The 57,671-nt window shown below is 60.3% G+C and carries 47 protein-coding genes and 4 pseudogenes; 29 read left to right on the forward strand and 22 right to left on the reverse strand.

Annotated features, from left to right (window positions below):
- The first annotated feature begins 447 nt into the window (after positions 1-447).
- Complete coding sequence (locus AC0L3P_RS23500) at positions 448-1,008, forward strand: P-loop nucleotide/nucleoside kinase family protein (RefSeq protein WP_275170215.1); 561 nt, start codon at positions 448-450, stop codon at positions 1,006-1,008.
- A 71-nt stretch (positions 1,009-1,079) separates the two neighbouring features.
- Here AC0L3P_RS23500 and AC0L3P_RS23505 read toward each other — a convergent pair whose 3' ends face one another.
- Positions 1,080-1,823 (reverse strand): adenylate/guanylate cyclase domain-containing protein, encoded by a 744-nt coding sequence (locus AC0L3P_RS23505; protein ID WP_275170216.1) that lies wholly within the window; start codon positions 1,821-1,823, stop codon positions 1,080-1,082.
- A gap of 433 nt (positions 1,824-2,256) precedes the next feature.
- On the opposite strand from AC0L3P_RS23505, the gene AC0L3P_RS23510 reads away from it, so the two are divergent.
- The 6 genes from AC0L3P_RS23510 (at position 2,257) to AC0L3P_RS23535 (ending at position 9,571) form a co-directional block, all read left to right on the forward strand.
- Complete coding sequence (locus tag AC0L3P_RS23510; RefSeq protein WP_275170217.1) at positions 2,257-2,700, forward strand: CBS domain-containing protein; 444 nt, start codon at positions 2,257-2,259, stop codon at positions 2,698-2,700.
- Between the two features lie 246 nt (positions 2,701-2,946).
- Positions 2,947-3,942, forward strand: coding sequence for an ABC transporter substrate-binding protein (locus tag AC0L3P_RS23515; protein ID WP_275170218.1), 996 nt, complete (start codon positions 2,947-2,949; stop codon positions 3,940-3,942).
- 130 nt (positions 3,943-4,072) lie between these two features.
- Positions 4,073-6,661 (forward strand): sensor histidine kinase, encoded by a 2,589-nt coding sequence (locus AC0L3P_RS23520; RefSeq protein WP_275170219.1) that lies wholly within the window; start codon positions 4,073-4,075, stop codon positions 6,659-6,661.
- Positions 6,633-7,022, forward strand: coding sequence for a response regulator (locus AC0L3P_RS23525; RefSeq protein ID WP_275170220.1), 390 nt, complete (start codon positions 6,633-6,635; stop codon positions 7,020-7,022). The genes AC0L3P_RS23520 and AC0L3P_RS23525 overlap by 29 nt, the downstream gene beginning before the upstream one ends.
- Positions 7,019-8,269 (forward strand): adenylate/guanylate cyclase domain-containing protein, encoded by a 1,251-nt coding sequence (locus AC0L3P_RS23530; protein ID WP_473305474.1) that lies wholly within the window; start codon positions 7,019-7,021, stop codon positions 8,267-8,269. The genes AC0L3P_RS23525 and AC0L3P_RS23530 overlap by 4 nt, the downstream gene beginning before the upstream one ends.
- 321 nt (positions 8,270-8,590) lie before the next feature.
- Complete coding sequence (locus tag AC0L3P_RS23535) at positions 8,591-9,571, forward strand: ABC transporter substrate-binding protein (RefSeq protein WP_275170222.1); 981 nt, start codon at positions 8,591-8,593, stop codon at positions 9,569-9,571.
- A gap of 296 nt (positions 9,572-9,867) precedes the next feature.
- On the opposite strand, the gene AC0L3P_RS23540 is transcribed toward AC0L3P_RS23535, so the two are convergent.
- Positions 9,868-10,722, reverse strand: a complete 855-nt coding sequence (locus AC0L3P_RS23540; protein ID WP_275170223.1) for an arylamine N-acetyltransferase family protein — start codon at positions 10,720-10,722, stop codon at positions 9,868-9,870.
- Between the two features lie 226 nt (positions 10,723-10,948).
- Positions 10,949-11,860, reverse strand: coding sequence for a LysR substrate-binding domain-containing protein (locus tag AC0L3P_RS23545; RefSeq protein WP_473305481.1), 912 nt, complete (start codon positions 11,858-11,860; stop codon positions 10,949-10,951).
- Positions 11,861-11,970: 110 nt separating this feature from the next.
- On the opposite strand from AC0L3P_RS23545, the gene AC0L3P_RS23550 reads away from it, so the two are divergent.
- The 4 genes from AC0L3P_RS23550 to AC0L3P_RS23565 all read left to right on the forward strand — a co-directional run bounded on the left by AC0L3P_RS23550 (position 11,971) and on the right by AC0L3P_RS23565 (position 17,895).
- Entirely contained in the window at positions 11,971-13,347 is a 1,377-nt protein-coding gene (locus tag AC0L3P_RS23550; protein WP_473305484.1) for an FAD-binding oxidoreductase, read from the forward strand.
- A 43-nt stretch (positions 13,348-13,390) separates the two neighbouring features.
- Positions 13,391-14,563, forward strand: a complete 1,173-nt coding sequence (locus tag AC0L3P_RS23555) for an MFS transporter (RefSeq protein WP_275170226.1) — start codon at positions 13,391-13,393, stop codon at positions 14,561-14,563.
- A 288-nt stretch (positions 14,564-14,851) separates the two neighbouring features.
- Entirely contained in the window at positions 14,852-16,162 is a 1,311-nt protein-coding gene (locus AC0L3P_RS23560; RefSeq protein WP_275170227.1) for an adenylate/guanylate cyclase domain-containing protein, read from the forward strand.
- Between the two features lie 1,547 nt (positions 16,163-17,709).
- A complete protein-coding gene (locus tag AC0L3P_RS23565) occupies positions 17,710-17,895 on the forward strand; it encodes a hypothetical protein (protein ID WP_275170228.1) in 186 nt (61 codons plus the stop codon).
- 1,284 nt (positions 17,896-19,179) lie between these two features.
- Here the strand turns inward: AC0L3P_RS23565 and AC0L3P_RS23570 are convergent.
- The 3 genes from AC0L3P_RS23570 to AC0L3P_RS23580 all read right to left on the reverse strand — a co-directional run bounded on the left by AC0L3P_RS23570 (position 19,180) and on the right by AC0L3P_RS23580 (position 24,185).
- Positions 19,180-22,545: an AAA family ATPase gene (locus AC0L3P_RS23570; protein ID WP_473305487.1), complete on the reverse strand. Its 3,366-nt coding sequence runs from the start codon at positions 22,543-22,545 to the stop codon at positions 19,180-19,182.
- 1,249 nt (positions 22,546-23,794) lie between these two features.
- Positions 23,795-23,932 (reverse strand): PAS domain-containing protein, encoded by a 138-nt coding sequence (locus AC0L3P_RS23575; protein ID WP_342761041.1) that lies wholly within the window; start codon positions 23,930-23,932, stop codon positions 23,795-23,797.
- A gap of 115 nt (positions 23,933-24,047) precedes the next feature.
- On the reverse strand, positions 24,048-24,185 hold the full coding sequence (locus tag AC0L3P_RS23580) for a hypothetical protein (protein ID WP_275170230.1): 138 nt from the start codon (positions 24,183-24,185) through the stop codon (positions 24,048-24,050).
- A gap of 647 nt (positions 24,186-24,832) precedes the next feature.
- Between AC0L3P_RS23580 and AC0L3P_RS23585 the strand changes: the two genes are divergently transcribed.
- Positions 24,833-28,183, forward strand: a complete 3,351-nt coding sequence (locus tag AC0L3P_RS23585) for an AAA family ATPase (RefSeq protein ID WP_473305491.1) — start codon at positions 24,833-24,835, stop codon at positions 28,181-28,183.
- A 117-nt stretch (positions 28,184-28,300) separates the two neighbouring features.
- On the opposite strand, the gene AC0L3P_RS23590 is transcribed toward AC0L3P_RS23585, so the two are convergent.
- Positions 28,301-29,575, reverse strand: coding sequence for a patatin-like phospholipase family protein (locus AC0L3P_RS23590; protein ID WP_275170232.1), 1,275 nt, complete (start codon positions 29,573-29,575; stop codon positions 28,301-28,303).
- Between the two features lie 912 nt (positions 29,576-30,487).
- Positions 30,488-30,679 carry a CsbD family protein gene (locus AC0L3P_RS23595; protein WP_275170233.1) on the reverse strand — a complete coding sequence of 64 codons (192 nt, stop codon included), beginning with the start codon at positions 30,677-30,679 and terminating at the stop codon, positions 30,488-30,490.
- A gap of 904 nt (positions 30,680-31,583) precedes the next feature.
- On the opposite strand from AC0L3P_RS23595, the gene AC0L3P_RS23600 reads away from it, so the two are divergent.
- The gene (locus tag AC0L3P_RS23600; RefSeq protein ID WP_275170708.1) at positions 31,584-31,916 is read left to right on the forward strand and encodes a hypothetical protein; all 333 of its coding nucleotides are present in this window, start codon (positions 31,584-31,586) and stop codon (positions 31,914-31,916) included.
- Positions 31,847-32,158 carry a DUF2380 domain-containing protein gene (locus AC0L3P_RS23605; protein WP_275170234.1) on the forward strand — a complete coding sequence of 104 codons (312 nt, stop codon included), beginning with the start codon at positions 31,847-31,849 and terminating at the stop codon, positions 32,156-32,158. The genes AC0L3P_RS23600 and AC0L3P_RS23605 overlap by 70 nt, the downstream gene beginning before the upstream one ends.
- 152 nt (positions 32,159-32,310) lie before the next feature.
- Here the strand turns inward: AC0L3P_RS23605 and AC0L3P_RS23610 are convergent, their stop codons facing one another.
- Positions 32,311-32,511 carry a hypothetical protein gene (locus AC0L3P_RS23610; RefSeq protein ID WP_275170235.1) on the reverse strand — a complete coding sequence of 67 codons (201 nt, stop codon included), beginning with the start codon at positions 32,509-32,511 and terminating at the stop codon, positions 32,311-32,313.
- 575 nt (positions 32,512-33,086) lie between these two features.
- On the opposite strand from AC0L3P_RS23610, the gene AC0L3P_RS23615 reads away from it, so the two are divergent.
- Together AC0L3P_RS23615 and AC0L3P_RS23620 are read left to right on the forward strand one after the other, a co-directional pair.
- Positions 33,087-33,299, forward strand: a complete 213-nt coding sequence (locus tag AC0L3P_RS23615) for a hypothetical protein (protein ID WP_275170236.1) — start codon at positions 33,087-33,089, stop codon at positions 33,297-33,299.
- A gap of 734 nt (positions 33,300-34,033) precedes the next feature.
- Positions 34,034-34,934: pseudogene (locus AC0L3P_RS23620) on the forward strand (3'-5' exonuclease).
- Positions 34,935-34,976: 42 nt separating this feature from the next.
- Here the strand turns inward: AC0L3P_RS23620 and AC0L3P_RS23625 are convergent.
- A complete protein-coding gene (locus tag AC0L3P_RS23625; RefSeq protein ID WP_275170237.1) occupies positions 34,977-35,162 on the reverse strand; it encodes a DUF3606 domain-containing protein in 186 nt (61 codons plus the stop codon).
- A 387-nt stretch (positions 35,163-35,549) separates the two neighbouring features.
- Between AC0L3P_RS23625 and AC0L3P_RS23630 the strand changes: the two genes are divergently transcribed.
- The 8 genes and pseudogenes from AC0L3P_RS23630 to ligD all read left to right on the forward strand — a co-directional run bounded on the left by AC0L3P_RS23630 (position 35,550) and on the right by ligD (position 41,691).
- Positions 35,550-35,870 (forward strand): hypothetical protein, encoded by a 321-nt coding sequence (locus tag AC0L3P_RS23630; RefSeq protein WP_275170662.1) that lies wholly within the window; start codon positions 35,550-35,552, stop codon positions 35,868-35,870.
- A gap of 31 nt (positions 35,871-35,901) precedes the next feature.
- The gene (locus AC0L3P_RS23635; protein WP_275170238.1) at positions 35,902-36,522 is read left to right on the forward strand and encodes a general stress protein; all 621 of its coding nucleotides are present in this window, start codon (positions 35,902-35,904) and stop codon (positions 36,520-36,522) included.
- 75 nt (positions 36,523-36,597) lie between these two features.
- Positions 36,598-37,056, forward strand: coding sequence for a YidB family protein (locus AC0L3P_RS23640; RefSeq protein WP_275170239.1), 459 nt, complete (start codon positions 36,598-36,600; stop codon positions 37,054-37,056).
- A 22-nt stretch (positions 37,057-37,078) separates the two neighbouring features.
- The gene (locus AC0L3P_RS23645; protein ID WP_275170240.1) at positions 37,079-37,342 is read left to right on the forward strand and encodes a GlsB/YeaQ/YmgE family stress response membrane protein; all 264 of its coding nucleotides are present in this window, start codon (positions 37,079-37,081) and stop codon (positions 37,340-37,342) included.
- Between the two features lie 62 nt (positions 37,343-37,404).
- The gene (locus tag AC0L3P_RS23650; RefSeq protein ID WP_342761038.1) at positions 37,405-37,743 is read left to right on the forward strand and encodes a hypothetical protein; all 339 of its coding nucleotides are present in this window, start codon (positions 37,405-37,407) and stop codon (positions 37,741-37,743) included.
- Positions 37,744-38,223: 480 nt separating this feature from the next.
- Positions 38,224-39,906 carry a helix-hairpin-helix domain-containing protein gene (locus tag AC0L3P_RS23655; protein ID WP_275170242.1) on the forward strand — a complete coding sequence of 561 codons (1,683 nt, stop codon included), beginning with the start codon at positions 38,224-38,226 and terminating at the stop codon, positions 39,904-39,906.
- Positions 39,906-40,583, forward strand: a complete 678-nt coding sequence (locus AC0L3P_RS23660) for an MOSC domain-containing protein (RefSeq protein ID WP_275170243.1) — start codon at positions 39,906-39,908, stop codon at positions 40,581-40,583. The genes AC0L3P_RS23655 and AC0L3P_RS23660 overlap by 1 nt, the downstream gene beginning before the upstream one ends.
- Positions 40,584-40,783: 200 nt before the next feature.
- A pseudogene (ligD, locus tag AC0L3P_RS23665) lies at positions 40,784-41,691 on the forward strand (non-homologous end-joining DNA ligase).
- 29 nt (positions 41,692-41,720) lie between these two features.
- Here the strand turns inward: ligD and AC0L3P_RS23670 are convergent.
- Positions 41,721-42,545, reverse strand: coding sequence for a ribonuclease HII (locus tag AC0L3P_RS23670; RefSeq protein WP_275170244.1), 825 nt, complete (start codon positions 42,543-42,545; stop codon positions 41,721-41,723).
- A 259-nt stretch (positions 42,546-42,804) separates the two neighbouring features.
- Between AC0L3P_RS23670 and AC0L3P_RS23675 the strand changes: the two genes are divergently transcribed.
- Positions 42,805-43,989: a DNA topoisomerase IB gene (locus AC0L3P_RS23675; protein WP_275170245.1), complete on the forward strand. Its 1,185-nt coding sequence runs from the start codon at positions 42,805-42,807 to the stop codon at positions 43,987-43,989.
- Positions 43,990-44,263: 274 nt separating this feature from the next.
- On the opposite strand, the gene AC0L3P_RS23680 is transcribed toward AC0L3P_RS23675, so the two are convergent.
- On the reverse strand, positions 44,264-44,686 hold the full coding sequence (locus AC0L3P_RS23680; RefSeq protein ID WP_473305505.1) for a hypothetical protein: 423 nt from the start codon (positions 44,684-44,686) through the stop codon (positions 44,264-44,266).
- 15 nt (positions 44,687-44,701) lie between these two features.
- Positions 44,702-44,905, reverse strand: a complete 204-nt coding sequence (locus AC0L3P_RS23685; protein WP_275170247.1) for a hypothetical protein — start codon at positions 44,903-44,905, stop codon at positions 44,702-44,704.
- A 229-nt stretch (positions 44,906-45,134) separates the two neighbouring features.
- Here AC0L3P_RS23685 and AC0L3P_RS23690 point away from each other — a divergent pair, with 229 nt between their 5' ends.
- Positions 45,135-46,499 (forward strand): carbohydrate porin, encoded by a 1,365-nt coding sequence (locus tag AC0L3P_RS23690; RefSeq protein ID WP_275170248.1) that lies wholly within the window; start codon positions 45,135-45,137, stop codon positions 46,497-46,499.
- 117 nt (positions 46,500-46,616) lie between these two features.
- On the opposite strand, the gene AC0L3P_RS23695 is transcribed toward AC0L3P_RS23690, so the two are convergent.
- From AC0L3P_RS23695 to AC0L3P_RS23710, 4 genes are all read right to left on the reverse strand, one after another.
- Complete coding sequence (locus AC0L3P_RS23695) at positions 46,617-47,132, reverse strand: DUF1003 domain-containing protein (protein ID WP_275170249.1); 516 nt, start codon at positions 47,130-47,132, stop codon at positions 46,617-46,619.
- Positions 47,133-47,134: 2 nt separating this feature from the next.
- Complete coding sequence (locus AC0L3P_RS23700; RefSeq protein ID WP_275170250.1) at positions 47,135-47,578, reverse strand: low affinity iron permease family protein; 444 nt, start codon at positions 47,576-47,578, stop codon at positions 47,135-47,137.
- A gap of 256 nt (positions 47,579-47,834) precedes the next feature.
- Positions 47,835-48,875, reverse strand: a complete 1,041-nt coding sequence (locus AC0L3P_RS23705; protein WP_275170251.1) for a glycosyltransferase family 4 protein — start codon at positions 48,873-48,875, stop codon at positions 47,835-47,837.
- 131 nt (positions 48,876-49,006) lie between these two features.
- Entirely contained in the window at positions 49,007-49,216 is a 210-nt protein-coding gene (locus AC0L3P_RS23710; RefSeq protein WP_275170252.1) for a hypothetical protein, read from the reverse strand.
- A gap of 1,460 nt (positions 49,217-50,676) precedes the next feature.
- Here AC0L3P_RS23710 and AC0L3P_RS23715 point away from each other — a divergent pair.
- Positions 50,677-50,898 carry a hypothetical protein gene (locus tag AC0L3P_RS23715; RefSeq protein ID WP_027516267.1) on the forward strand — a complete coding sequence of 74 codons (222 nt, stop codon included), beginning with the start codon at positions 50,677-50,679 and terminating at the stop codon, positions 50,896-50,898.
- A gap of 53 nt (positions 50,899-50,951) precedes the next feature.
- A pseudogene (locus AC0L3P_RS23720) lies at positions 50,952-51,331 on the forward strand (hypothetical protein).
- Here the strand turns inward: AC0L3P_RS23720 and AC0L3P_RS23725 are convergent.
- From AC0L3P_RS23725 to AC0L3P_RS23740, 4 genes are all read right to left on the reverse strand, one after another.
- A complete protein-coding gene (locus AC0L3P_RS23725; protein WP_342761042.1) occupies positions 51,306-51,944 on the reverse strand; it encodes an MBL fold metallo-hydrolase in 639 nt (212 codons plus the stop codon). The pseudogene AC0L3P_RS23720 and the gene AC0L3P_RS23725 sit on opposite strands and share 26 nt — an antisense overlap.
- A gap of 211 nt (positions 51,945-52,155) precedes the next feature.
- Positions 52,156-52,647: a hypothetical protein gene (locus tag AC0L3P_RS23730; protein ID WP_473305516.1), complete on the reverse strand. Its 492-nt coding sequence runs from the start codon at positions 52,645-52,647 to the stop codon at positions 52,156-52,158.
- Entirely contained in the window at positions 52,629-54,005 is a 1,377-nt protein-coding gene (locus AC0L3P_RS23735; protein WP_275170254.1) for an alpha-amylase family glycosyl hydrolase, read from the reverse strand. The genes AC0L3P_RS23730 and AC0L3P_RS23735 overlap by 19 nt, the downstream gene beginning before the upstream one ends.
- Positions 54,006-54,025: 20 nt before the next feature.
- The gene (locus tag AC0L3P_RS23740; RefSeq protein WP_275170255.1) at positions 54,026-56,494 is read right to left on the reverse strand and encodes a 3-keto-alpha-glucoside-1,2-lyase-like domain-containing protein; all 2,469 of its coding nucleotides are present in this window, start codon (positions 56,492-56,494) and stop codon (positions 54,026-54,028) included.
- A gap of 508 nt (positions 56,495-57,002) precedes the next feature.
- On the opposite strand from AC0L3P_RS23740, the pseudogene AC0L3P_RS23745 reads away from it, so the two are divergent.
- Positions 57,003-57,206 (forward strand): annotated as a pseudogene (locus tag AC0L3P_RS23745) (DUF427 domain-containing protein); the annotation flags it as partial.
- Positions 57,207-57,282: 76 nt separating this feature from the next.
- Here AC0L3P_RS23745 and AC0L3P_RS23750 read toward each other — a convergent pair.
- A complete protein-coding gene (locus AC0L3P_RS23750) occupies positions 57,283-57,489 on the reverse strand; it encodes a hypothetical protein (RefSeq protein ID WP_275170256.1) in 207 nt (68 codons plus the stop codon).
- Positions 57,490-57,671: the final 182 nt, after the last annotated feature.

Here is a 57,671-nt window from a genome sequence, read left to right on the forward strand (position 1 = left end):
ATCTGGTCAGATGGCGCCGATAAAACCGAGGGCGCCGAAGTTCGTACTGCTGAGATTGGCAATGGCAATTGCGTTTTGAAGGATTTCTCCATTCGCGATGCGAGTCAACAGAAAGAGCCGGATTTCATTAGGTAAGCAGGCATGTCAGGCTACATCCGCCGCGCGCGAAAACTCGAAAGGTGGTCGGAAATCGCTACGGCCCATCTGCCCGCCAGAGGAAGGCCGCCGGGGCAAATCCACGCACCGCGGCAATGCCCAGCCCGTCCAGAGCCAACGCGGGTGCCCAGCCAAATCCCGTTGCGCTTCCCTGTCCGGCATGGGGGTCGCTGAGATCCAAGCGGCGGCAGCTGGCCGAAATGACGGTTTCTGGCACTAGCTGACCTGCCGCGCGCAGCCGGTGGAGGACCGCTGGTGACCGGACTTCTGAATACCGGCCGATGATGTCGCATGACAAGCCATGCACCTACGCTGATAGTCTTTGGCGGCCTTCCCGGCACGGGCAAGACAACAGTTTCTCGGGAGCTGACCAGACGTCTCGCGGCCACGTACCTTCATATCGATGCCGTTGAGCAGACACTACGGACCGCAGGTCATACGGTCGGCACGATGGGCTATGTGGTAGCCATCGCACTCGCGGCTGAAAATTTCGAGCTTGGTCGTGTCGTTGTCGCAGACTGCGTAAATCCAGTCCTGGTAAGCCGCGTCGGATGGCGACAGATCGCCGCTCAGAAGTCGGCATGCGTCGTTGAGATTGAAGTGGTTTGCAGCGACCTGATCGTGCATCGGCAGCGAGTGGAAACGCGCACCTCAGACCTCAGCGGCCTCAAGCTGCCAACGTGGGCTGAGGTAGTGAACCGAGACTATGAATCGTGGGATCGAGAACACCTGGTGCTCGATACGGCCGTTAGCTCGCTCGATCACCTGCTCGACGCATGTTCGCGCCAAGAGTGGTTAGTCTCCTCTTGGCCCGAAACAGGCGAGCCGAGCCGGTCGATTGATGTCCGTTGACGGGGGCAAACCGGAAGCCGGGTTTAGGGACCGTCCGGGTAGCTCTTGACCGGGGCGGACGCCACACCTTCCTATGTCCCGGCATCGTATAGTTCGATGGGCGCCCCAAGCCCCTTTAAGCTGTATGTGGTTCCCTCGCTTTGGACGATGCCCGTCGGACACCGATCGCGAACAGATTTCGTGACCAGTATCTGTCCTCCACGGGCAGCAGATTGCGCGCGGGCGGCGGTATTTACCACCGTGCCGATCGCGGTAAGGTCCCGATGCGAGTGACCGAACTCACCAAAGCTGACATCGCCGCTGCTGATGCCGATGCCAATGCTCAGGCTTCCTTCATCTAAGCCGAGTCCACTCACGAGGTCCGCGTGCCGGCCGCGCCAGCGTTGCTGCATCTGTCGGGCGGCTTGGACCGCCTGCGCTGCATGACCTTCTTGTCTGATTGGAAAATTGAAGACGGCCATGATGGCGTCACCAATCGTCTTGTTCAGCAAACCATCGTGCTGCCAGATTGCTTCGGCGCATTCATCGTAGAAAGCATCAAGGGTTGTAGACATCTCGCGCGATGTCACTGACTGAGACGCTGCCGTATACCCGCGCAGGTCCGCGAAGAGCACGGTTGCATCGATCGTGACGTTGCGGGCTTTCATGATTCGCGTAAAGGCGAGTTCGCAAAAGGTGCAGGTGTTGGGATTCATCCGGCTTGGTCGGAGGCCGAGAACGCGAAAGGGGATCGCTAACGGGCCACGTAAAACCACTGGGAGGTGCAGGTTTTGCCAGCATCCTTTGCAGATGGTCGAATGTTGCTGCAGGTCCATCGCATTCTTCTCACCGGCCGCCCATTTATTTTCATTCTAACAGACGGCCACGAAGATGCCGAATCCGGCATGTCCGAAATCCGGTCATTTTGACGAGAGAAACCGGAAATGGCCAGCTGCTGCGGTTCAATGGGCCTGCGAGCGTTGTGCGATCTGCTTGCGCAGCACATCAGCCCCATGGATGTTGGGCGGGCGTTCCGGCGAGATGTCTCGGAAGGCAGATCGGAAGTGGTTCAGTCTGGCCGGGGCTGTGCGTTTTGATCCATAACGGCCCTTGAACCGGTGCACGTGCTTAGAACGCCAGAACCTTGTGGTACCCTGCTCCACCCATTCAAGGTCTTCGGCATCGCGGTGCTGACGAGGCAAGTCATTTCGACTATCCTTCAATGCGGTCCATCAAATGGGCAGGACAAAGACCCACGAGGGCAGTTCAATGAGCACGGTAAAAAGCGCGCTGACGCAGAAGAGCGGCACCCTGATCCATGTACGTTCCAGCGACATGGTCATCGAAGCCTTGCGCCAGATGCGCGACAACCGGGTTCGGTCGGTGCTGGTCATCGACGACGACATGCTGGTCGGCATCGTGACTCAAGGTGACTGCGCCATCAAAGTGCTGCTGCCCGGGCTCGATGCGAGGCAGACGCCGGTGGGCCAGGTAATGACGGGCAAGCCGGTAACGATCAAGCCGGACGATCCGCTAGACGCCTGCATGGCGATTATGGCTGCGCGCGGTTTTCGCCACCTCCCAGTGCTGGACGCGGGCAGGGTCGTGGGCGTCATTTCGATCGGAGATGTTGTCAAGAACATCATCCGGGACTTGGAGCACAACGTGGACGACTTGATGGGTTACATCATGAAGGACGGCCCCGGAGGCTGACAGACAAACCACGGTGCCGTCGCCCTGCGTATGTCTGCTTGTGTGCCCGCTGCTGACCGTCGCCCGAAGAGCCGCAATTTCCGCTTTCCGGAGATGGGCCGACCAAGGTGAAAAAGCCTACCAAGGGCGGCTTGTGACCCGAACCGGACGTGAGTCGGTCTCAATTTGCGATAGCGAAGCTGGTTTGCCCTATCATTGTACTCGTTTTAGCCGATACGATGCTTCTTCCCGACGATGAGGGAGCCCATGAAGCGGCGAGACGTTTTTGGTGTTATTGGCGGAGCAGCAGCGTGGCCGCTGGCGGTATTGGCGCAGCAGCCCAAAAACGTACCTCGAATTGGGTTCCTAGTGACGGGTTCGCTTGAATCTCCCGAGGCGCGCGCAATTCTCGAAGCCTTCGATCAGGGACTACGCGAATACGGCTATATCGCTGGTCGAAACGTGTTCGTAGAGGTCCGAGCGGCGGACTTGAAGGTCGAGCGGTTTCCGGCTCTGGCAAGTGAACTGATGCGCCTTAATGTCGATCTTATCGTCGCATCGAATTCGCTCGCCGCGCGTGCCGTGCAGCAAGTGACCAGCAATATTCCGATCGTGGTGCCGGTTATGGGCGATCCTGTCGGAGACGGCCTCGTTGCTACTCTCGCTCGACCGGGAGGGAACATCACTGGTTTAACTTTCCTTGGACCGCAGCTTGTCCCTAAGCGCCTAGCCCTGCTCAAGGAAGCGCTACCCACGGCTTCGCAAGTCGCGGCGCTCTGGCATCCCGGCGCCTACGGCAAGCGCACGATGAACGACATGATGAACGAAGCAAACGAGGCGGCACTCACCTTGGCAGTGCACCTTCGACTTGTTGCTGTGCACGTCCCCGACGATTTGGATCGCGCGTTTTCTGCGGTTGCTGGAGAGCGTGCCGATGCCCTTCTCATATTTCCGAGCCCCATGCTTTTCAACCAACGAAAGCGCATTGTCGACCTCGCGGCAGAGCATCGGCTGCCTACAATGGCTATGGGCAAGGAGTTTGTACAACTCGGTGGGTTGATGTCGTATGGAGCGGACATTATCGACTCCAACCGGCGCTGCGTCGCCTACGTGGATAGGATACTCAAAGGCGCGAAGCCTGCTGACTTGCCAGTCGAACAACCCACCAAGTTTGAACTTTTTATCAACCTCAAAACTGCAAAGACATTTGACATCGAAATTCCTGCCGCGCTGCTCGCTCGCGCCGACGGGGTACTCGAGTGAAAGCAATTGGTCCGGAGTTGGTGGGAGCCACCAAGTTATTGGGGAACGGCCAGGTCGGTTCGTCGCGGCTTAGGCGTTTTCGTGGCTCCCGCGGACGACAATCCCAATTCCTCTTGATAACGTGGCTGGGATGAGCATTTCCCTCCAACCGGACACGTCGGAAGGACGGACGCTGGCGGCTTCCGCCCGGCCGGACGCGCCTGCTGTGCAGTCAGCGCCGCCGAAAGTCCGTGCCCGCCTGTTCGCCAAATACGTCGCGCTGTTCGTGGTCGTGGTGGGAGTCGCGCTGCTTTCGAACGGGATTTTCGAAGTTTTCTTCTATTACCGCGAGCACAAGGCGGCCCTGATCCGGATTCAGCACGAGCAGGCCGAGGCCGCCGCGGCCAAGATCGGCCAGTTTATTAAGGAAATCGAAAGCCAGCTCGGCTGGACCACGCAGCTACCGTGGTCGGCGGGCTCGCTGCAGGACCGGCGTTTTGATGCCCTTAGGCTGCTGCGGCAGGTGCCGGCCGTTACCGAACTGTCGCAAATCGACTCGACGGGCAAGGAGCGTTTGCGGGTCTCGCGCCTCGCCATGGATGTCGTGGACTCCGGCCTCGACCTGTCCAAGGATCCGAAGTTCACCGAAGCGGTTGCCAACAAGGTCTATTACGGCCCTGTCTACTTCCGCCGGGATTCCGAGCCCTACATGACTCTGTCGCTGGCCGGCACCCGCAAGGACGCCGGCGTCAGCATCGCCGAGGTCAATCTGAAGCTCATCTGGGAAGTGGTCTCGCAAATCAAGGTCGGCGAACGCGGGCATGCCTATGTGGTGGGTTCGGAAGGACGGCTGATTGCGCACCCAGACATCAGTTTGGTGCTGCGTAACACCGACATGTCGAAGCTGGTGCAGGTGCAGGCTGCCCAGGCCGGCAGTGCAAACGACGCCGATGCGCTGCAGGGCTCGCTGAATATTCAGGGCCAAGAGGTGCTGACAGCGTCCGCGCCGATCGTGCCGCTGGGCTGGACCATGTTTGTAGAGCTACCGGTCAATGAAGCCTATTCGTCGCTGTATCTGGCGCTGCAGCGCCTTTCCATCGTACTCGCCGGCGCATTGATCTTTGCCATTCTAGCCGGAGTTTTTCTGGCCCGCCGTATGGTTGGTCCGATCAGGGCATTAAGCGCTGGCGCGGAACGAATTGGCGATGGCGATTTCGCTCAGCGTATCTCGATCACGACCGGCGATGAACTCGAAAGTCTTGCGAATCAATTCAACAAGATGGGTACGCGGCTTCAGGAATCCTATGCGGACCTTGAGAACAAGGTCGAGCAGCGCACTTCGGAATTGAGCGAGGCACTGCAACAGCAGACCGCAACGGCCGACGTTCTCAAGGTCATCAGCCGCTCGACATTCGATTTACAAACGGTGCTCGATACGCTCGTGCAGTCGGCAGCACGACTGTGCGAGGCAGATGAAGGGCTCATTCTGCAACCCAGAGACGATGCCTTCGGACTGGCGGCAAGTTGCGGGCTTAGCGTTAAAAAACGGAAGTTTCTGGAAGCCTATCGTTTCACGGCGGGCGGAGCGACAGCAGTTGGACGCGCTTTGTCCGAAGCTAAAACGACAGTACTCAACGATGGTGTTTCGCCGCTGCGAGGAGATCCGGATCCAGCGCAATCAAGAATTGCTGTTCCGTTACTACGTGAAGGCGTGCCGATAGGCGTGTTCGTCCTGACGCGGCGGGAGAAGCGCCCCTTCAGCGAAAAGCAGATCGAGCTCATCACCACCTTCGCGGACCAGGCCGTTATCGCCATTCAAAACGTCCGGCTGTTCGACGAGGTTCAGGCGCGGACCAAAGAACTCGCACGGTCGCTCGAGGAGTTGCGCACTGCGCAGGACCGGCTGGTGCAGACCGAAAAGCTCGCTTCGCTCGGCCAGCTGACCGCTGGCATCGCCCATGAGATCAAGAACCCGCTCAATTTCGTCAACAATTTCGCTGCTTTGTCGGGGGAATTGATTGGAGAGCTGAACGACCTTCTGCAGCCGGCGGCGCTCGATGGCGAGACCCGCGAGGGAGTCGATGAACTCACCCTTATGCTGAAGGGCAACCTGGAAAAGGTGGTGCAGCACGGCAGGCGAGCCGATTCGATCGTCAAGAACATGCTGCTGCATTCCCGCGAAGGCTCGGGTGAGCACCGGCCCACCGACATCAACGCGATCGTAGAGGAAAGCCTCAATCTCGCCTTCCACGGCGCACGCGCCGAGAAGGCGGGCTTCAACATCACGCTCGAGCGCGACCTCGATCCCGCCGCGGGCCAGATCGACGTCTATGCGCAGGAGATTACTCGGGTCTTCCTCAACCTGATCTCGAACGGGTTCTATGCCGCCGCAAAGCGCAAGGAGACGTGTGACGAAAACTTCGAACCCATCTTGAGCGCCGTGACCAGGAGCTTGGGCAGCAAGGTAGAAATACGGTTCCGGGACAACGGCACCGGCATTCCTCCGGAGGTGAAGGAGAAGATCTTCAATCCTTTCTTCACAACCAAGCCGGCGGGCGAAGGCACCGGCCTGGGACTGTCAATGAGCCACGACATCATCGTGAAGCAGCATGGCGGTACAATCGACGTCGCCACCGAGCCCGGCGCATTTACCGAATTCATTATTACGCTGCCCAGAAGCAGGACAGCACCGACGACCAACGGAGGGACAATTGAGCGTTTACATACTCGTCGTGGATGACGAGCCCGACGTCGAGCCCATGTTTCGTCAGCAGTTCCGCCGCGATCTGAAAACCGGCCGCTTCCAGATGGAATTCGCCCCGTCGGCGGCCACAGCGTTGGCGCGTGCCGCCGAGGTCAGGGATCCTTCGCTGATCCTGATCCTCTCCGACATCAACATGCCCGGCATGAGCGGACTCGAGATGCTGCCGAAAGTACGTGCCCAGCGCCCTGATGTGCCCGTGATCATGATCACTGCCTACGGCGATGCCGAAACGCGCCGCAAGGCCATCGAGAACGGTGCGGTCGGCCTGCTGACCAAGCCGATTGACTTCGCGCTGCTCCGGATCGAAATCGATAGTCGACTGGGTCAAGCTGCATGACCGCGACTATCCTGGTCGTCGATGATGAGCCTGATCTCGAGGCGCTGGTGCTGCAGAAATTTCGTCGCCAGATCCGTGAAGGAGCAATGGCGTTCGTATTCGCGCGTGACGGCATCGAGGCGTTAGCATCGATTGAGCAGCATCCGCATGTCGACATGGTGGTATCCGACATCAATATGCCCAGGATGGACGGGCTGTCGCTGCTGGCCAAGCTGCAGGAGCCGGAGGACAAGAAATCGACCATCATCGTCTCTGCTTACGGCGACATGAGCAACATTCGAACGGCTATGAACCGCGGTGCGTTCGACTTCCTGACCAAGCCGATCGATTTCGACGACCTTGAAATGACGATCAACAAGACCATCAGTCACGTCCGGACGATGCGCGAGGCCCGCCGCCGCCAGCTCGAAGCCGAACGCGCTCACGCCTCGCTATCTCGTTATTTTTCGCCACAGATAGCGAGCCGTCTCGCGGGGATAGGCGACGGCGACGGTATGGAGGTGCACTGGCGGGAGATTGCAACTATCTTCACCGACGTCACCAACTTTACCCCGCTCATAGAGACTGTAGCTCCGGGAGTGCTGGGCGCGCTACTCAACGAATATGTGGGCGGTATGACTGATGTGGTGTTCGCTCATGAAGGCACAGTCGCCAAGGTGATAGGTGACGCGATCCAGGTGCTGTTCAATGCTCCAGGCGAACAGCCCGACTATGCCCAACGAGCCATTAGCTGCGCTCATAACCTCGACATCCGAGCCCAAATGTTCCGAGAACGCTGGAAAAAAAAGGGGGTTGAGTTTGGTGCCACGCGCATCGGTGTCCATGCGGGGGCCGCGCTGGTCGGCAACTTTGGCGGCAGTCGGTTCTTCGACTACACCGCCTACGGCGATACCATCAATACCGCAGCCCGGCTCGAGGCAGCCAACAAGTATCTCGGCACCCGAATTTGCGTCAGTGCAGCGGCAGCCCAAGCCGCCGGCAATTTTCAGGGACGACCCGTCGGTGAAATTATGTTGCGCGGACGCAGCGAGCCGCTCCGTGCTTTTGAGCCGCTTCAGGACGTGGCGTTCAGGGCGCCTTCCACCGCGCAATATGTCGAGGCCTTCGCCAGGCTGGAGGCCGGCGATGCAACGGCGATGCCGGCCTTTGCTGCACTGGTCGGCCTGCATGCCGACGACGCGCTGGCCGGATTTCATCTCAAGCGGTTACTCAACGGTGCCAAGGGCACCCGCATTCAGTTTGAGTAAGAGTCCCGCACCGCGCCCAAAGATTGTCCACGCTTCAACAATTATTTGGCGGCATTAAGATCTCGATGGCAGGCGCGTCCACCTTCCTGTTTCCTTAGTCTCGCGACAACCGCTCTGGCGCATCAGCGCAGTAGCCGCGCACCTCGTGAGGTCAGCTTAAGAAGGCAAGGGCGGACTAGAGTTGCTCCGCTCAACTCCCTCCGCACTTTGGCCGAAACGTCTTCTTGGGATCGCAACCGCGGCTTTCCTTATAAGCTGTTCCATTCTCCGTTTTTTAAGCGCAAGGTGCTGCGTCACCGGCAATCCCAACAGGATGATCACATGAAGCGGCGCGAGTTCGTCTCGTTATTCGGCAGCGCCGCTGCCGTTTGGCCGCTTGCGGCGTGGGCGCAGAAGCCGATGATGCCAGTCATTGGATTCATCAATGGCACATCGCCGCAGGGATATGGCCACTTCGTCGCGGCATTTCGCCGTGGGCTTGCCGAAACCGGCTACGTTGAGGGGCAGAACGTCGCGATCGAGTACCGGTGGGCGGAAGGCCACTACGATCGGCTGCCGGCGTTGGCGGCTGATCTGGTTGGCCGGCGCGTCGCCGTTATCGTCGCGACAAGCACCCCTGCGAACCTGGTGGCAAAGAAGGCAACCGCGCAAATTCCCATCGTCTTTACGACCAGCAGCGATCCTGTTGAGTTAGGGCTTGTTGCCAGCCTGGACCGACCCGGAGGCAACGTGACCGGCGCGGTCACGTTGAATGTCGAGGTGGTTTCAAAGCGGCTGGAGCTGCTTCATGAACTGCTCCCGAACGCAAGCGTTGTTGCCGCGCTGGTTAACCCAGTGAATCCCAACGCGAAAACTCAGTCCGAGGCGTTGGAAGCGGCGGCTCGCAGCATCGGGCTGCAACTCGATACGGTGAATGCAACAACTGAAGGCGAAATCGATGTAGCTCTTGCAGAACTCGGTGAACGAAGGAGAAGTGCTCTTCTCGTCGACACGGATGCGTTTCTATTCAGCCGGCGCGCCCAACTCGTCGATCTGGCAAAACGCTACGCAATTTCCACGATTTTCGACAGGCGTGAGTATGCCGAGGCCGGAGGGCTGGTGAGCTATGGCGGAAATGTTGAAGATGTCTATCGTCTGGCGGGCACTTACACGGGTCGGATCCTAAAGGGCGACAAGCCGGCAGATTTGCCGGTAGTACAATCCACGGCAGTTCAGCTGATCGTCAACCTTAAGACCGCGAATACGATCGGCATAACCGTCCCGATGTCATTGCTCGCGCGCGCCAATGAAGTCATCGAATAGACCGCTTCTGGAGGGGCAGAGCATGTCCCGACTGGCGCGAAGGTTGAGGTCCAAAGAGTGCCAAACCTCGACCCGAGCTAAGCGTGTTTGAACCAGTCTGCTGCGCTTTAATCAGGATTTGCCCGTGACCGACTTAGCTCAGAATACAGCAGCGGGTGCTTCCGAGAGGTGAGCCAAAGAGAGGCCGTGCGAGCTCGGCAAGGCTCTTTTCGACTCCAAGTTGACCCTTTTCTAGCAGTGGCCACCTCATTCATGGAGCTGAGTCCGCTTTGACCCATCCAGACGTCGACGATAGCTTAAGCAAAGAAGGGGTGAGGAGCGTCTCCTGTTCCTTTCGCCTTCATAACCGCGACGCACTTATCGATTTGCTCATCCGACATATTTAGTCCGAATTCACCGCGCAGCACGTCTCTGAACTCGTTCTCAGTCGCCAGCCAGCGCTTCTCCGCATGCCCCTCTGCGTCCCGGACGGTAACGCGCGCGTTGTACATGGTGATGCGGCTCCTGTTCGGCCCCGGCCTCGCCACGATGATATTCCCTTGGTAAGGGGTTTCTGGATGGGTCGCCGTGTACCAATTGGTGATCTCGTATTCGCTATCGTAACGTGGATAAGGAATGACCCGATAAATGTGCTGCCAGCCATGCTTAAGCCGCGCCTGGAGCGTCAGCTCGCCGCCAACATCGATAAAGCGCATGACCTCGTGGGGTGTCTCTTGTTCGATTTGCGGCACGAGCCTGAGCGCGCAGGTCGGCGCGAGGTTACCGAACCCGACGTCCGCTAGATAAGTGCCTTCAGGAAAATCCACTTTCAACAACATGTGGATGGCTGGGCGCGGTGCGTCGATCTCCAGCCCCCGCACGACACGCCCTTGTAAGCTTGTGATGCTATAGCCGAGCGACCGAAGTCCGGCTCGGAAGAGCATGTTCTGTTCAAAGCAGTATCCCCCGCGTTTACTGGCAATCATCTTCTGTTCGAGCGTATGCACGTCGAGTTTGGGCGGACGCCCGAGCATGATATCGAGCGTTTCGTAGGGGATTGAGTGCGAGTGTGCGAAAATAAGTTGATCTAGAGTCTCAAGCGTTGGTGTGAGCGGCCCAGCATAGCCGATGCGCGCAAGCCAGGCTTTCTGATCGAGGTGTGCGTCGGACATCTCGCTTACTCCGGGTGTCTGGCACGCATGTTGCCATTTTTTGGGCCCGGCGTCCCAGACCGCCTCTGTGCGCTGCCCGAGGCCGGGATGGCAGCTTTTGGCCGATCGCTTCCTTTGAAGCGGTGCTGCTGCATGTCGGCTGACAAGGGCTGCCAGAAGTTTGCGGCCGAGCGCTCGACCTTAGCGGACATGCATCTGCGCGTTCGTGTGCGGTGTTCATCCGAGTCTATCGAACTGATAGCAACCAGGCGGAGAATGCGCGAATGATCCTTTCGCGGGGATGGCTTGTCCGGCGGACGACGTGAAAGCGATATCCGGGTAAACTTAGGTCAAATACCCTTACAAGCGCGCCGGATGCAAGTTCGGCTGCCACAAGCACGTCGCTAAAAATCCCCACACCCTGGCCCCCGACGACCGCCTCGATCGCGTGAAGCTCCTCTCGAAAACTCAGATGCTGCATGTCCGTGAAGTCGGGCAGGTTGCGCCACCTGCGCCTGGCGACGGAGAGCCATCGCTGCCAGGTAGGTGGTTCGATATCAGACGGAAACCAATAGGAATGAACGAGGACATGCTTCCGAAGATCGGCCGCATTTTTCAGCCGGCCTCCGGCGGGAAGCAAGTCAGGGCTGCAGACTGGCCAATACGTGTCGCTCAAAAACTCTTCTGCAATGCCCTCTCGCGGCGCTTGGCGGGAGGTGGCATAGCGGATCGCCACGTCCGCGTCTCCCGCAGACAAGTCAATGATAGTGTCGGTGCCGATGATATCAAGTGGTGCATCTGGGCGCTGTTTTCTCCAGTGCGGCAGGCGTGGCACAAGCCATTGAGCGGCAAAAGCGTTCGTTGTCGTGATACGAAGGGCCTGTCGATCGTCCTTGCGCCTGATCGTGCTGAGCGCGGTGGCGAACCCTTCGAGACCGTCGCGTACGACTGGAAAGAGCCGAGTGCCGGCATCTGTCAACGACAGTGGTCTCGGTCTGCGCCGGAACAGCACCTTCCCGCAATATCGCTCCAGTAACCGGACTTGGTGGCTGATAGCAGTCGGCGTGACGCCGAGTTCGGCCGCAGCTTTCTTGAAGCTGAGGTGTCGCGCGGCAGCCTCGAACGCGCGGAGCTCGATAAGCGGCGGCAACTTGGTCATGTCTCATCCTAGATGAATAGGATTCATCTTCAAGCCAAATTCTTTGAGTTTGCCTTCCGCGCGATGAGGGTGTGAGAAGTGATGGAGCACAAACGAAGGGACAGCGCACGATGACGGTGGTTCGATCGGTTGCCGCTGAGGCGGCGGAGTTTGGCAAAACCTTTCGCGGCACGCTTATGCGGCCGGGAGATGCGGGCTACGAGGAGGCAAGAAAGGTCCACAATGGGCTGGTCAATAAGCGGCCAGCGCTCATCGCTCAATGTAGCGATACCGCAGATGTCGCCGATGCGATCAGGCTCGCGCAAAGACTTGGACTCGAAGTTGCGGTCCGCGGTGGCGGTCACAACGTGGCGGGGCGCGCAACGATCGACGGCGGGGTGATGATCGATCTGTCGCTGATGAAGGCAATCAAGGTCGACCTGGAACGCCGAAGGGTTCATGCACAGGGCGGTGTCACCTGGGCGGAGCTAAATCGCGAAACCCAGCGGCACGGCCTGGCCGTTACGGGAGGAATCGTATCGAGCACCGGAATCGCGGGGCTGACCCTTGGCGGCGGTCTCGGCTGGCTCATGGGCAAATACGGCCTGGCTCTCGACAACCTTGCCTCACTTGAGCTGGTCAATGCACTGGGCGGATTGATACGCACCAGCAAGACGGAGGAGCCGGACCTATTCTGGGCGGCGCGTGGCGGCGGCGGCAACTTTGGCATCGCCACCACCCTGGAATATCAGCTGCACTCCGTAGGCCCCACCATCACGGGTGGCCTGATCGCATACCCGTTCGATCGCAGCCGTGACGTGCTTTCGCTGTATCGCGAGCGCACGTCGTCGCTCCCGGACGAGCAGATCCTTTTCGCCACGCTGGCTCATGCGCCTGACGGCTCGGGCGTGAAGCTGGCGGCGATGGTGACGTGTCATTGTGGGTCTCTCGCAGCCGGCGAACTGGCGATGCGCCCGCTCAAGCAGTTCGACACGCCGGCGATGGACGGGATTGGGCCGATGGCGTACTGCGAGCTCAACAGCATGCTGGATACAGCATATCCGAAGGGCGCGTTCAACTACTGGAAGTCGACGTTCCTGCGAGAGCTCAGTGATGACGCCCTCCGGACAATGATTGACTGCTTCGCGCGCTGCCCAACCCCCATGGGGCAGCTTGTTATCGAGCACATCCACGGTGCTGCAGCTCGCGTCGGCGTCGAGGAAACGGCATTCCCGCATCGCCAGGAGGGTTACAACTTCCTGATCCTAACTCAATGGCTGGATGTCGCGATGACCGATCGCTGCATCGCCTGGACGCGCGATACTTACGCGCAGATGGAGCCCTTCGCAGCGAGCGGCAAATACGTCAACTATCTCGGTGATGATGAAGGCATGGATCCGGTTCCTGCTGCCTACGGATCGAACTACCGTCGCCTTCGCGAGCTGAAGAGCAAGTACGATCCCAAGAACTTTTTCCGAATGAACCAAAACATCAGGCCGTCAGCGTGATTGAAATGCCGTCTGTTGCGGGCCAAAAGGGGCGATATCGTATATGCCTGATAGGCGATGGCTAATTCTGCTCGTGCTTTTTCTTGCACGCACAGCGCTCGCAATTCAGTTCCAGGCGGTGGCTTCCGCCGGCCCCTTCCTTATCGCAGCGCTGGTCATCGATTATGCCGCGCTTGGGCTTTTGATCGGTCTGCATTCATTGCCTGGCGTGGCGATTGCGATACCAGGCGGGGTGCTCGGTCAAAACCTCGGCGCCAAGCGTGTCGCGCTCACCGGTCTTTTCCTGATGGCAGTGGGTGGCACTGTCATGGGGTTTGGTCAATCGTTTCTATTGGCGGCGGTGGGGCGCACGGTGCTCGGTGGGGGAGCCGTACTGTTCAACGTATTGGCCACGAAGATGGTCGCAGACTGGTTCTCGGGACGTGAAATCGCGACCGCCATGGGTACGCTGGTTTCAAGTTGGCCACTTGGCATTGCGCTCGGACTACTGGTTTTCGGATCACTTGGCGCGGAGCACGGCTGGGCCGCGATTATGCACGCGAGCACAATGTGCGTGCTGGCGGGATTTGTATTGGTCGCGCTATTTTATCAGGAGCCCCCAGGAGTAACGTCCTCATCGCGGATGAGACTCAAACTTGACCTCAATCGGCGCGAATGGACTCTCGTTTGTATAGCCGGCGCGATTTGGGCACTGTTCAACGTGGCCTACATTGTAGTGGTCAGTTTTGGGCCAGAGTTATTTGGGCGGCATGGCTTCTCGCTGGTGCAGGCAAATTTGGTCGTGAGCTTGATAGGCTGGACGCTGATTCCAGCGATCCCTCTAGCGAGTGCTTTTGTCGAACGATTCGGACGTCCCGACCTTGCAATGCTGGCATCGTTCACAGTCACAGGAGTTGGCTTGCTGGTAGTGCCATTTGCGTCCGGCGTCGGCTTACTTGCTGCGTTTGCTCTGATCGTGCTCGGTATGGGAGTGCCGCCCGGACTGATTATGGCACTTCCCGCTCAGGCGTTGCGGCCCGAGGCGCGCGCGGGCGGGATGGGCGTTTACTACACATGGTACTATGCAGCGATGGCGATCTTGCCAACAGGAGCCGGACTTGCTCGCGACTACGCGGGAAGTGCCGCTGCGCCAATGGTTTTTGCCGCGGCGATGTTGATCTTGTGTGTTCTAGCATTGATCCTTTTCCAAGCCGCTCAGGGATCGTCAGAGCAATAACTTAGACCACGTCGGAAAGGTCTGCTTTTGGGCCTACCGCCGAAGTAGCGGTGGCGCGCCAAGAGGTCCGCTCAGCGAGGCATGGCGGATCGGATTCGCTTGCGTTGAAATCTTCGCATTCTGGACCCAAAGCCGACCTGTGCAACGCTCCGACTGAGGTCTGCCGCGGACCCTCAGCGAACATGAGCAGCTGAGGCCATTCCCACACTGCAATGAGCCTATCCGATCAATTGCACTGCTTGGCCGTTAGCCGTAGGCTACCCAAGGGGCTAGGCCGACGGAAAAGCCATGGTTGTCGACACGCGCTATGTGACGAGCGGCGAGGTCTTCGTCGCGTACCAAATATCCGGACAGGACGGTCCGGATTTGCTCATGACGCCCGGCTTTGTATCGCATCTTGAGCTGTCGTGGGAGAATCCCCATGCGGCGCGCTTCCTTAACGAACTCGGCTCGTTCTCGCGACTGATCCGCTTCGACAAACGCGGCACGGGTCTCAGTGATCGTGGCGTCGGTGTCCCGCATCTCGATGAAAGGATCGACGATATCCGCGCCGTGCTCGACGCCGCGGGTTCTAAGAGGGCGTACTTGTTCGGTGTCTCGGAGGGCGGGCCGATGTCGATCCTGTTCGCGGCGACTTATCCTGAACAGGTCGCCGGTCTCCTCCTGTTCGGCACGTATGCGCGCACGGTGGGCGCCTCCGTTCCGTTTGACGATTTCGCGGGATTGGAGCGCGATATCCGAGCCAACTGGGGAACCGGCAAGAGTCTGCCCAGTTTCTCCCCGTCTTCAGCCGCAGTTCCCGGCGCCATGGAGCGCTTCGCTAAGTTCGAGCGCTCGGCGGCCAGCCCGTCTGATGTGATCAACCTGATGCGTATGAACCGCGAGATCGATGTAACGGCCATCCTGCCGTCGATCCATGTTCCTACGCTGGTTATGCATCGGCGCGACGATGTACGCATTCGCGCACTCGCCGGCCGCGAGCTTGGAGAGGGAATTTCTGACGCACGCTACATCGAACTACCGGGTAGCGATCACCTTCCATGGTCAGGAGATCAGGATCGGCTTGTCGAGGAGATCAGACAGTTCATGGGTGTGTCCGCTACTGCCGTCGAGGTTGATCGCGTCCTCTCGACTGTGCTGTTCACCGATATCGTCGATTCGACAAGGAGGGCCTCGTTGGTGGGCGACAGGCAGTGGCGTTCAACTCTGGAAGCGCATCATGCGGCGGTGCGTTCCGAACTGGAGCGGCATCGCGGACGCGAAGTTAAGACGACAGGCGACGGATTTCTGGCACTGTTCGACGGCCCGGCGCGCGCCGTCCGCTGTGCCCAGAGGATCGTCAACGCGGTGCGGCCGCTCGATCTCGAAGTGCGGACCGGCGTCCATACCGGTGAGGTTGAAATGATGGGCGACGATGTGGGCGGCATTGCTGTTCACATCGCAGCACGTGTAGCTCAGCATGCGAAAGCGAGCGAAGTTCTGGCGTCGAGTACGGTGAAAGACCTAGTGGCAGGCGCTGGGCTCAAGTTCGTCGATCGCGGACCGGCCGAGCTGAAGGGTCTTTCCGAGCCCATGCGCCTATTCGCAGCCATCGCCTGAATGAGTTCCGGGGTCGCCGATTCCGCCTTAAAAAGCTGAGACGCCATCGCCCGATGTCCCCCTTATGGCCCATCTGCGACCTCGGAGCCCACCGCTCTTGGGCCGATGTTGGCGGTAAAGCGGACATCAGGCGGCCAGCAGCATAGTGAGTACATGCCCTTCCGACGCCGGACCGCGAAATAGCTTGTTAGCATGTGCGTGTGAAGCTTGAGGCGTGCCGATTACCGCTGATTACGGCACATGGCATGGGAATGCACGGCCCCGGCTGTTTCTCCCAACCTGCGGCTGGGGCCGTTTAAACGTGCGTTGCATCGTTCAACCCGGTCCACCACCATGTTTAGAGGTATTGCTATCGCGCTATTTGGGCTGACCATTCTTTCGCAGCTCGATCAGGCGCTCTTCTATCGTCGAAATACTGACCTGCGCGCAGGCTTGTGCGGGAGATTAGTCGCGGTTTTGAGTTGTAGGTGAGCCGTGCTGCGTTCATTCGGGCGGGGATGCGAGCGCTACTTCTTCAACAGTATCCCTATCCTTCGCGCCATTCGCCTCACCGATCCTGCGTGACGACCCAGCTCGGCTGCGATCTTCGATACGCCAGCGCCTGCCCGGGCAAGCTTGGACAAGTGCTGGACCTCGCGATCAGCCCATTGCTTTGGCTTTTGTGTTTTCATGATGCGGCGCTCAAACCTGCCGCAACTTAACCATTGCGCCTGGTTGCCGGCACTTGGGAAATTTACGGGTGGTGCCGGCCACCACGAGGCTAAGCGGTGCGGCGGCTTTCCAAAACGACAAGTCAACGATATCATTACGAGCACATCATCGTTTGACAGCGCACCTATAACTTATCGACGCTGAAACTGCGTTGTGTAGCCGCACGGATATCGTGCAGCACGTGCGAGCGTCATGTCGCTCACATCGACCTTTTCCATCCATGGAAAGAAGACCGGGGGATGGTGGTTTTTCCTGACCGGATCCGACATCGGGTCGCACGCTGCGGGATGCCTGCGGTGACTACATCGAACCTATGGCCGTCGATTCGGACGAAGCCGATCCGGACGACGATGGCGACGATGATGAAATCTGACTCGCAGCGCCATTTTCGCTTAAGTCAAAAGTCCGGCCATAATGATCTTTAAGGCAGCTGAGAATTGCGATGGCGGACGCTCTTTCGCCTCGGGGCGGGGCGTTTCCTCTGCGGGCGACCGCGGATGGTGGAGCAAGCGCGCGTTCCAAGGCGTAATTGCGTGATCAGGCCAGGGCTGAAGAGGTCCTTCTCTCCGCGCCGAGATTCCTTCCCTGTATCGTTCGCGAGCACCGCATGTGCAGCAAAAGGCGTCAGAGCACAAAGGTTTCAACCAGGGCGAATGCCTAGCCGGAACATTGCGCCAAATGAACAGCGTTGGCGCTCGAAACGAAAGCCAACCGCAGCAAGCGCGTATCGAGTCGCGGCCGGGGTCGGGAAAAACAAAAAATTAGTTTTGACGCATAATCATAATGACTCCAACGTAAAAACAAAAAATAAGGTGGGGAAAACATGGGAGGCTGGAATGGAAACCGCACAGCGCTTGCGCGCGATGGCCGCGCTCTGTCGGCAGAGTGCCGCGCTTCATCCTGACAGAAGCTGGAAACTGCTCGCCGAGGCAGAATACTGGGAGCATTTGGCTGCGGCTCCTCTCCCAACCGACATTGAAGGCTGTTTCACCCCTGGTCAGCATGACTTAGCTGCTGCCTAGCGCTTGCCATTTGTTGTTTCGAAAATCGGATTGGGATAAATGAGTATTCTTTGGGGGCCAGTGGATGACTGCGTGTATCAACGAACGGCCGATGTGTCCCGTATGCAGACACCGGATGGCATTGGCGCGCATCTCTCCCGGCAAGTACGGATTCGAGAAGCGGACGTTCGAATGCTCGACCTGCGAACGTACCGAGACGGCGTCGTTCGCTGTGGATCCAATGAAGACAGATGCGGTCGGTTGGCTTGCAGGCGAATTGAACCCGCCTCGGTGAGCTTGGGTGCAGTTGGTGATGCAGCCGGATGAATGTCCAATCGGCAGCACGAACGTTGTGCTATCGTGAGTACAATGGTGTGCCGGGACCTGGGTGGCGTTTCCGGATTGCAAGAGCATCGAGCGCAGTGCGATAGATTTCAGCGTTACTGTGATCTCGAACCCGAATTGCGGAATTGTGGGACATCAGTTCTGGTCGCACCAGCGTGAGCTCCGCCGCGAGACGTTCTGCTTGGTCCGCCGCTCCTTGTCGATCTTCTAAGATCATTTTACGCCCTGATGTTGACATGTTGCATCGATGCGCTGGGGGCTAGGGACGATCTCGCGGACAAGTTCGATTTTGCATGGTCGGTAGCCCCGGAATGTGCGGCTCGATACCCGTGACGTTACCGCCAGAGCGAAGCTTCGCTCGCACTCATGCCGAGATGGACTGCGAACTCCGATACGAAAGTCCACCCTTTTCTCATTTGGAAGATCAGCGTTATGGCGATTGAGCGCACGTTGAATCGCCACTGCGCCCGCGCTGCTTGCAGGGGGCTACTGTATCCCGCAATGACGCTATCACCAGCACCACCAAATATCCGTGCTGCGTGTTCAGAGATAAGGTCGGAGATTGTGCACCGATAGCCGCCTATAGTTTGCAGAGTGCCTTCCTCGGCGCGGCCATAAATTCACTATATCCGGCGAGATCTGCTGCCAGAATTGCAGCCAACCGTCGCGTAAAGGTCGTTTCAATGCTGTCCGGCAATCCTCACCGAGAGCACTCTACCTGATCCGCGCGTGGACAAAGGTAATGGACTCGGCCGCGCCGACGCCGTCAGTTCTATTGCGCTGCGGGAGCAATGCTGCTCATTCGGGGTCTCTGCTAAGGCGACGCATCGCGGCTCCTCGTGTGAACAGCAGTATCGCCGTTAGATGTTCGGCGTTTGCTCTCTCGACTCGGCGGCACAGCGAAGTTGCCAAACCCGAGAAGGAGCTCTAGTGGGTTGCGCTTACAGCAAGTTCAAATCTCTACTCGCCCAGTTCTTCCAGCAACGCCTTGCCTTCCTTCAAGTCGCGCAGGTCGAAGCCCTCACTGAACCAACCGTAGACCGGCGCAAGAAGACGGCGGGCTTCAGCGCGCTTGTCTTGATCGCGCCAAAGCCGGGCCAGGCTGAGGGCGGAGCGAAGTTCCCAGAGTTTCGCCTCCTGTTGGCGCGCAATCGCGATGGCGTAGCGAAACTCGGCCTCCGCTTCGGCCTCGACGCCCGGCCGAGCCGTCAGCATCAACTCGCCTCGTCGCCGATGCAGCTCGGCCTCGAACCATCGAACCCCCGATTTCTCGCTTAGTGCCAAGGCGTCGGATAGTTGGCCAAGCCCGGTTTCGAATCGCGCTGCTTTTGCCTCTGCCATCGCGAGCTGGGCGAGATAGAACGGAAGGATCCATGCTGCGCCGGACGCCTGGAACCCCTCGATACCGCGGCGCAGTAAGTCCACACCCGCCTCGGCGTCGCCAGCCTCCGCCAAGGTCCAGCCGCGATATGCCGTTCCCATCGCGAGAAAGAAGGCAAAGCGCTGCTCGGTGGTAAGAGCAACTAGCTCCTCTGCCTGTCGTCCAACCATGCCCGCTTCATCGAGGACGAAATGCAATCGGCAGGCGACGCTCAGCGCGAATGCGAGGCTGATCGGGTGCGACGACTCGCGCGCCTCTGATAGGGCGTCACTGCTCTGCACGCGCGCCTGATCGGCGAAGCCAAGAAGACCACACGTCAGCGAGAGGAACGAAAGCATCGCCACGCGGGCGTTTTCTGCGAACAGAGCCGTCAGAGAGCGCTGCTGCGCCGGATCGTAGAGGGCGAGCCCCCGCTCAAGATGGGCGCGCGCTAAGGCCAATTGTCCGCGATGAAGCCAGCTATCGCCGACTGCCCGATGACCGGCGACAAGAATGGCCGCATCGTTCTGTCGTCCGGCCAAGTCGAGCAGGTCCTCGGCGATGCGATGCGATCGGTCCGTTTCACCGCGCACGTGAAAATGCACGAACTCGCCCCAGAGTGCCTTGAGCAAGTTCGGCCTGTCGTTCAGTAACTCGCAGAGGCGGCGCGCCCGTGCGTAAGCCTTGCCGGTCTCTTCGGCCGCATGGCCCTTCGCGGCGATCAGCGCGCCGCCGAGCGCGAGTTGAAGTTCGGTTTCAGTGCCCTGGCGCCCGGGCGTATCCGGCAGATGAGATAGCAGATCGAGCGCCTTTCGCATCTGCGCGATTGCTTCTGTCATTGCCGATCGAGACTTAGAACGCTCACCGGCCTCCCGCCAGTAGGAAACCGCCTTTTGGATCAGGCCCGCATGCCCGCAGTGGTGCGCGAGAATCTCCGGTTGCTCTTGGCTGCCCGTAGCGAGTCTCTCCTCGAGCGCGCCAGCGATCCGCGCGTGAAGTTCGCGGCGTTGGCTGCGCAAAAGGGTGCCGTAGGCCGCATCCTGCACCAGTGCGTGTTTGAACAAGAAATTGGCGTCGGGCGGTTCGCCACGCCCAAACATGAGCCCCGCGTTGATCAGCCGGTCGAGCGCCGCCCGCAGCTCGCTGTCCCACCGCTGTACGATCGCGGCAAGCAGATCGTAGGAGAACTCGCGGCCGATGGCCGCGCCGACTTGCGCAACCTCCTTAGCTATCGGACCGATCCGGTCGAGCCGCGCCATCAACGAAGCATGCAGCGTGTCCGGCACAGCTAGTCCGGGCGGCGGCGCGAATGAAATGGCTCGCGTGCTCCCCTCCGGGCTCGTTTCGAGCACCGCTTTGGTCAACTCCTCAACGAACAGCGGCACGCCATCCGTTCGTTCAGCGATTTGATTGACGATCTCGGTCGGCAGCGTCCGGGCGCCAGCCACGCTCCGGATCAGCGCGGCTCCCGAGTTCTGGTCAAGCCGGTTCAGCACGAGCACGCTGACGTGCGGCTTCCCGGTCCATCCCAACTTGACCTCGGGGCGGCAGGTGACCAGGACCAAGACCGGTAGGTTTGCTATGCGATCGACCGTCCGGTCTAGCAGCTCGCGTGACGTCGGATCGATCCATTGCATGTCCTCGAACACGACCATGATTGGACGTCTTTGCGCGAGAGTTTCAAGCTGGCGAACCAGAGCGGCGAAGCTTCTCTCCTTCTTCTGTTGCGGCGTAACGGTAACCGGAAGGTAGAGATCACCGTCCGGAATCGACAGCAACTCGGCCAGGATCGCCACGTCCTCGTCGGACGACAATGCCGGGGATAGCAGCAATCGGAGCTTGTCGAGCTTCGCCCGCGGGGTGTCCTCACGATCGAAACCAGCCGCTCGCTGCAGTTGGGCGATGAAGGGATGGAGCGCACTTTCCTGATGATGTGGCGAGCAGAAGTAGCGCAAGAAGGTGTGCGGCTCGCGTTCGATACGTTCCTGGAGAGCCGCGACCAAGCGCGACTTGCCGATCCCCGCCTCGCCGACGAGCAGCATTACTTGACCGGTACCCGCCCGCGCACGGAGCCAGCATTGCTCCAGCCGCGCGAGTTCTTCCTCACGCCCAACCAGCGGGATGAGGACTGAAGGGTGCAGCGCCTCGAAGCGGCTTTCCGCCGTTCCCTCATGCAGCACCCGCCACGCTTGCACCGGCGCGGCGAAGCCTTTCAGAGCCATCGCGCCGAGATCCTCGTAGTCAAAGAGCCCGCCGATGAGCCGCCGCGTGTCCTCAGCGATTACCACCCCATCCGGTTCGGCGAGCGCTTGCAGTCGAGCGGCAAGGTTCGGCGTCTCGCCGAGCACCGCCTGTGTCTCCGCAGCTTCGCTGCCGATGAGGTCACCTACGATGACGAGACCTGTCGCGAGCCCAAGGCGAACCCGCAGCTCGAGCTCGGGCGGTGCTCCTGGCGCCTGCCTGGTGGCGGCGATCTCAAGCGCAGCGCGCACCGCGCGTTCGGCATCGTCCTCATGCGCTGACGGATGGCCGAACAAGATGAGCATGCCGTCGCCGATGTAGCGGCTTATAGTGCCACCGTACTCGCGGACGACCGCCGCCACGCTATCGCGGTACTCGGCGATTATGTCTCGTAGATCCTCAGGATCGACCTTTGTGGCAAGCGCCGTCGAGCCGACGAGGTCGCAGAACATCACCGTGAGCTGGCGACGCTCGGAAGAACTTGGGGCGGATGACGAGCTCGAGTGCTCCGTGACCCATGCCGCGGCGAGCGTCGAATCGCCGGCCGCAGCTGCTACTCGCGGCCCTACCATCGCCCGCAGCGCGGCACCGCAGTCGCCGCAGAACCTCTTGCTCGACGGATTGCCGGCGCCGCAAGCAGGGCAACGGCAGTGCAATGGTACGCCGCAATCGTCGCATACCCTCCTTCTCTCTGGATTGACTCTGCCGCAACTTGGACAATCCATGCCGCACCCGATCGAATTGCCGAACTATTTGAGCTCACGTCGGTCTAGGGGCAGATATTCAGATGTATATGAAGATGCTCCTTGTGAGTTGGCTACCACGCGCCAAGGACGATCAAACTCACAATGATCAAGAAGCAGACACAGGCGATAGTCGTAGGGAAAATGAGCCAATCGGGTGTCATTATTGTCTCCCGAGCGGTTGTCTCAAAAGCTTACGCTGGCAGGCTAGACGAGAATTATGAACTAGCTAACACTCGGCAACTCAAGCCCATTTTCAATCTAAGCAGGCCCGCTGCAATCCGACTCGACCCAAACGTGAACTTGTGGGCGATCAGCAACTGCCAGCAATCTGTGGCACCCTACAATTAGCACGCGCCAAGTCGATGAAGTCCTCGCGCAGGCCAACAACCAAGCGCCTTGGGACAAAATGCGAATTTGGCAGGGCAGCTTTGGACGCAAAGCCGACGATCGACCGCCTGGATCTGGCTCATGAGGGACCAATAGGGGACGTGAGCTTGAGCTCCCCTTCATCCCAGCCGCGCGGTGAGTGCGAATGTCTCGAGCAACGTTATTACGACTCTGGGTCCTCGATCTGAATTTGATGATAATCAACTAAAGCGCTTTCATTCGGGACTTGTAAAGAAATCGTAGATTGAAACCGTAGCTATCCCTCAGGGCGACCAAAAGCACCAAGCCGTCAAGGAGATATGGAGGAGGGAGTATCCGCTGATCTGGGAAAATCCACACCACCTCTTTGCAAGGCGAACTAGTAGAGATGCAGACCGCCTGTGGATCGTTGGGGCAATTCGCGCGACATGCGGGCGAGTTTTTCAAATACTTATCGCGACTGCGCCTGCAAAACTTTGGTGTTGTTGGAGATGCGGAACAACTTTCAGGGTAACTCCCCCGGGAAAAAGCGTGCCAAGAGGCGGCATCTTCAGTGTTGCGGTGATAGGCCGCGTTACATCAACTTAGGTCTGTTCTGAATCGAGTGCCTTGCTGCCATCAGCTCCGACAGTTTACGAGACTGCTCGCTATGGAAGCCCCAGGCCGCTGCAGTACCACCCCATATCTGCGTGTCTCCAGCCGTCGACGGTGAGCGCCCCGCTGTCTTCGTTCGTTGCTGCACGCGGCCTTACCATCGACCGGTGCCCACCAGGCTCGCTTCGATGACCCCGCGCCGGTCGGGAGATCTGGTATGCAGAAGCGCGTCGGCGAGCTGCCCGATCACCTCGTCGGCCGACCACCCTTAGACCTGCTCGGCCGTCTTGTTCCAGAAGGTGATCACGCCGCTGCGATCCCTGACAAAGATGATGTCATGCGAGAGGTTGAGCAGGCGGGCCTGTGCCGCGAGGCGCTTCGTTACCGCGTGATTTTGTAGCGCCAGCTAGGTCGTGATCCCGATTGCCGCGAGGCTCACCAGCACACGAAGGGCGGTGAGGCGATGGTCCGCAGATCGTGCGACAGCAGATAGGCGGTGATCGTCAGGGCGATGCAGCCGGCTACGGCGACGATGTATTGTCGCGCCAGTTGGTCTTCGCTGCGAGCAGGATCGCCAGGAGATAGAGAACCGGCACGGCGCCCTCGAGCGGCGTCATGACGTCAAGCAGGAAAACCGCAAAGGCGAGGACGGCGGACAAGGACCGCAAGCCGGTGCGGCGCGAGGGGGCCGTGCCTCTTGTAGAGACCTTCCACAGTACAAATGCGCAAGCTGCAGCTCGACAAAATTGCCATCTCATGCCCTGTCGTCCTTGAGCTCTTCAAGGTGAGACTGGCTCGAAAACGTGTTCGGAAACCGTAGGCACAACGAGAAGGATACGCACTGACCGGTCCTTCGATCGGCGGCCGGGTATCGCAATCGCCGATCAAACTCTTGTAGGTGCGGACGGCTAAAGCGGGGCTGATGCAATCGTTCCTCACGGCGAACAGATGGGTCGCCGCAAGCAGTGCCTGGTTCTTGGCAAGCATCGCATTTCGGGGAATGACGACGCTTGCCATTGATCCCGGCCGCCGTCGATTTCGATGGCCAGTGCCTTCAAAGGCCCGCATCTCCGGCGCTACGGCTTGCGCTTTTTGCGCCTCAGACGGGGAAGAGCGGAAGGTGATCGGCATCAACGCGAACGCCACGATGGACCTTCAGAGACCGTGCTTGACCGCATCGACCCTTAGCCAGGAGGAGCGCCGGTTTTGCGTTGCGAGAAGATCCGGGCTTCATGCCTTCTCTCAGTTGTGCCTACGCTTACGTTCTTGACGTGCTATGCTGATAGAAACAGCCAATAGGTGTGCCATGTCCGGTATTGCAGAATGGCTATCATCGATCGGATTGGGAGAGTACGCTCAGCGCTTTGGCGAGAACGCCATTGACCTATCAGTTGTTGGGGATCTCACCGAGCAGGACCTGAAGGACCTCGGTGTCCTGCTCGGCCATCGCCGCAAGATGTTGCGTGCTATCACGGAGCTCAAGGGCGACATTTCGCGCACGCCTCAAGCGGGCGGCAAGGCGGCGCGGGACGGAGCCGAGCGGCGTCAACTCACGGTTATGTTTTGCGATCTGGTCGGCTCGTCGGCGCTCTCGGCCCGTCTTGATCCGGAAGATTTGCGAGGGGTTATTGGCGCCTACCACAGCTGCATTGCGGAGGTGATCGCTCGGAATGAGGGTATCATCGCGCGATACATGGGCGACGGAGTGCTCGCCTATTTCGGTTATCCACATGCGCACGAGGATGATGCCGAGCAAGCGGCGCGCGCCGGGCTGGCGCTGGTCGATGCCGTGGCCAACCTCCAGACATTCCCATCCACCCAACTTCGGATCCGCGTCGGGATTGCTACCGGGATGGTGGTCGTAGGCGATTTGACGGGAGAAGGTGCGGCGAAAGAGCAGGCGGTTATTGGTGAAACACCAAATTTAGCTGCGCGCTTGCAGACGCTCGCCGATTCAGGCGCCGTCCTGATCTGCGAGAGTACTCACCGGCTAACCGAAGGACATTTTGAATTCCGGAATCTTGGCCCGGTCATCCTGAAAGGTTGGGCGGAGCCAACACAAGCATGGCAGGTGCTGGGCACTACCGGCATCGACAGCCGCTTCGAGGCCCAGCACAAAACTCAGTTGACGCAGCCAATTGGACGCGAGGAGGAGATCGAGTTGCTGTTGCGTCGCTGGCAGCGCGCCATGAGCGGCGAGGGTTGCGCAGTAATGCTTACCGGAGAGGCGGGCATCGGTAAATCGCATATCGCCTTGGCGCTCGACGAGCGGCTGCAAGGAGAGGAGCACATCACGGTGCGCCAATTCTGCTCGGCGCATCATACTAATAGTGCGCTGTACCCGTTTATCCGGCAACTCGAACGAGCCGCCCGGTTCGAGCGGAGTGATTCGCCGACGGCTAAATTCGCCAAGCTTGAGGTCCTGCTCGGTCGATCCGGAGCTGACGCAGATCGCGTAGTGCCTCTGGCCAATCTCTTGTCCTTGCCACTCGGTGAGCGTTACCAACTGCAGGAGCTGAGCCCGCAAAAGCGCAAAGAAATGACATTAGGGGCGCTATTGGCTCAGCTGAAAAGCCTGGCAGCACTGCAACCAGTGTTCGTCATTGTTGAGGATGTCCATTGGGCGGATCCGACTTCTCTCGAGCTCCTGACGATGACCTTGGAACAAGTACCGCGGCTTCGGGTGCTGCTGCTCATCACCGCGAGACCGGAATTCACGCCGCCTTGGCCTGGTCATGCGCATGTTACGACGCTCTCTTTGACGCGACTTAACCGTCGCAACGGAGCGGCGTTGATCGAGCGGGTCACCGCCGGCAAGGCGCTCCCGAAGGAGGTTTTGGATCAGATACTCGCCCGCACTGATGGCGTGCCTCTGTTCGTAGAGGAGCTGACCAAGACCGTGCTCGAAACCGGGTTCTTGCAAGAGCATGACGATCATTACACCCTAAGCCGCCCTCTGCCAGCGATGGCGATTCCGACCACGTTACAGGCATCGCTAATGGCCAGACTCGATCGATTGGCCCCGGTAAGGGAGGTAGCTCAGGTCGGCGCCGTGGTGGGTCGCGAGTTTTCGTACGAACTGCTGAGCACGGTAGCCGGGTTGCCAAGAGAGAGACTGGAGGAGGCTCTTGCCCAGTTGGTCCGATCGGAGTTGATCTTCCGCCGCGGCGAGTTACCGCAGGCGGTGTATACCTTCAAGCATGCACTTGTGCGGGACGCTGCCTATTCAGGGCTCCTGAAGAGCCGACGCGCAGCGCTGCATGCCACGATCGCGCAGGCCTTCGAGCAACGGTTCCCGGAAATTGTGGATGCTCAGCCCGAAACGCTCGCGCACCATCTCACTGAGGCCGGACTGTTCGAAAAAGCGGAGGCATACTGGCTGCAAGCCGGCAAGAAGGCAGCCACGCGCTCCGCCAATCTTGAGGCCATTGCGCACTTGCAACGAGGGATCGAGGCCACGAGCCATCGGCCCGATGACGCACGAAACGACAGGCTTGAACTTGACCTCCAGTTCGCTTTAGGGCCCTGCCTGATCGCTACCCAAGGGCCGGCCTCCAACAAGGCGATGGCTACCTTTACCCGCGCGCGAGAGCTATGCGAGCGCCTGCGAGATCCTCCCGAGCAACTTCAGGTCATGTTCTGGCTAACCACTGCGAGCGTCATTCGCGGTGAACTGCCGCTGGCCCAGGAGACGATCGCCGCTTTACTTCATCTCTCCCAAACGCGCGGCGACCGGCCAGCCTTGCTCAATGCGATGCGCGGGCAGGCGATGATCCGCCTGTTCATGGGACAGATCACCGGAGCCCAGGAAGCGATCGAACGGGCTTTCGAAGCCTTCGAGGCGAGCAGCGAGGAGGATAGACTGGCAGCGCGTGTGGCCGGCCAGGATGCCGGCGTGGCCGACCTTGCGCTGATGTCGTGGCCACTGTGGCTACTTGGCCGCGACGATACGGCCATTATACGAATGGACGCTGCAATTCAGCGCGCGGATGCCATTGGCCATCCGCATTCGCAGGCATACGCTTTTTATTATGCCTGCATTCTCCAAGCTCTCCGCGGTGAATTCCTGATAGCGCAGAGTTATGCCGAGCGCTGTATCGCCTTATCAGAGGAGCATGGATTCCGGCAGTGGCGTTTGGCCCGCGCCGTTCGCGGCATATGCATGGCATCGCTCGATCCCTCACCCAACGCGCTCGGAGAAATCCGTGCTGCGTTGGACGAGTATCGTCACGCCGGTTATCAGTTGGCCATTACCGCGCTCTTGGTACTTTTGTGTCAGCGCCTGTTGATTGATCGAGACTACGAGCCCGCGCTGGAGCTGATCGAGTCGGGCCTCGCTATAAGTACCCGCAACAGCGAACGAATTTTGGAAGCCGAATTGTACCGACTCAAAGCACGGGTGCTAATAGGCCGCGGCGGACCAGATGTCGAGGCTGTGGCACAGTCACTGCTCGAACATGCATTGGCCATGGCAAGGGGGCAACGCGCCAAGGCCCTTGAGCTTCGGGCCGCGACAGACCTTGCCGCGCTGTGCATCGATCAGCAACAACGCGAGCAGGCGCTCGATTTACTTGCCCCGATCTATGAATCCTTTACCGAGGGCTTCGACACGAGAGATATGAAGCGGGCGAAGGCGCTGCTCGACAAGCTGCGGTGACTATCGCAAAACGCCGGGTCGTTGCGTCTGGCCCGAATGATTGGCCTCAAATCATTATTTCGAGGTTGAGGAGTTCCGCTCGGAAGACTTCCGCCTGTCCATATCATGCTCGAGCCTTTATGCAGCGGCTCGCTTCAGCTCCTTGTGATATTCACACACGCTTTGCCAAGCTGGCCCCTCTGGCTTCTCGTTGATGAAATGCGGCCCGTTGTGCGCAGGGCGCGCCTCATGCTTTCCGAATGCCTCGAGCGCCTGCTCTGCAGCGGCCTTTCCCAGCTTGCGTCCATTATCGAGATTGCTGTGATTCCATTTGAAATTGATGTGACCCGGAACGTGAATCTCTATGATCTTGAGTTTCTTGTCCCTTGCCTCCTCCTGTTTCGATTTTTTGTCACACCGGATGTGGTATTTGAAAAGCTTGACGTCATCCTCGCCAACCGTCGAGGCGAACAATTGGCAAAGATTTGCCAGCGCGTCATGAAGATTCTCCGGCTTGCGGATTTGCTTTGAATCGACAATCCGGCTCACCCATATCTCTTCCAGCTCCGGGTGCTCCTCCAGCAAACTTTCGAAGTTGACGGTATCGACAAGCGCCCCTTCGCAGTAGGTCACTCCGCCAATCTCTACGGTACCTTCGACGAACGGAAGAGCTGAACACGCACACAAGGTGCTTGCGTCGATAGGGCCCTCAAACATAAACTTTCCGCTCGCCCTTTTCATGGGACGATTGGAAAATAATGCGAGCTTCTGCTGATCAAGGTTCCAGGCGTTATGGAAGATTGCTGGTTTTCCAGGCTTTTTCAGCTGTTCGAAATCTATCCCCTTCATGAACTCGCTATCCGGATAGTTGATCCTTGACAGGCCGTTGACGTTGGAAAGGTACATTAAGGACGTCAAATAACGGATGAAGGGATTGGTTGCCATCGCTTGATTGAGAATCCATCTATTGAAATCCCCTTCATCCAATCTGGTGAACTTCTTTTTTCTGTCTCTGTCAGGCAGCTGATTGAACAAAATCTCCATCGAGTCCTGGAAGATGTCCATCATCCGGTATGGATCCCATAGGAAGTCCTTATAGTTGTCGGAATCGCTGACGAAGTTGTTCAGCGCCTTTATGTTGCTGCGCCAATCCGGACCGAAGACTGTGTTTATGGGAAAACGCTTATAGCTTTCGTCGTCCCGAAAGACGCCATTCCTGAAGAATTGGTGAGTCTTTTCGACTTTGTCTTCATGATCGTCCCATTGGTTGTAGACGATCCCGACCCATGCGCCGATGCAGGACAGTGCCCAGACATCGAACGTTATGTTGTGTGCGGCGAGAGCTTCCAGAACCCCAATGTGCAGCCCTGCCGCCGGTCCACCACCGCCGAGCGTTATTGCTCTCTTCGCCATGGCATCCTCCGTTGAGTCTTGTGTGGTTATGCTCCGATCGAATTTCACTGCCGCGGAAGACTAGTAGTTTTCATGCCTATTGAAAAGCGTTCGGACTCTCCGTTGGCCGGACTTTGGCAGAACGATGCCCGGGAGCCGTGGTGGTTGATCCGAGGCCCCGAGCGACGCGAGTTAGACGTCGCGGCAGGGGATCGCTAAGCTCTCGCAGATAGAAGCGAACGCTTTCGTTGTGTCGGTGTCCTCGAAACAGAATCGGGTGCCGGAGTCCGCACGTTCTACCCACCAGTCGATCTTCCTTCCTTTTGATATCCGGGCCGCCTCTGAGCGGAGCTGATCCAACTGTCGTCCATAGGCCCGAACTATTACGCAATCTGGCTTAGTCATTAATCAATGTTCTTTCCGCAAAAAACGCATAAGCGCTGATCGCGCCACCTTATGAAGATGCGCTCCGATCAAGAGCCTAGCGTCGAGACTGTTCATCTACCTCGCGCGCGGCCAAGGTAAGCTCTATTTCTGTGAGCTGTTCCAACAAACGATGCACGATGTCGACGCAGTCTGATGACGGTATGGATCTCACGCCTCGTGCGTTAAGCTCCGCTTCGAGGAGCTTCGCCAGTACGAATTTGACACCCATTGGATTCCTAAAATGCGGGCCGGGATGAAAACCCAATACTGCGCTATTTGGGAAAAAGTTGCAATTGAGGGTTGATCACAAAGCCGCAAGTCAACGCCCTCGGGCGGAGATCCAAGCCTGCGAAGGCGCATCGCATCTAGGAGGATTCGCAGATCCGGCCCGAGCGAGAGGCCCGGCCGCCGTCGACGCGGTTACTGCCTTTCGATAGCGAAGTGAAAGAGCCGTATCGCGAAAGAAATGGCCGCCCAGAGGCGGCCAGTTCTTGGTCAACAACTTCGCTATTTTTTTAAGGCATCAGAGGTATCCCGCGCCGCGTCCTTCACATTTCCTGCGGCGTTATGGGCGGATCCCTTAGCCTTATCCATTTTGCCTTCTGCCTCCAGGTCCTTATCTCCGGTAAGCTTGCCGGCCCCTTCTTTGATCGCGCCTTTTGCCTTGTCGGCGGCGCCCTTCACATGTTCACGGTCCATGATCGTTACCTCTCCTATCCGGAAGACAAGCACAACCAAGTCAGTGCGCGGTCGTTCCTGCGAGACGAGGACCGCGTGTCCGTGTAGGTTGTAGCGGCGCATGAAGAGCACGGACTGCGTTCAAACCTGCTTTCTCCGTGAAATGTGTCAACGCTGCAGTCCCAAGTTTTCATCGGTTTGGCGGAAATGTTCGGGGAGCGTTGAAGAAGCGGCGGGGCTTCGATGGAGAACTCTATCTGTGGCATTGCTAGTCGCACTTCCAGCCATAATCGGTACCTGCTGCTGCCCAACAGCAAACGGAGGCGACGTCTCAATCCGGTGTTGCTCAAAACGTGCAAGCTGAAGCTGATAAGGGTATAAAAACCCGCAATTCCGGAGAGTCCGGGTATGTTGGCAACCAAGACCCGCCTGGCGCGGCTTCTCATGCACCGGGAGAGACAACCAACGCGGTCGGGACGACAACCGGTAGCAGTGCTCCCGGCAATCCATCAAACATCAATAGTTCGCAGGCCGACTACAACGCTCCCATGAAGGATGGCTCTGCGCCAAAGAAATAACAGCTTGCGACGACCGCCTTGGAAAAAGAGATCGCCCGCGATCTGCCACCGGCACAAAGGAGTGAAACCCGCGAGAATGCTAAGCGGGTTTCTCCGTTTGCAAGGCATTGCCGTTTTGGGAGATGTCGCCTCCTGGCCCGTTCGCGGTCTTCTGAACGGCGCCCGGCGACTTCCCGGTAGACCGGAACTGATCCCGCGGCGAACGGTCACTGTTGACCCACTGCAGACATTAGCGATGCGCTGCTATGGGCGGCCGCGTAGCGTGACCGTGGATTAATTTCTTCGACAGGAGACGGAAAGAATCGATCTTGTAAGATGGACTCAGCCGAGGAGATCGAGTCATCGCCATGCGCCACAGCTCAATCCTGCACGCTGTTACCCCAGCCGGTCTGTTCCTGGGATCCAGCCTCATCTCAGATGCATCCGCCGAGACCGCCAGCCACGCCTTAGCTGTCTCTGTCGGCGATTTCAAATATAGAGACACGTCGAACGAGCCCACCGATCAAACGGCCGTACATGAAAAGCGATCGCGGGCCTTCATGACCGCGCTGCGGGACGATGTCACGGCGGATCACCGTTTTGAGCTTGTGCCGTCCTCCTGCGCGTCAAATTGCCCGACCGATGGACTGACGTTGCGCGATCGGCTGCGTGCGGCGTACAAGCCGGCGCGCAGCTCCTGATCATCGGCGGCTTCCATAAGATAAGCACGCTCGTGCAGTTTGCGCAGACTGTTGCTATCGACACGAAATCCCAGCGCATCGTGTTTAGGAAATATTTCCAGTTCCGCGGCGACAACGACGAGGCATGGCAGCGAGCGGAGCGCTTTGTATCGGAGGAGGCCGCGACCGGCTGCTTGAAAGCAGATCGCAGCAATAGACTACGCGCGACGCATGTGCATGGCACCGTGAGCATGGCACCGTGAGTCCGGTTTTGGCCCATCCGCCACCTCGCAGGCGATCCGCTCTTAGGCAGATGTTGACCGCAAACCGGACATCAGACGGCCAGCCGCTTAAAGCGTACACGCCTTAGCTATAGGCCGGGCGGCGCTGGCCGCGCGCTCGCTTGAGAGCAGGGTCAATGCCGCACGATTGGCGCCTCGCGAAGCGCAGTGACGCCGATCTTCTTCAGCCCGTCGACTGAGGTGTCGCCCTTGCCGGCGGCTTCGAGGATCATGGAGGCCACGTGGGTGCGAGCGGAGGTCTCGTAGCGCGACACGCTCTCGCACACTTCGTCGAGGAGCGCGCGCAACAGCGCGGTGGTTTCAGCATCGAACATTGGAGGTCGCCCCCAAGCGAAAGCACATTCTGCCTGAACCCGCTCAGCCGAGGATTCACGCAAGTTACGGTCGCCGAAAAATTCTGCCCGATGACTGGGAAGAATGAGCGTGGCCCCGCCTTTTGGGGGCTGGGGGCTTGATGGCGGAGCCACGCGGGCCGTGCATTCGCGCGGGCCCACCACATCAACAACATCGGGCCGAGGCCGTTCCATGCTCGACACCAAGACCGCGCGCAGCGAAGACCTAGGGCTCCGGAGGTCGCAACGGACCATCCGCCCACTTGCGAGCATCGGGGGTCGTGTAGCGGGTCATCGTTGCAATTGGTGCACACGTACCGCGACCGCCGCTCCGAAGCTCCGTCGGACACAGCTTTCATCGGCTTGCCGCACGCCGGGCACGCCTTCCGGACCGGATGGAGCATGGCCATCTTTTTTCCCCCTGCCATGGCACTCTAGTTCAGCCGAGATCCTCAAGCTGGCCGATGAAAATTTGGTCGGGTTCACACTGTTGCCGGCCTTCTTGACTTCGTGACCGTAGAGCACGCAGCTCCGGCAGTGATGTTGAGGGGCGTGTCATGGAGCAGGAGTTCTACCGAGGTCTGGCCCAAAGGGTCGGGGGTATGGCGGAGAAAGCCGATCCGTTCACCCGGCGTCGTCTCCTGGATCTCGCCGAACGGTATGACAGCAGGGGCGGTCATCCCTCGGCATCCGGACCGACCGAGCGGCCGCTGCCAACGCCTCGCACGACGCCGGCTGCAGCGACTTTCTCTGGACCCGGCGAGGCCTGACGCCCCCACCCCTGTCGTTCTTGATGGTGCCGCACCGCGCACCCGATGAAGCCTCGCGGCCGTCCCGCAGTGCGCGAAGGGATCTGCCGACAGACGCTTCCCCAGGACCAAGCTCGCCTACCCAGCCGGTGGTCCTGGCCTCACCAGGGAGGATTGGATGCCGTGGGCGGGTCCGACATCGCGTTTCCCCCTGATCGCGATCCTAGGGGCTTGGAAGCGGGTGGGGGAGGCGCTGCGCCTCGCACCGGTAACGAGCTGCCGCGTAGGCCACCCTTCCGGCAGGTTGTGCTCGGCAGCCCCGGAGGCGAGTGAGTTCTGACCACGCCAGGGCGGCGGTGATCCATCTCTGCCGTTCTAGCCCATCGGCTTCGGCGGCAAGCTTCATTGCCGCGACGGCCTCGCGCTCGGAGTCGTACGAGGAGTCCATGGACCCAAATATAGCTGCAGATCGTAAACGATCACGCACCAGTGGGGCCGTAGCAATCCCAGGGTCGGCACCATACGCGGACGCCTGTCTAGCCTTTTGGAGCTGCTCCGCCGATCCGCCCGTTCATAGCGCGGACCTCTGGAGCGCTCGCGATTGAGGCCCTGCGCGAGCGTCCCGCAAGGGGGGCCAACTGCACCGACACTCCCGAAAAGCCCGTGAATTGCTTGTCTTTCAGATATCTCGCGCCGAGCGGTCCCGATATTGTGGGGCCTGACGGGACTACCTCATCGGCTCAACACGAGAAGAGATGTTTCAAGACGCATCGGATCTGGCCGCGACGGCCGAGGTACTAGGCCGATCGAGCGACTACCGGGTGCTGCGCCACCTGGTACCGCGGCCAAACGTGGATGCCGGCCTTCGGACAGGAAACCAAGATCGGCATCCTGCTCGACACCGAGACAACCGGCCTCGACCACCGCAAGGACGAAGTCATCGAGCTCGGCATGGTCAAGTTTGGCTACACGCCGGACGGTCGCATCATTGATGTCACGGACACGTTCTCCGCCTTCAATGAGTCGTCCGAGCCGATCCCGGCCGAGATCACGGCGCTTACCGGCATCACCGATGAAAATGGTGGCCGGCCACAGGATCGACGAGGCCGCCGTGAACGCCTTCGTCGACGATTCCGTGGTCCTGGTCATCGCGCATAACAGTAGATTCGATCGGAAGTTTTCCGAACGCTACTAGCCCGTCTTCGAGCGGAAGGCGTGGGCATGCTCCGCGACCGAGGTCGATTGGCGGCAGCACGGCTTCGATGGAGCGAAGCTCGGCTACCTTCTGAACGGCGCCGGCTATTTCCACCAGGCGCACCGCGCGGTTCACGACTGTCACGCGCTGCTCGAGATCTTGGACTTCGACCTACCAACGACCGGCGCGCCAGCGCTCGCTGTCCTGCTCGAGAGCGCACGACAGAAGACCATCCGGATATGGCCGAACAGTCGCCGTTCGAACTCAAGGATTCGCTGAAGCGCCGCGGCTATCGCTGGAGCGACCGGCACGGACGGTCGGCCAAAATCCTGGTACGTTGACGTCCGCGAGTCCGCTCTAGAAACCGAACTCGCATTTCTCCGGACCGAGATCTACCTGCGCGACGTGAGCCGCGCTTGCAGATGCTGACTGCCTTCACCCGCTTCTCCGGCAGGATCTGAGGGCCGCCAATCGCCACGCCGAAATACGTGGCGAACCTGCCCTCAGCGGCCGAGACGTTTCTCGACCCGCTTGCGGCTGTTGCCGACCTTCTTCACGGCTTTCTTCACCGCGGAGGCCGAGCGGCCAGTTTTCTTTGCTTCGTATCGCACTTCGTAGTCCTGGCCCTTAGCCACACGGGTGCGATCTTGTTTGCGTCCCCGTGCGGTCTTCTTCTTCGCTGCCACCATCTGCTCCTCCGTCTGCCAAACTGATGTCAGTGCAACGCTTCAAGGAATCGTGGGGTTCCCTCCAAGAAGCTGTTGCCGGGCCGAAGCCAAACGAGCGCCAGCAGCATCTCGGCTCCACCTTTGTTGGCCTTTCCATTTTCGTTTGCTCGACCGCCTGCATGAAGGCTTCGTCGCACCGCATGAGCACAGCGGCCCTTTGGCGCACATCGCCCGAGTTGGCCAGCTCCGGACGCTCCGGCCCATTTAGATTCAAATACGCCGCCCGGAGCCCGCTCCCGTTTCTTGCAGATGTTTTTCTACATCCTCCATTCCAAACCCACGGACCGGGAAAACTTGGAACTTCTCAGTCCAGCGCATGTTTGTGCCGTGCCACTTCTGGAGGACGACATGAACAAGAGGCTGCTTCTTCTGTTAACGGCTGCTTCGCTTCTCGCGGGTCCGTCGTTTGCGCAAAACCCGCCGGCCACTGATCGGCCCAACAATAACGCGGTCAACAGTTCCGGTCAGAACAATTCCAACAACCCGGTCGCAGGCGCCAACAGCTTCACCGAGGGCCAGGCCAAATCGAAGATTGAGGACGCAGGCTACACCAACGTCACATCCCTGAAGAAGGACGACAACGGCGTCTGGCGCGGAAAGGCCACTAAAGGCGGCGCCTCGACCGATGTCAGTCTGGATTTCCAGGGCAACGTGAACGGGGCGAAATAACCTGCCCCACCAAAATTGAGAGGGATTCAAGATGACCGTCACGATCTCACGTCTCTACGATAACTACTCCGATGCGCAGCGCGCGGTGACGAGCCTGGAGGCCGCGGGCGTGCCGCATTCGGATTTGAGCATCGTCGCGAACAATTCCGACAACTGGTACAGCACCGACAAGAAGGTCGATCGAGATCGAGATGGGGTTGATGATCGGGCTGAAGGTGCGGCCACGGGAGCGGGCGTCGGCGCAGGCCTCGGTGGCGCGGCCGGCTTGCTCGCGGGCCTTGGGTTGTTGGCTATACCCGGCCTGGGTCCGGTCGTGGCGGCCGGATGGCTTGCGTCGACCGCGCTGGGTGCCGCAGCTGGCGGCGCTACGGGCGGGGTGGTCGGCGCGTTGACGCAGGCTGGTGTATCCGATGAGGAAGCTCCGCTCTACGCCGAAGGTGTGAGGCGCGGCGGCACGCTGGTTTCAGCGCGTGTGCCGGACGCGGACCGGGCGCGATACGAAGCGATCCTGAACCAGTCCGCCGTCAATCTGCGCGACCGAAGCGCAGCCTGGCAGAAGGGCGGGTGGAAGAATTACGATCCATCCGCCCAGCCTTACGGTGCGGAGGAGGTCCGGAGAGAACGGCAGCTCTACGGCACCGGAGCGCGATGAATTAACCGGCGGCCTGCCCCACGCGGGCCGCCCTTCTCTTGCAAGGTTACCAATCATCGAACTGAGGAGCCGAAAATGAGCCGCGGAATGCCATCGATGACTGCCCTCTTGGGTATGCTCGCAATCGCCGGTTACCAAAATCGTGACAAGCTCGCCGACATGTTTCGCAATGCTACCTCCGGTCAGCCGGCGGGTGCCAAGGATTCCCTGAGCGGCATGCTCGGAAATCTTGGCGGCGTTGTGGGAGGCGGTGGGGTGGGTTCGCTGCTGAGCGGCGGGATCGGCGAGTTGCTCGAGCACTTCAAGCAGAACGGGCAGGGCGAAGCGGCCCAATCCTGGATCAATCAGGGGCCAAATCGCGAAGTCACCCCGCCCGAACTCCAGCAGGCTATCGGTCTGGACGTCCTTCAAAAGCTGGAGCAGCAGACCGGCCTGTCTCAGCAGGAGATCCTCAACCGATTGTCGCGCGAGCTTCCGGCAGCCGTGGACAAATACACACCTGATGGACGTCTTCCGGCTCCATCGGCGGGATAATCACAGCCACCGAGGGAGAGACATGGGCATCATATGGACGATCATCATCGGCTTCATCGCAGGCATCATCGCGAAGTTCATCATGCCCGGCGATAACGAGCCGTCGGGCTTCATCCTGACCACAATCCTGGGAATAGTAGGGGCGTTCGTTGCGACCTACTTTGGTCAGGCTCTCGGCTGGTACCGGCCAGGAGAAGGCGCGGGGCTAGTGGGGGCAGTGGTAGGCGCCATCATCGTGCTTTTCGTCTACGGATTTGTCGCCGGTCGCAGCCGCCGGGCCATCTAACCACCGTGGAAGGAATTGTTCGCGTTAGCGAAGAATTCGCCCCGCGAAAGGCAATCGGCAAGATGAAATGGATGCTCGTTGTTCTTGTAGGAGGAATGACCCCGGTCAACACCGACCTGGTCTTCGACAAGTTCGCCGATTGCCTCGCCGCCGAGGAGCAGATGCGAAAGCACTACACGGACGCTTTCGAGGCCTGGGACCGATGGGCCGCGGCCAATATCGAGCGACGGCGCGAATACTCGAAGGTCCGCGATCTCCAGGCCAAACGCCTGCTCAGCAACATCGGTACGTGCGTTCCTCATGCAGGCGGCGACGCCGTAGCAACTCAGCAACAGAATAATCCCACACCTTCTCAGCCTCCCCAAGGTCTCCCCACTCCGCAGCCAAGTCCGAAAACGTGAGGTCCGAACGTTTCGGACAGGCCGGCCGTAAACGAACTCGCAGCGGCGCTTTCATCGCGCCTGCCTTCATTGTTCTCGCCACGCGCTGAGCTGTAGCCTGCTGACGATTATAGGTGCACGCCAAATGTCGCCTATAACGGTCCTGCGGGCTGACGATGTCGACCGAACTATAGGCGAGAATGGGCGTTTACCGAGACCATGTCTGACGCCTTCGATTACTTCCGCGCCTACTCTGTCCGGGCTCTTTGCAAAGCCCGATCGCTGCCGCGCGGCAGGATGAAGCATCTGCAGCTGGTTGCGGGGCGAATTTACAATCTCCTCAAGAAGGAGGCCGCTTATCGCCCGAACACGCAGCACCTTGAGGACTTCCGGGCAGCGCAGAAACTTGAGGCATCTCTCGATCGCCGGCGCGATGACGGCCCACCCGCTAAGGGAGACTTTGCGCCGGTGAGGCCCGGCGCGGAACGGGAGGGTCGTTGAGTGGCCTCCCCCGACGTTCGCACGATCGTCAGTCTCCTGCGAGAATACGCACAGCGGACGGCGTTGCGTGGCGGGAACCCGTACAGGGCCAAAGCCTATGCGCGCGCCGCAGACAGCCTGGCGGCCCTTGCCGTCCCTCTGGACGTGCTCATCGCCGAAGACCGGCTCACGGAAATCCCCGGCGTCGGCGAGGCGATCGCCGACATGATCGCCACGCTTCACAAGACGGGCTCTCATCCGAGCCTTGAGAAGCTCCGGAAGGAGATACCCGAGGGCGTGCTCAAGATGCTCGCCGTTCCCGGCCTCCGCCCCGAGAAGGTGCTGCGGCTCTACAAGGATCTCGGCATCACTTCGCTCGCGGAGTTGGAGGCCGCCGCCAAGGACGACCGCATCAAGAAGGCCAAAGGTCTCGGCGCGGCGCTGCAGACCAAGATTCTGCAGAACCTGGCCCTCGCGAAAAGCGGAGAAGGTCGCCTCCATCTGCACCGTGCGGCCGCCCTGCTCGCGCACGCCAAGGATTCGCTGCGGAAGGTCCGGCCGGAGCTCAAGCGGGTGACGATCGCAGGCGACTTCCGCCGCGGCTGCGAACTCGTCGGCGACCTCACGATCGTCGCGGAGGCTGCCAAGATCGAGAAGGCGACGAATGCTTCGGCGGCGGACGGACTGCAAATCTGCTTGTCCGACCGCAACCACTTCGGCGCCGCCCTTCTTATCGGCACCGGCTCAGCCGCTCACATCGAGAGGCTCCAAGCATTGGCCGCGGAGAAAGGAATGCGGCTGGAGAGCGACGGGTTGCACAAGGGTCGCACCCTGATCGCCGGCGACGAGGCCCAAATCTATAGCGCTCTCGACCTGCCGTTCATCGATCCTGAACTGCGAGAGGGGCGCGGAGAGGTCGAACTGGCTCAGAAGGGCAAGCTGCCGAAGCTCGTCACCGACAAGGACTTGCGCGGAATCCTTCATAGCCACACCGATGCCTCCGACGGCACGGAGACCTTGGAGACGATGGCCAAGGCCACGCGCGAGCGCGGTTTCGAGTATTTCGGGGTCGCCGACCACTCCAAGTCCGCGCACTACGCGGGCGGACTCTCGGAGGAAGATATCGCGCAGCAGCACCGGGACGCCGACCGGTTGAACAAGCGGTTCGGCAAGGATTTCCGGATCCTGAAAGGCATCGAGTCCGACATTCTGGCCGACGGCTCGTTGGACTATGCGGACGACGTGCTGCAGCGCTTCGACTTCGTGGTCGCGAGCATCCACGGCCGATTCAAACTCGACCGCAAGGCGCAGACGCAGCGCCTGCTTCGTGCGATCTCCGATCCCCACACCACCATCATAGGCCATATGACCGGGCGGCAGCTGCAGCGGCGGCCGGGCTACGAAATCGACATCGAGAAGGTCCTGAGGGCATGCGCCAGGCATGACGTCGTCGTCGAAATCAACGCCCATCCTTGGCGACTAGACCTGGATTGGCGCTGGCACCAGGCCGCCCTCGAGTTCGGCTGCATGATGAGCATCAATCCGGACGCGCACTCGGTCCCCGAGCTCGACCACATGCACTGGGGCGTCGAGATGGCCCGGAAGGGCGGCGTCCCTGCCGACCGCGTCCTGAACGCCATGGCCCTTCCGGAGATCACGCGCTACTTCCGCCAGAAGCGGCGCTCGGTCGCCCGGGCCGCCTGATGCCGCAGGCGTACGCGCTCTCGCCGGAGGGCACCGTGGTCGCGGTCGCCGCCGATCGCGCTCACCACTTCAGCAAACCGCCGCAGGACGAGATCGTGCTGGTGGAAGGCTATGGGGTCGAAGGCGACGCCCACGCCGGCCAGTTTGTCCGGCACCGCTATCTCGCCCGCCGCCGGCCTCGCCTACCCAATCTCCGGCAGGTTCACCTGATCCCGTCCGAGCTCTTCGCCTCCCTCTCGGACGCGGGCTTCGAGGTGCGGGCTGGAGAGCTCGGTGAGAACATCACCACTGCCGGTCTGGACCTCGAGCGGATGCCGCTCGGGACGCTCATCGAGCTTGGAGCCACGGCGATCGTGGAGCTGACCGGCCTCCGGACGCCCTGTATCCTCATCGACCGTTTCCAGGCCGGCATGAAACGGCAGGTGCTGTCGTCGGCGGAAACGGGCCTCTGTTCAAATGCGGGGTGCTGGGCGTGGTCAGCGCCGGCGGAGCGTCCGCGGCTGGCGATACCGCGCGGGTTCGGCTCCCGTCCTCTTCATTTCGTGCCTTGCCGGGTCTGTAGAGAGGCCCTTACGCAAGTCGGCGGCCGATATCCGACCCACCAAGGACTTCAACAGCAGATCGATCTGCTCCTTGATCGGTGCGCGTGGATCTTCAGCAGGTGTGGCGGCCGTTGAGCCGCCGATAATCGTGCTACGCGTCGAGCACCCACGATGACCGCCCCGACTTGAAGGGAGGCTATCGAGGCAGGCGTGGGGCTGTCGAAGCCTTCAATATGTCGGACGGAACTGACGATGCATCCTCCTCGTTCCTACCCTCCGTCACCCGTCGTCCAGCCATGGCCCGAAAATCGACCCTGCCTCTTCGCCTGCAGCCTATGCTGGCCACGCTGACAGATTCGCCGTTCGACGATTCCGATTGGCTCTTCGAGGACAAGTTCGATGGGTTCCGCATAGTCTCGGAAATCCGAGGCGGTCGCGTCGTGCTCTACAGCCGCAACGGCAAGATCATCAGCCGCTCCTATGTCGAGGTCGCGAAAGCCCTTGAGGGCGTGAAGGCGGACGCCGTGATCGATGGCGAGCTCGTTGCGATCGGGAAGGACGGCGTATCCCATTTCCAATTGCTTCAAAACGCCCGGCGTCACGAGGCTACGCTTTTGTACTGCGCGTTCGACCTCATGTTCGCAGCCGGCGAGGACCTCCGTGCGCTGCCGCTTCTCGAGCGCAAGAAGCGGCTCAAGGCCATCCTGCCGCGCCACAAGCTGATCGCGTACAGCAACCACCGCAAAGGCAGCGGCACAAAGTTCTTTGCACAAGCCGAGCTGAGACATCTCGAAGGCATCATGGCCAAGCGCGCCGATAGCCCGTACGCATCCGGACGCCGGACCGCCGACTGGCTGAAGGTGAAGACCGCGCAGCGGCAGGAGGTAGTGATCGCCGGCTTCACGGCGCCGAGGCGAACCCGGCCCTTCTTCGGCGCCCTCGTGCTGGCGGTACGCGACGACGGTGCATGGCGGTACATCGGCCACGTCGGCACCGGCTTCAGCCACCAAGTTCTCGAAGAGCTTCACGGCAAGCTCGTGAGCCTCAAGACAGCCAAGTCGCCCTTCCTTCCAAGGTGAAGGATGAGCGGGTTACGACCTGGGTTCGTCCTTCGTTGGTCGCGGAAGTGAAATTCGCGGAGTGGACCAGCAAGGGCGAGCTGCGCCAGCCGGTCTATCTCGGCCTGAGGTCCGACAAAAACGCCAAGGACGTCGTTCGCGAAACGAAGTGGTCGCGAAAATAATGCAGCCGAGACGAAGCTTGATCTGGAGTTCAGCTCGCGGCGCGCTCGGACGCCGAAGGCCACGGCGCCAGGGGCGGAAGCCCGAGCGCCTTGCGTACAGGTCCAAACGACCTCCGGTGAGCAGCGCATGCACCAAGCCTGGCGAGCGCCTCATAATGAGCCGGCACCGGGTAGCCCTTATGATCTGCGAATCCGTAGCCGGGGTGACGCTCGTCGAGCGTCCGCATGACGGTGTCGCGCTCGACTTTCGCGAGGATGGAGGCGGCCGCAATGCTGGCGGACTTGGCATCGCCTTTTATGATGGGCTGCTGAGGGATGTCGATTTCCTTCAACCGCTTCGCATCGATCAGCAAGTGCTGCGGCGTCAACCCTAGGCTCCGGACCGCACGTTGCATCGCCCGGATGCCTGCCCAATAGATGTTGATTGCGTCGATCTCCTCGACCTCGACGAATGCTACACACCAACTCTCTGCCTTTTCCTTGATTTCCTTCGCGAGTTCTTCGCGAGCGGCGGCGTCGAGTTTTTTCGAGTCGTCGATTCCGATTATCCGTGTGCCGGGCTTCAGGATCACGGCGCCAGCGGAGACTGGCCCGGTGAGAGGGCTCATTCCCGCCTCGTCCACGCCTGCCACGGCATGATGGCCGCTTTCCCAGAGAGAGGTCTCGAAGCGGAGCATCTTTCGCAGGCGCTGCCCCTCGGACCTGTTTTCGAAGCGCCGTTTATCGATTGACGCCAGGATGGCACGGGCTCCCGCGCGGGCGTCGGCCCGCAAGATCTGCTCGACGTCGGCCTCGAGCGGTCTTTTCTCGACGACATAGCGCCGACGCAATACATCGAGTGAATACTGGGACATGGCGGCCTTCGTGAAGACTGACTGTGGGAAGCGTGTCGGTGATATTTGTGGCGATTGTCTGAAGTCAGACTGTGCCCTCATCGACTGCGCAGCGCCTTGTCGAAAGGAACCGGACCGGCTCGCCATCTGAGGTCCCGCTATTCTGGAGGGCCACTGATCCAGACCTCGCGTTCGACCTCAGAGCGGAACCAACCGGTGTCTTCATCCCTTGAGAAAGAGTGGAGCCTCGATCCCCGGGTGCTTCCGAGGGGGCCGGCCCATGCTCCGCCAAGCCAGCAACGAAGAACAGGCTCTGGACCGCAGCGCCGAGGTCGCGGCCACCATCGCGGAAGAAGGCCTCCGGTACGTCAGCGACTCCGCGCCGGGCTACACGCGCAAGCGAACTGGAACCACTTTCAGCTACTACGACAAGGACGGCAAGCGCATCACCGATGCCGCCGTCATCCGACGCATCAAATCAATCGGCATCCCGCCGGCCTACGAGTCCGTGTGGATCTGCCCGTCGTCCAACGGGCACATCCAAGCAACCGGGCTCGATGCGCGTGGTCGCAAGCAGTATCGCTACCATCCGAAGTGGCGCGAGCTCCGAGACCAGAACAAGTATGAGCATATCATCCTGTTCGCTGCCGCGCTGCCCGCGCTGCGGGAGCGGGTCGCCGCCGACATGAAGCGGGACGGATTGCCCCGCGAGAAGGTGCTGGCCACGATCGTTAGTCTTCTGGAGAAGACATTGATCCGGGTGGGCAATGCCGAGTATGCCGAGCAAAACAAGTCCTACGGGCTCACCACCATGCGCCGCAAGCACGTGGCGGTCGGGCGCGGCGTCCTTCGTTTCGACTTCACGGGCAAGTCGGGCAAACAGTGGAAGCTTCGCGTCGAGGACAAGCGGATAGTCGCGATCGTGAAGCGCTGCGCGGAGATCCCGGGACATGAGCTCTTCAAGTACCTGGACGAGGACGGACAGCCCCGCACCGTCGATTCCGGCGACGTAAACGCCTACATCAAGGACATCACGGGCGAGGACTTCAGCGCCAAGGATTTTCGGACTTGGGCGGGAACCGTTCTGGCGGCGTTGGCGCTTGCCGAATTCAAGAAGTACGACAGCCAGGCCGAGGCGAAGCGCAACGTCGTCGCTGCGATCGAAAGCGTCTCGAAGCAGCTCGGCAACACACCGGCCATCTGCCGCAAGTGCTACGTGCACCCGGAAGTCTTGAACGCCTACATGTCAGGTGACCTCGTGAAGATGATTGAGGCCAAGATCGCGCAGAAGTTCAAGCGCCAGTACGCAAAGCTCACTTCCGACGAGATCGTGGTGCTGGCATTTCTCCGGAAGCGTCTCGATTCTGAAGGTGCCCGCCTAGCCTCGCGTACCCGGTCTCCGGATGCCTGCGTCTTCCTTGATGCCTCCAGGCAGGCCTCGGCTGGTGCTCTCGTCGGCAAATAGGGGCCTTCCATTCAAAGCCGTGGTGCGGGCCCGGGGGACGGTCGCTTACCGCGCGGGTTCGGCTTCCGTCCTCGCCATTCGCGCCTCCCGGCTCGGGTAGAAGGATCCGTGCACAAGTCGCCGTCCCGACCCGAAGCAATGCCGTTCTTAGGTCGGACTAGCCTGGCCGCAAACAACGTAACGGCGGTACGCTTCGGGCTAGGAGGTACGAAAGTCTGGGACTTTTTCAACCGCAGCGCCCACCCGGCGGCTTCTTCTTTGGCTTCGATCCACCTCAAGAGACGTTCGCTCTCGCGCGTTCGCGCGCCTCACGACGACGTTGGCGGCGTGCGCGCCGCCGCTCGGCACGGTCGGCAGGTTGCCGCAGCGGAGGAACCGGCGCTGTCTCGGATACCAATTTGGGAGCCTCATCGGCTGCGGCCTGTTGGGCCGGCGCGGATGCCTCCGGGCGGGCTTCCATGAATTCAAGCACTGCCCGACCCTTTGCCGTGATCTGCCAGCCCCCGCTGATGCGTTCGACTAAGCCTTGAGAAAAGATGTCGAGGGCGGGGACCTGCGCAGCGAGGCGCTTGGTCCGGTCCGCCCAATCGCGGCCGCTGGTCGCCAGAATGGCCATGTCGCGCTTCAGGTCATCCATGACGGCGAAGCCGTCCGGATAGCTCACCAGGATCTTCAGCACCGTGACCTGGAAATTCACGCCCGCCTCGACCGATCAGCGCCACATCATCGCGGGCGCCCGCCAAAGGGCGCCACGGCCGACCTGCGTGAGTTCGTCCTGCGATACCTCGCCTCTAGTCGCCGCCTCAAGTATCTTTGAGGCGACATGGCTACGCGGTCCGATCTCGCGCTGCAAAACGCTCTCGCAGACCTCGTCCAAGACCGCGCGCACTAGCGCAGTGGTTGCCGCATCGAACATCAATACTCCCCAGAACGCGAAAGTCCCAATATAGCCAACATTCGCTCAGCGCGACCCAACAAAGTTTCGGTCGCGATAGGCCAAGCCAGCTGGTCTGACCCGTACCTTTGGAAGATGCCTGCACGGTGGACTTGTCTTGTAAGATCGGGCAAGTCGTAAGGCTATCCTCGAGATCAGGAACACTCGCGTGTCGAGACCCCAGCGAGTCTATAGGCAGGTCGTTCTTTCGATGTCGGTCCTCTTGCTCGTGGCAGCCGGCGCCGCCGCCCAGGAGGATAAGAAGACCGACGACGATAAGCCGGCAGATCCAGATACGGGTGAGAGCACAGTCGAGGAAAAGACGCTCGGCCTTCTGCCCAATCCGCTGCAGAAGTACGGCGTGAAGTTCGCTGCCACTTACATCGGCGAGGCGTTGGGTAACGCTTCCGGCGGCCTGAAGCGGGGCGCTATCTACGAAGGCCGTCTCAACCTTGCGGTGGATGTCGATCTGCAGAAACTCGTCGGCACCGATAAGCTCACTTTTCACGCCAACATGTTCCAGATCCATGGCGATGGCCTGTCCCGGAGCAATCTTCAGAACTTCTTTGTCGTCAGCGGAATCGAGGCTCTACCCTCAACGCGTCTCTACGAAGCGTATTTCGAGAAGCAGTGGGGCGCGAAGAGGATCTCGTTGAAAGTGGGTCAGCTCGCCGCCGACAGCGAATTCTTCAACACCAAATATACAGACGTGTTCACCAACGCCTCAATGGGTTGGCCCGCGATCACGTCGCTCAATCTTCCCAGCGGCGGACCGTCGCCACCTTTGGCGGCTATGGGCGCAAGGCTACTGGTCAACCTGACCGACCAGCTTTCCGTTCTGGGTGGGATCTTCGACGGCGACCAAGCGGGACCCGGACCGGGCGACCCGCAGGAGCGCAATCGCTACGGCGTCAATTTCCGCGTCAACGATCCGCCGTTGTTACTGGGTCAGATCCAGTTCGCCTGGAACAACAAGAAGGGCGATCCCAACCTGACCGGCCAGATCAAGTTCGGCGGCTGGCGGCACTTTGGCTCTTTCGCGGATCAACAGCTCGCGTCCAACGGCGTCTCGTTCGCCGCTCCCGGTAGCAGCGGTGAGCCGCTATTGCTGGCAGGAGACATCGGTGGCTGGGCGGTCTTCGAGCAACAGATCTACCGCGTGCCTCACAGCGACGATCGCGGGATCGGTGTGTTCGCAAGGGCCGCCGGCGCGCCCGCTGATCGCAACCTGGTCGATATATACGCTGATGCCGGCCTCGAGTTCATCGGGCTTCGTGACGACCGGCCCGACGACAAGTTCGGGATCGCCGCGGGTTATGCCCATGTGTCCAAACGGGCGCAGGCGCTCGACGCCGACTACCGGACGTTGGTGAATCCAAATTGGCCCTTGCGAAACTTCGAGGGGTTGCTGACGACGGTCTACCAGTATCAGATAAAGGACGGCTGGTCGTTGCAGCCGAACTTCCAATACATCATCCATCCGGGCGGCGGCGCCACGGGGCCGGCGACGTCATCCGCCGGAAAGGTCCTCAAAAACGCCTCGGTGTTCGGGCTCCGGACTACGCTCAAATTCTAGCACCGTGCGCATCGCACGGACTCTGTTCGACGAAGTTCAGGCTTAGCTCGTGTAGATGATGACGACCACGCAGGTGGCATTAGGGCGACCGGCATGTCGGGTACTTGGGCCAACATCTCATTGAGCCTCTTCAGCCTGCTCGCGCTCGCGCAAGCCTCGGGCAAGTTGATCAACAGACGTCTCCTGCGCCAATTCGTCTTGTTGGCAATCCTCGTCATCGACATTCAGCCGCGTGGCAAGCTTCTGCAATATTCTCAAAGATCGCGTCGCCTCCCGTTCAGAGAGCAGATTAATCTGAAGTTCTAGACGATCCCGCTTCTCCAAGATGCGGTCGGTCGCATTTTGGCGAATGAGGACACAGGAGGTGAGAAGTACCGCCTCCAGCGCAAGGAATGTCCCGAGCAGCGGGAACGGGAATGGATCAAGCGCGCGATCGGGGAATACCCCGCCGAACGCAATCCAACACACCACCGCCCCGCACTGCAGCACAACGAACTGCGGAGTTCCCGCAAACGATCCGATTGCATGAAAAACACGATGATGAAGAGCGATCTTTTTCTCATCCTGCTTTTCAAGCCGCAGGATGGCGTCGATATTTTCTACCGGTCTTTTCGATGATGCCGGCGCTGACATCGTCAGCTGGCGATCTGCTCGGCGGCTCGCCGCGCTGACTGTCGGGTCCGGTCGACTGTCTCATCTCCGGCCTTTTCGGCCTTGGCACGCGCTTCACATTTCGAGCGAAGCTCCTCAATCTCATCGTCTGTGAGGTGCTCAATTCCCACGAGACTATTGCGCGCCGCACTCACGCGAATGAGTTCGTCCAGCTTTACCTGAATGGCCGCGCTGTCACGGTTTTGCGAGTTCTGAATCAGAAATACCATAAGGAAAGTTACGATTGTGGTCCCAGTATTAATGACCAACTGCCAAGTGTCCGAAAACTGGAAGAGCGGGCCGCTGATGCCCCATACGACCACCACACCCGCGGCTAACAGGAAGGTCGAGGCGCGCCCAGCCGCAAGCGAGGTCTCGTTCGCCAAATCACCGAAGAACTTTGAGATCCGGGATGGTTCGTTTTTCATGACTCAGCCGGTGCCACCAACCACAATGTTGTTTCGGGGTGAAAGTTCCGCGTCAGGAATCGACATACATCAGAGGCAACCGAGACATGCTTTACGCGGAGCTCCCGAGAGCACGTATTGAAAGCGATCGCAGAGTACGTCCAAGCCACGCCAGTTCGGATGCCGACCTCAACTCTAGAATTCCACTTGCTCCTGATTCGAAACGGATGGCCAAGGATTCGCTTCATGCCAGTCCCACAAGCCAGCCGCGGATCTCTCACGCGAAGCGTCCTCCACGAGCGATCAGGTTGCGATATCGGGTCTCGTATTCATTCGCCATCCGGCTTGCGGCGAAGCGCTCTTCGAACCGGGCGCGGATCACTCTTCTATCCAGCCGGCCCAGTTCTTTCACGGCGCTGATCGCCTGCTCCTCACCATCGACGATGAAGCCGGTGACGCCGTCCTCCACGACTTCCGGCACCGAGCCTGATCGATAGGCGATCACGGGCGTCCCGCACGCCATCGCCTCGATCATGACCAGACCGAACGGCTCGGGCCAATCGACCGGAAACAGCAGGCCTGCTGCATTCGCGAGAAAAGGCTGTTTCTTCGCGTCGTCGACCTCGCCGACGAGCTGAACCGTCTGGCCATCGATGTTCGGCTCGAGCTTGTTCTTGAAGTAGGCCGTCTCCGCCCGAGGAATCTTCGCAGCGATCCGCAGGGGCATCCGCGCCGCCCGCGCGATGCGGATGGCGTCTTCCGGTCCCTTGTCAGCCGTCAGCCTCCCCAGAAAGGCCAGGTAGGAACCCGGTTCGTAGGACGGCCGAAACAGATCCTTCGGCAGTCCGTGCTGGATCGTCGCGATCCAGTTCGCCTCCGGAAGCGGACGACGCTGGTTGGCGGAAATCGAGACGAACGGAGCGTCCGCAAAGGCACCGATAACTTGGGGCAGACCGGGAAGGTCGAGCCGGCCGTGCATCGTCGTCAGGAAAGGCACGCCGGTTCGGCTGAGCACCGGAAGGGGCAACCAGTCGACGTGTGAGTGGATCACGTCGAAGTCGCGCGCGCGCTCGGCGATGGCTTCGATCAGAAGCGCGCAGGCAGCGCTCGGATCCGCACCCTTCCGCCCCAGGCGCAGCGCGCGCGGCCACACGGCGTGGAGCTTTCCCTTCGTCTTGGAGTCCCCGCTTGCAAACAGGGTCACGTCGTGTCCCAGTTCGACCAATTCGTCCACGAGCCAGGCGATCACACGCTCGGTGCCGCCGTAGAGCTTGGGAGGTACGCTCTCGGCCAACGGAGCAAGCTGGGCAATCCGCATCGGCTAGGCCCCGAACACGAACCGCAGGCCTATCACGACAACCGCGGAAATGAGGGACGAAATCGCGAGCAGCGTCCAGGCTGGTCTTGTGCTTTCGCGAACCACTCGCGCCGCGAGCATTTTCACGCCCGTCAACATTCGTCTCGAGGAAGCCGCTGCAAGTAGGCTATCCCGAAGCCAGCGAGTTCTTCCGTGTCGCTCTCGCGCGCCTCCGACCTGCTGTGGAGGTGGCGCTCCAGCAGGCAGCGCCGGCTGTCGTGCGCATCGACCTCGGGGTGCCGCGTCCGATACACCGACCAGGCGGTCTCCGCGGCGTTCTTCAAGACGACTTCGTCGACCATACTCACTCTCTCCGGAGACCGAACCCAGTCGCTGCCAACTCAAGGCGCTCTGGAAAGTTTCCGGATTTTCCCGACGGTAGACGAAGGGAGAAGGCTCAGGATGCTCCGACATGCGCCCGCGTACTTGCCGCACGCCGGCGCTGCAGGCGTTGGATTCGGCCAATCCATGTGAAGGCGAAGTGGGGCGCGGGCTTCGCACGACAGCTGCTCGACCGGACCATCCCGTCCGGTTTGCGGCCCGGAAAACTTGGCTTGAAATCGAGTATCGTCCTGCCCTTCTCCGTAAAACGGCCATCCGAGGTTTAGGTTCGACCAGGCCTGCGAGAAGATGTCGAGATCCGGAAGGCGCGCGGCCACTGGCCCGAATTTGACGGGCCCCGCGCGCGGCACTCGGTCCTACCCCGCCCTAGACCACCAGATTGGCGGAGAGCTTGCCGACGTGCCGAAGGCATCGCGGCTCGACTTTGTGTCCTCAGCTGAGTTTGGGCGGCTCAATGGGCTGGTGTGTATCTTTTGATACTTTGCGCACCGTTATGCTTTGCTACTGTTTCCCGGAACGGAGGGGCGGACATGGACCGGTTAAAGGAAGCATTGGGGCACCTCGATCCCCTGACTGTCCGAATTGCCGCATTACCACGAGATGGTTCCGCTCTGAGCTGGTGCGAGATACTCCAGAATCGATAATCGCCCACCTTTTCGTCTGCTCAAACTGCAAACGCGCTCAGCGGAGCGATACAAAATTCACTCCGATGCGCGTGCCGCCCGACAAACTGGCATCCCCGCGGTTTCGCGTCTTGACTGGTGGAAGGTAAGCCGCCAGGGGAGCCCTAACTGAAGCGCGCCGGAAGAGTGGCGGGCGCCAGCCGAATGGGGCTGTCCATTTCGATCAGGAAGCAGGACGAGGGCCGCAGCTTAGGAGATCGCCGGGTGTCACAACACCTGACGACCAGAGCGCTCACGGGCCAGCTACGGTACCGGATGAAAAGCCGTTCTGCGATTGCCTGTTTCTCAGAGCGCAAGCGACGCCAGCGTGAGCTCTGCCGCGAGACGCTCGGCTTGGTCCGCCGCTCCTTGTCGATCTTAAGGATCATTCCGCCCTGATGCTGGCATGTTGCATCGGTGACAAGCTCAAATTCGTAGTACGGCATGAAAGCCTCTGAACTCGCAACGCACTCTGAGCATAACTGCGCTCTCCATCAGGTGAATTATCGTATCTGAATGCGAAAGCTGGTTTGTGGAAGGATGCGGACCGACTTTCGACCAATGGCCATCCGGTGACGCTGTGGCGGGCTGATGCTGTTCGCCGAAGTCCACAAAAACTGCGCCCTGGCTTGCGGGCCATCTGCGTACCACCATACCGAAGCCTTAGTTGCGAGGCGCGAAAGGTAGTAGCTCTGGTGCGATCGAGGAACTTCGGAGCTTCAACAATATTCTGTCATGATCAACAAGGAGGGATCCGCATGCCGATCCAGACCGTGATGGACAGTACCGGCGACAGCCGTCACTTCTTCGATGCGGACGATGCAGGGGAAGTAGCCAAGGCGGAGCAGCGATTCCGCGAGCTGACGAACGTCGGCTTCACCGCCGCGGTTCGGACCGGTTCAGGTCAGGTGTCGCGGATCCGATCGTTCGACCCCACTGCGGAAGAAACTCTCTTCTTCCCCAGGCTGGTCGGCGGCTGAATCGCTGAGCCGTGTGGCTGTTCAGGCCGTCGCGGCCGGGTGAACGCTCACGGATGAGGGCTGCAAAGGCGCTGTTCATTAGACACGGCGCCGAGAGGACTCCGGAAGGACGCGCGCTGCTGCTGCTGCGGCAGTGCCTCTCGCCCGCCCAACGGCGGCAATTCGGGGAAAAGGGTTATTTCGAGGTAATCGGCGGCGATACGGGCAACCGCTACAGATCTATGCGGGAGCGGCTGCGAATGTCTGCGAGATCGGCGAAAACGGTCGCCCAAAGATAGGCTTGTGTTTCCTGCCCGTTGGCGACCTTCCGATTGGAGACGTCATGCTGGCCCAGAAGATCGCGCTCGAAACGTGCGAGGGCAGCGCGCTCGCAGTAGCCCGAAAGTTCACTCCCAGCGGTTTCTTGTTCAGCCGGTCCCGCCCGCTTCGGTAGCCGCGGCGTTGCGTCGCGCGTCGGTGACGTTGCGTGCTGCCCATCGCCGCTGGCAAACCGCAGCGGTATGCTTGGAGCGATAGGTAGAGTGGAAGTCGTCCCACTCAGGGGCCCGACCGCCGCCTTCGCCGGAGAAAGCTTTGCGGGCTTCGTCCACAAACACCTGATCATGAACAGCGCCATTTCCCGGAACGAAATGGCTTAACACTAGCGTTTTGACCCCTGCGGCTTGAGCCACTTCGCCCGCCTGTTCGAGCGTAAGTGCATTCCTTGAAACACTTTTAAAGAGGTTGTCGGCGGTCTCCTTATCGAACCTGCCTACTTTCACAGCTGCATCGAGCACCTGACGCATTCCCGGAAGATATTGCGCCTCGCACACGAACACGTCAGCGCCTTTCGCAAGATTGATGAGAGCGTCGGTCTTTCGGGTATCACCAGAGAAAACGATAGAGCGATCTGCAGTGTCAAAGCGATAAGAGAGCGCCACTGGGTACCGCGGGCGATGGCCGAAATACTGGGCGCTGCAGCGCGCCGAACCTCCAAAAGCCGTGTGACGGTGGATATCACCTCCTAGGCGCGCGATTGCCGAAATCGCGAGTATAGAGATGGCCAGGGAGCGCCGCGCCTCTGGGTGAGGCGAGTATCACCGTCAGAGAGGCATCGATTGGACGATCCGATTTAGCCCTGCCATTTTGAGGATCCCAACCGCTACCCAAAGACTCTGTAACGTTGGTCCGCAGGATTTCAGATTAGCTGCCGCTGCGGCTGCAGCGGTCGGATATCGATCCTGCCGTGAACTGGGCGCAAGGGCAGTCCCCGGGCGCCTACGTCAGCCTCCAGATCCGTCCATAATGCGATGGGATATTTAGATCTACTTGCCGGAGCGAAAGCACGTTCCTCAGGTCGAGGGCGCCGCCATGCAGCTCTTCCGCGTAGTCACCGGCCATCGGGAACCAGAACGGGACGGTCCGGTCGGTGTCGCTGAAATTGACAGCGACCAACGTGTAGTGGGCGCCTGCGTAGCGCGCGAACAGCAGAACTCCGCACTTCTGATCGCGATCCCAATCGTTGAAGAAGAAGTACGTGCCCTGACGAATGTGGTCGCGTTGCCGCCGGATCCGCAGCAGCCTGCGGACCAGGCTTACGATCGGCCGGCCGGACTCATCGTAGAAGAAGTCCCACCGCATCGGTCGCAAGAGCGAGACGCGGCCCATTCCGAAATCGGGGAGGAAATAGTTTTCGGCGAATTCCTCGCCTTGCCAGAGCATCGGAATTCCTTTGCTCATCAGAAGGCCGATCAAATAGGGCTGCAGCATGTACCAGCGCGCCCGGTCGCCCTCGGCGAACAGCGGATTCCGGCTTCATCGGGGTTGGAGGTGCCGAAATTGCACAGGAAGCGTTCGTGATCGTGGTTCTCGATGTATTGAAGCGCGGTCTTGGGGATGTCGTCGCCGTTGACAATCTCCCGGTCGGGGTAGCCGAAGAGACCGAGCTGCAGACCGAGGTCGGCGAGCCGGCCGCGATCCCCCTGGGCCACCGCGCGTGCCGCGCCATAGGTGCCGTTCTGCCACGTGCAGTTGGAATAGGTCGACCGCAGCACGTCCTCCGGGGCTTCGAGCTGCTCGGCCATCTGCACGAGCCTCAGCGGCTTGCCGGCCGCTCCGTCGAAGCGGCTCCAGTACGGGCGACCTGCGGCGATGTTCGCCTTGGTCAGCTGGTGCGTCTCATAGACGAGGCTCGCATAGCCCACGCCCATCGGCCCGTCCCAGTAGTTCGGGACGCAATCGTAACGGAAGCCGTCGACGTGATAGACCTCCAACCAATGGTGATTTGCGGTGTAAAAGTAGTCCCGCGTGATCTCCCGATCGAAATCCGTGCTCTTGCCGAAGTTGCTGAAGTAGTCCTTGGCAAACGGCCCCATGAACGGATTGTCGCGGTACCGCAGCCGCGTGTAGGCGTCGTAGTACGGGAAATCCACCCCCGTATGGCCATAGACGACGTCCACGATCACCGCGATCCCGTGCTGATGGCAGATGTCGACCAATTGCTGGAAATCCCACCGGTTGCCGAAGCGCTCGTCGACGCCGAAATAGCCGATCGGCAGATAGCCCCAGTCGACCGAGTTGCCGACGTTGGACAGCGGCATGATCTCGATGGCGTTGATCCCGAGGTCGGCCAGGTAGGCAACGAGCCCGCGAGCGCGGTCGAGGTCGCTGCCGAACTCGGCGATGTTCACCTCATAGAGGATCAGATCTGCCAGCGCCGGCGTCCGCCATTGCGCCTCGCCCGCACTCCAGACGTAGGGCTCATAGCCTAGGGTGAAGGCGGATTGCCTGCCGACACCGAACTCGCGCGCGAAAGGGTCGATGATCCAGTCGAGCGTGCCTACGCTCGGATTTGCGATCGTGTAGCGATAGACGTAGCGGCCCGGATTGCCCCAGGCTGAGCCCGGCACTGCAGGCGGCATACCGGCGATGGGCACCGTGACCGACCAAAAATCCCCATACGGCGGACGAACTCTGTGTGTGAGCTGAAGTTCCCGAGCCGGAAACGCCTGAAGAAACTGATCTGCCTCATGGATGATCTTAACGGTGACGACGTTGCCATCGGCCGCCGACACCCAAGGGAGCCAGAGTCCGAACGTCACCGTGCCGCGTGCTTCGACGGCGCCCAACGATCCGAGTGGCATCAAGTTCATGCCACCGCGCCTTCCAACGACTTCCACTGAATGTTGCGAAAGAACACGCGGCCCGTGTGCGTTTGCAGGCCGATGAAGCGCGGGTCTTGCGCGGTGGACGGCAGGCCGCGGCGCGGAGACTGCGGATCGCCGGCGAAATGGAAAATGTTTACCGCCTGCCCGTTCAGCGCGACCGTGATGTCGGCCCCATCGACGGTGATCTCATAGTTGTTCCATTCTCCGACCGGATGGACGGTCAATGGTCCGTCGGTCGGTCCCTTGAAGGCGTAGACTGCACCCGTCCTGTGGATCGGCGCATTGTCTGGACGGGCCAATTCGTCGATCTGAATTTCGAAGCCGAAGTTGACGCCGACATAGGCCGTGTTGTCGTAGCCTTCGTTTCGAGGGTCGGGGAAGCCGATGAAGACACCCGAATTGTCGCCGGGTGCCGTCATCATCCACTGCAGCCGCAGAACGTAACGAGGAGGCGTGGGGCGCTTTAGCCAGAGCAGCCCAAGGTCCGTTCCCGTTCGCGCCTCGAGCACGCCGCGCCGGACCCGGAACGAGCCAGGGTCGTTCCGACCAGGCTGGTTGCTGATCGTCGACATTGTCCAGTCGCCAAGAGAGATGCCATCGAACAGCGTCTCGAATCCCGCATCGGCCGCGAGGGATGGCGGCGCCATGATCAGGTCGCCCGTGCGGCGCGACAGCGCGATCCCGGTCAGCATCGGGTTGGGAGAGCCGATGCTCGGGAATAGCGCGGGGCCGGCCGCATACAAGTTTTCGGTGTGATGGAAGCGTCCGTTGCCATCGGTGACGCTCGCGGCCGGGTCGGTGCCCATCCAAAGCGTCCCGGCTTCATGATGCGTCGTCCCGAGCCCGTCCTGGTTGCTCTGGAGCACCTGCATCGGCTGCCCGTTGGCGAAGATGGCGGCGACCTTCTGCATTGTCGCATCCATGGCGGCCCAAAGATCCTGATCTCGCTGTGTCGGTGTTAGCGCAACCGATGCGCGACGAACGCCGTATTCGTCGGTGCGCGCGCTCAAATCGACCCGGCTTGGGTGGGCGGCGGGATTGGCCGGATCGGCTGGCTCCATCTCTCCGAGCCCCCTGATTGCAATTGCGACATGCGTATCGGTCGAGGTCCGCAGCTGGTCATAGAAGTCGACGTCGGGCACCTTGCGGTAGAGTTCGTCCTCGCCGCCTACGGTATTGCCGCCGCCGCTCGCAGCAATCTGAAGGTGGAAGTGGCCAATCAGATCACCATTCGGGCGCGTCGCCCGTCCCTTCACGAACATGGCCGCGGTCTGCAGTTCGTTCACCGCCGACGAAAGCCCGGAAATCGCCGAGCGCGGCACGCGGATGACAAGGTTTGAGCGAAGGTGAGCGATCAGGTTCTTGCCGACGAGCGGCAGGGTCGGAAAGCCGGTGCCATCGAACGACGCCAGAGCGAGCCGCGCGTTCTCGATCGTGCCGAGCGCCATGATGACGGCACCGCCCGGAGCCAGATCAATCGGGCCGCGGCTCGTGTCGATGCCGGAGATGCGCCAGGTGCCTGCCGCGGTCGGCACGCTACGCAGCGTCAACACATGCGTGTCGGGCAGCACCATGAATTCCTTGACGGAATCGTTGCCGTTGGAGTCGCTCGCCGCGGTCCGAGCCGCCTTCATCAGCAGCGGAACGACGCTGAACTTGTTCAGCGGAAAGAACCCCGCATGTGGCGGGCGCGCCTGCACAGCAAGCGGCGCTTCCAGCTTCAGCAGGTTCAGCAGGTCGTTTTGCGAAAGCCCGCCGCTCGACGACAGACCGAGCAACTGTGCGGGGTCGGCGCCAGGCTTCAGCAGCGGCGAGGGTGGGAGCGCGTCGAGCGTAATCGCCCCGGGCACGCTGGACAGATTGTCGAAGAGCTGGCGACGAAGCGCGTTTTGCAGTTCACCGAAAATGAAGTCGTTCGCCTCGTCGACACCGATCTGCCACGAACTCTCATCGAAATAGCGGCCGTTCAGTTCGGCTACGGTATTTGCCGGCCAACCCGACATCTCCTCGTCCAGCAGACGAGGCGACCAACCGCCCCAATAGAGTGATCGGCCTCCGAGCGTATACGCCAGTCCCTTGAAGGGAATGGTCGACTTCCAAGGAATGCCCCAAACCTCGTTGCGTGGCGGCTCAGGCTGCGGCAGGTTTTCGTTAAGAAAGAACGGATTGGTCGGATCGCCAAACCCCTGGATTCCCGTGTTCTGGACGTGCTCAGGAACGGTGAACAGCCCGGCGTCTACGACCAGTGTCCGTAATCCGCCGCCACTCTGCTTCTGACGAAACCACAGATGCTCGGCGATAGCCGAGCCGAACGTACCGGCTCCCACAATGATGAAATCGAACGGACGCCCGCCTGCGGATTTCCACGCATCAACCTCCGCTAGGTTGTTGCAGAGGTAGCGGCCCTGGATGTCTTTGGTGAACGAGGTCGTCTCGGTAGTGATCGCCATTGCCCGCCTCCTGGTGCAACCCTCGAACTCGCTTTCCTGTTAGGGCACGATCTCCTTCAACCTTAAATGAGCTAGTTCACAGATTGCTCTTACTTTCAGCCGCAGCGAGAGCGGCCTCGCTGCGCGGGATCGGTCGAGTTCCAATCTTCGTACTGGAGCCGCTCCCGGCGCCAATTGGAAACGCGGCACCTCGCAGGACCGTCGAACACGCTCTAACTCTTCGACACGGGCGAATACCTTTCTCGCGGCCGGCTGGCAGAACGTCACAACGGCGCCGATCGGGATGCGACGCGGCACGGGAGCGGGGACCATTCGGGAGATCAGGACGTCAACTCAGGCGCGGTAACGACAAAATTCGTCACCGTTCTCATATTCAAAGCAGATCTTGACGCGGCAGCGCGGTCGATCCTCATCGCGATATCGGGAGCGACGGTCCATATCTTCATCATCGCGCTGCATCCGCCTATTGGGGCGATGGTCCATATCTTCCATCATGCGTCCCACGGCAACCAATGCTGCTTTTGGCAAGCTACCAAAGGGTACGGTCGAAACGTTGGTTAAGCCTGAGAACAAGGCGACCCTGACTTAGATCCTCACGTACCACTTCCCTCCCACAGATGTGGCGCTCGCGCTGTTGCGCCGCGTCGAGGGTCATTCGCTTTGTGAGTTTAAGGGCGTTGCGGAATATCGGACGATCAGCGTCGGTGGGCGCCGCTGTCCTGCGACCGGGAATCCCGCCTTGGCTACCCTGTTCGCCGTCGAAGGCTCCGATCATGACTCCGCCGCCATCAGCGCCGGCGTGCGAACCACATTCCGAGCACGAACGCGACCGCGAGCGACTGCAGCGGCGCCTGGACGGTTGCTTTCCGGAGACGATCGGCCCAATTCGCGGCGGGGTCTTTCTGGGATTGCGGCCGGCGCGTCTCTGGCGCCTGTTCCTGCTCGTTCACCAGCCCGGAGGCTTCCGTCATCGCCGAGGCTTCCTTGATGTCCATGCGCGGGTGAACCCGGTCTCGGGCGCGGTGGCGCTGGGCACGTTGCTGGCGGCTGTGACGTTGCCGGTGGTGGTGTGGGTGGTGGCGAGGTGAGGTAGGCTGTGCGCGATAACTCGCTTTTGGAGTAAAAACTTCTTTGATGTCATCCAGCTGTTTGGCATCGAACGCAATCCCCACATCAG

Source organism: Bradyrhizobium sp. WSM4874 (assembly GCF_055811835.1).

Coding starts and splice junctions, on each gene's coding strand:
- AC0L3P_RS23500 (WP_275170215.1), top strand. CDS start 448: ATGACAAGCCATGCACCTACGCTGATAGTCTTTGGCGGCCTTCCCGGC.
- AC0L3P_RS23505 (WP_275170216.1), bottom strand. CDS start 1,823: ATGGACCTGCAGCAACATTCGACCATCTGCAAAGGATGCTGGCAAAAC.
- AC0L3P_RS23510 (WP_275170217.1), top strand. CDS start 2,257: ATGAGCACGGTAAAAAGCGCGCTGACGCAGAAGAGCGGCACCCTGATC.
- AC0L3P_RS23515 (WP_275170218.1), top strand. CDS start 2,947: ATGAAGCGGCGAGACGTTTTTGGTGTTATTGGCGGAGCAGCAGCGTGG.
- AC0L3P_RS23520 (WP_275170219.1), top strand. CDS start 4,073: ATGAGCATTTCCCTCCAACCGGACACGTCGGAAGGACGGACGCTGGCG.
- AC0L3P_RS23530 (WP_473305474.1), top strand. CDS start 7,019: ATGACCGCGACTATCCTGGTCGTCGATGATGAGCCTGATCTCGAGGCG.
- AC0L3P_RS23535 (WP_275170222.1), top strand. CDS start 8,591: ATGAAGCGGCGCGAGTTCGTCTCGTTATTCGGCAGCGCCGCTGCCGTT.
- AC0L3P_RS23540 (WP_275170223.1), bottom strand. CDS start 10,722: ATGTCCGACGCACACCTCGATCAGAAAGCCTGGCTTGCGCGCATCGGC.
- AC0L3P_RS23545 (WP_473305481.1), bottom strand. CDS start 11,860: ATGACCAAGTTGCCGCCGCTTATCGAGCTCCGCGCGTTCGAGGCTGCC.
- AC0L3P_RS23550 (WP_473305484.1), top strand. CDS start 11,971: ATGACGGTGGTTCGATCGGTTGCCGCTGAGGCGGCGGAGTTTGGCAAA.
- AC0L3P_RS23555 (WP_275170226.1), top strand. CDS start 13,391: ATGCCTGATAGGCGATGGCTAATTCTGCTCGTGCTTTTTCTTGCACGC.
- AC0L3P_RS23560 (WP_275170227.1), top strand. CDS start 14,852: ATGGTTGTCGACACGCGCTATGTGACGAGCGGCGAGGTCTTCGTCGCG.
- AC0L3P_RS23565 (WP_275170228.1), top strand. CDS start 17,710: ATGGAAACCGCACAGCGCTTGCGCGCGATGGCCGCGCTCTGTCGGCAG.
- AC0L3P_RS23570 (WP_473305487.1), bottom strand. CDS start 22,545: ATGGATTGTCCAAGTTGCGGCAGAGTCAATCCAGAGAGAAGGAGGGTA.
- AC0L3P_RS23585 (WP_473305491.1), top strand. CDS start 24,833: ATGTCCGGTATTGCAGAATGGCTATCATCGATCGGATTGGGAGAGTAC.
- AC0L3P_RS23590 (WP_275170232.1), bottom strand. CDS start 29,575: ATGGCGAAGAGAGCAATAACGCTCGGCGGTGGTGGACCGGCGGCAGGG.
- AC0L3P_RS23595 (WP_275170233.1), bottom strand. CDS start 30,679: ATGGACCGTGAACATGTGAAGGGCGCCGCCGACAAGGCAAAAGGCGCG.
- AC0L3P_RS23600 (WP_275170708.1), top strand. CDS start 31,584: ATGCGCCACAGCTCAATCCTGCACGCTGTTACCCCAGCCGGTCTGTTC.
- AC0L3P_RS23610 (WP_275170235.1), bottom strand. CDS start 32,511: ATGTTCGATGCTGAAACCACCGCGCTGTTGCGCGCGCTCCTCGACGAA.
- AC0L3P_RS23615 (WP_275170236.1), top strand. CDS start 33,087: ATGGAGCAGGAGTTCTACCGAGGTCTGGCCCAAAGGGTCGGGGGTATG.
- AC0L3P_RS23625 (WP_275170237.1), bottom strand. CDS start 35,162: ATGGTGGCAGCGAAGAAGAAGACCGCACGGGGACGCAAACAAGATCGC.
- AC0L3P_RS23630 (WP_275170662.1), top strand. CDS start 35,550: ATGAACAAGAGGCTGCTTCTTCTGTTAACGGCTGCTTCGCTTCTCGCG.
- AC0L3P_RS23635 (WP_275170238.1), top strand. CDS start 35,902: ATGACCGTCACGATCTCACGTCTCTACGATAACTACTCCGATGCGCAG.
- AC0L3P_RS23640 (WP_275170239.1), top strand. CDS start 36,598: ATGAGCCGCGGAATGCCATCGATGACTGCCCTCTTGGGTATGCTCGCA.
- AC0L3P_RS23645 (WP_275170240.1), top strand. CDS start 37,079: ATGGGCATCATATGGACGATCATCATCGGCTTCATCGCAGGCATCATC.
- AC0L3P_RS23650 (WP_342761038.1), top strand. CDS start 37,405: ATGAAATGGATGCTCGTTGTTCTTGTAGGAGGAATGACCCCGGTCAAC.
- AC0L3P_RS23660 (WP_275170243.1), top strand. CDS start 39,906: ATGCCGCAGGCGTACGCGCTCTCGCCGGAGGGCACCGTGGTCGCGGTC.
- AC0L3P_RS23670 (WP_275170244.1), bottom strand. CDS start 42,545: ATGTCCCAGTATTCACTCGATGTATTGCGTCGGCGCTATGTCGTCGAG.
- AC0L3P_RS23675 (WP_275170245.1), top strand. CDS start 42,805: ATGCTCCGCCAAGCCAGCAACGAAGAACAGGCTCTGGACCGCAGCGCC.
- AC0L3P_RS23685 (WP_275170247.1), bottom strand. CDS start 44,905: ATGTTCGATGCGGCAACCACTGCGCTAGTGCGCGCGGTCTTGGACGAG.
- AC0L3P_RS23690 (WP_275170248.1), top strand. CDS start 45,135: ATGTCGGTCCTCTTGCTCGTGGCAGCCGGCGCCGCCGCCCAGGAGGAT.
- AC0L3P_RS23695 (WP_275170249.1), bottom strand. CDS start 47,132: ATGTCAGCGCCGGCATCATCGAAAAGACCGGTAGAAAATATCGACGCC.
- AC0L3P_RS23700 (WP_275170250.1), bottom strand. CDS start 47,578: ATGAAAAACGAACCATCCCGGATCTCAAAGTTCTTCGGTGATTTGGCG.
- AC0L3P_RS23705 (WP_275170251.1), bottom strand. CDS start 48,875: ATGCGGATTGCCCAGCTTGCTCCGTTGGCCGAGAGCGTACCTCCCAAG.
- AC0L3P_RS23710 (WP_275170252.1), bottom strand. CDS start 49,216: ATGGTCGACGAAGTCGTCTTGAAGAACGCCGCGGAGACCGCCTGGTCG.
- AC0L3P_RS23715 (WP_027516267.1), top strand. CDS start 50,677: ATGCCGATCCAGACCGTGATGGACAGTACCGGCGACAGCCGTCACTTC.
- AC0L3P_RS23730 (WP_473305516.1), bottom strand. CDS start 52,647: ATGCTGCAGCCCTATTTGATCGGCCTTCTGATGAGCAAAGGAATTCCG.
- AC0L3P_RS23740 (WP_275170255.1), bottom strand. CDS start 56,494: ATGGCGATCACTACCGAGACGACCTCGTTCACCAAAGACATCCAGGGC.
- AC0L3P_RS23750 (WP_275170256.1), bottom strand. CDS start 57,489: ATGGACATCAAGGAAGCCTCGGCGATGACGGAAGCCTCCGGGCTGGTG.